Source organism: Sphingopyxis sp. GW821-FHT12F08, assembly GCF_058806755.1.
The window spans coordinates 151952-207149 of sequence record NZ_JBXAQA010000005.1 but is presented as its reverse complement, the minus strand read 5'-3'; the positions used below and the strand labels follow the sequence as shown (position 1 = coordinate 207149).

The 55198-nt window shown below is 63.4% G+C and carries 56 protein-coding genes and 1 tRNA gene (2 of these 57 cut by a window edge); 31 read left to right on the top strand and 26 right to left on the bottom strand.

Annotated features, from left to right (window positions below; genetic code table 11):
* On the bottom strand, positions 1-156 hold the start of the coding sequence (locus tag AC1RNQ_RS15030) for a glucose 1-dehydrogenase (protein ID WP_493172239.1). Its footprint begins 591 nt before the window's first position; only the first 156 of its 747 coding nucleotides appear in the window; it begins with the start codon at positions 154-156; its stop codon lies beyond the left edge, outside the window.
* Between the two features lie 64 nt (positions 157-220).
* Here AC1RNQ_RS15030 and AC1RNQ_RS15025 point away from each other — a divergent pair, with 64 nt between their 5' ends.
* On the top strand, positions 221-883 hold the full coding sequence (locus AC1RNQ_RS15025; protein ID WP_493172237.1) for a TetR/AcrR family transcriptional regulator: 663 nt from the start codon (positions 221-223) through the stop codon (positions 881-883).
* 2 nt (positions 884-885) lie between these two features.
* On the opposite strand, the gene AC1RNQ_RS15020 is transcribed toward AC1RNQ_RS15025, so the two are convergent.
* On the bottom strand, positions 886-2517 hold the full coding sequence (locus AC1RNQ_RS15020) for a class I adenylate-forming enzyme family protein (protein WP_493172236.1): 1632 nt from the start codon (positions 2515-2517) through the stop codon (positions 886-888).
* A 159-nt stretch (positions 2518-2676) separates the two neighbouring features.
* Here AC1RNQ_RS15020 and AC1RNQ_RS15015 point away from each other — a divergent pair, with 159 nt between their 5' ends.
* From AC1RNQ_RS15015 to AC1RNQ_RS15000, 4 genes are read left to right on the top strand one after another with little or no spacing between them, the layout of a single operon-like run.
* Positions 2677-3831, top strand: a complete 1155-nt coding sequence (locus tag AC1RNQ_RS15015; RefSeq protein ID WP_493172234.1) for an LLM class flavin-dependent oxidoreductase — start codon at positions 2677-2679, stop codon at positions 3829-3831.
* 21 nt (positions 3832-3852) lie between these two features.
* Positions 3853-4980: an LLM class flavin-dependent oxidoreductase gene (locus tag AC1RNQ_RS15010; RefSeq protein WP_493172232.1), complete on the top strand. Its 1128-nt coding sequence runs from the start codon at positions 3853-3855 to the stop codon at positions 4978-4980.
* Positions 4981-5036: 56 nt separating this feature from the next.
* Entirely contained in the window at positions 5037-6122 is a 1086-nt protein-coding gene (locus AC1RNQ_RS15005) for a zinc-binding dehydrogenase (RefSeq protein ID WP_493172230.1), read from the top strand.
* 23 nt (positions 6123-6145) lie between these two features.
* Positions 6146-7423 carry a cytochrome P450 gene (locus tag AC1RNQ_RS15000; protein WP_493172228.1) on the top strand — a complete coding sequence of 426 codons (1278 nt, stop codon included), beginning with the start codon at positions 6146-6148 and terminating at the stop codon, positions 7421-7423.
* Positions 7424-7426: 3 nt separating this feature from the next.
* On the opposite strand, the gene AC1RNQ_RS14995 is transcribed toward AC1RNQ_RS15000, so the two are convergent.
* Positions 7427-8086, bottom strand: a complete 660-nt coding sequence (locus AC1RNQ_RS14995) for a carboxymuconolactone decarboxylase family protein (protein ID WP_493172226.1) — start codon at positions 8084-8086, stop codon at positions 7427-7429.
* A 95-nt stretch (positions 8087-8181) separates the two neighbouring features.
* Between AC1RNQ_RS14995 and AC1RNQ_RS14990 the strand changes: the two genes are divergently transcribed.
* From AC1RNQ_RS14990 to AC1RNQ_RS14955, 8 genes are all read left to right on the top strand, one after another.
* On the top strand, positions 8182-8706 hold the full coding sequence (locus AC1RNQ_RS14990; RefSeq protein ID WP_493172224.1) for a nuclear transport factor 2 family protein: 525 nt from the start codon (positions 8182-8184) through the stop codon (positions 8704-8706).
* 59 nt (positions 8707-8765) lie between these two features.
* Entirely contained in the window at positions 8766-11195 is a 2430-nt protein-coding gene (locus AC1RNQ_RS14985) for a TonB-dependent receptor (RefSeq protein WP_493172222.1), read from the top strand.
* Positions 11196-11318: 123 nt separating this feature from the next.
* A complete protein-coding gene (locus AC1RNQ_RS14980; protein ID WP_493172220.1) occupies positions 11319-11771 on the top strand; it encodes a nuclear transport factor 2 family protein in 453 nt (150 codons plus the stop codon).
* Between the two features lies 1 nt (position 11772).
* Complete coding sequence (locus tag AC1RNQ_RS14975; RefSeq protein ID WP_493172218.1) at positions 11773-12612, top strand: enoyl-CoA hydratase/isomerase family protein; 840 nt, start codon at positions 11773-11775, stop codon at positions 12610-12612.
* Positions 12605-13375, top strand: a complete 771-nt coding sequence (locus AC1RNQ_RS14970) for an enoyl-CoA hydratase-related protein (protein WP_493172216.1) — start codon at positions 12605-12607, stop codon at positions 13373-13375. The genes AC1RNQ_RS14975 and AC1RNQ_RS14970 overlap by 8 nt, the downstream gene beginning before the upstream one ends.
* Positions 13375-13890 (top strand): flavin reductase family protein, encoded by a 516-nt coding sequence (locus AC1RNQ_RS14965; RefSeq protein WP_493172214.1) that lies wholly within the window; start codon positions 13375-13377, stop codon positions 13888-13890. Before AC1RNQ_RS14970 ends, AC1RNQ_RS14965 begins: the two co-directional genes overlap by 1 nt.
* Positions 13887-14987, top strand: a complete 1101-nt coding sequence (gene ribB / locus AC1RNQ_RS14960) for a 3,4-dihydroxy-2-butanone-4-phosphate synthase (RefSeq protein WP_493172212.1) — start codon at positions 13887-13889, stop codon at positions 14985-14987. Before AC1RNQ_RS14965 ends, ribB begins: the two co-directional genes overlap by 4 nt.
* Positions 14988-15004: 17 nt before the next feature.
* Positions 15005-15409, top strand: a complete 405-nt coding sequence (locus tag AC1RNQ_RS14955) for a nuclear transport factor 2 family protein (protein WP_493172210.1) — start codon at positions 15005-15007, stop codon at positions 15407-15409.
* Here AC1RNQ_RS14955 and AC1RNQ_RS14950 read toward each other — a convergent pair.
* Positions 15379-16164, bottom strand: a complete 786-nt coding sequence (locus AC1RNQ_RS14950) for a TetR/AcrR family transcriptional regulator (protein WP_493172208.1) — start codon at positions 16162-16164, stop codon at positions 15379-15381. The two genes, AC1RNQ_RS14955 and AC1RNQ_RS14950, sit on opposite strands and share 31 nt — an antisense overlap.
* A gap of 116 nt (positions 16165-16280) precedes the next feature.
* On the opposite strand from AC1RNQ_RS14950, the gene AC1RNQ_RS14945 reads away from it, so the two are divergent.
* On the top strand, positions 16281-17369 hold the full coding sequence (locus AC1RNQ_RS14945) for an LLM class flavin-dependent oxidoreductase (protein WP_493172206.1): 1089 nt from the start codon (positions 16281-16283) through the stop codon (positions 17367-17369).
* A 102-nt stretch (positions 17370-17471) separates the two neighbouring features.
* On the opposite strand, the gene AC1RNQ_RS14940 is transcribed toward AC1RNQ_RS14945, so the two are convergent.
* From AC1RNQ_RS14940 to AC1RNQ_RS14895, 10 genes are all read right to left on the bottom strand, one after another.
* Entirely contained in the window at positions 17472-18188 is a 717-nt protein-coding gene (locus AC1RNQ_RS14940) for a hypothetical protein (RefSeq protein WP_493172204.1), read from the bottom strand.
* A gap of 127 nt (positions 18189-18315) precedes the next feature.
* Positions 18316-19302: a sterol desaturase family protein gene (locus AC1RNQ_RS14935; protein ID WP_493172202.1), complete on the bottom strand. Its 987-nt coding sequence runs from the start codon at positions 19300-19302 to the stop codon at positions 18316-18318.
* A 472-nt stretch (positions 19303-19774) separates the two neighbouring features.
* Positions 19775-21541 carry an allophanate hydrolase gene (atzF, locus tag AC1RNQ_RS14930; protein ID WP_493172200.1) on the bottom strand — a complete coding sequence of 589 codons (1767 nt, stop codon included), beginning with the start codon at positions 21539-21541 and terminating at the stop codon, positions 19775-19777.
* The gene (gene uca, locus AC1RNQ_RS14925) at positions 21538-25128 is read right to left on the bottom strand and encodes an urea carboxylase (RefSeq protein WP_493172198.1); all 3591 of its coding nucleotides are present in this window, start codon (positions 25126-25128) and stop codon (positions 21538-21540) included. The genes atzF and uca overlap by 4 nt, the downstream gene beginning before the upstream one ends.
* Entirely contained in the window at positions 25125-25760 is a 636-nt protein-coding gene (locus tag AC1RNQ_RS14920; protein WP_493172196.1) for an urea amidolyase associated protein UAAP2, read from the bottom strand. Before AC1RNQ_RS14920 ends, uca begins: the two co-directional genes overlap by 4 nt.
* Before the next feature lie 18 nt (positions 25761-25778).
* Positions 25779-26603 carry an urea amidolyase associated protein UAAP1 gene (locus AC1RNQ_RS14915; protein WP_493172194.1) on the bottom strand — a complete coding sequence of 275 codons (825 nt, stop codon included), beginning with the start codon at positions 26601-26603 and terminating at the stop codon, positions 25779-25781.
* The gene (locus AC1RNQ_RS14910) at positions 26600-27106 is read right to left on the bottom strand and encodes a CopG family ribbon-helix-helix protein (protein ID WP_493172192.1); all 507 of its coding nucleotides are present in this window, start codon (positions 27104-27106) and stop codon (positions 26600-26602) included. Before AC1RNQ_RS14910 ends, AC1RNQ_RS14915 begins: the two co-directional genes overlap by 4 nt.
* A 12-nt stretch (positions 27107-27118) precedes the next feature.
* On the bottom strand, positions 27119-27907 hold the full coding sequence (locus tag AC1RNQ_RS14905) for an ABC transporter ATP-binding protein (RefSeq protein WP_493172190.1): 789 nt from the start codon (positions 27905-27907) through the stop codon (positions 27119-27121).
* The gene (locus AC1RNQ_RS14900; protein ID WP_493172188.1) at positions 27904-28719 is read right to left on the bottom strand and encodes an ABC transporter permease; all 816 of its coding nucleotides are present in this window, start codon (positions 28717-28719) and stop codon (positions 27904-27906) included. The genes AC1RNQ_RS14905 and AC1RNQ_RS14900 overlap by 4 nt, the downstream gene beginning before the upstream one ends.
* A gap of 30 nt (positions 28720-28749) precedes the next feature.
* Entirely contained in the window at positions 28750-29835 is a 1086-nt protein-coding gene (locus AC1RNQ_RS14895; RefSeq protein WP_493172186.1) for a putative urea ABC transporter substrate-binding protein, read from the bottom strand.
* Positions 29836-30074: 239 nt separating this feature from the next.
* On the opposite strand from AC1RNQ_RS14895, the gene AC1RNQ_RS14890 reads away from it, so the two are divergent.
* The 5 genes from AC1RNQ_RS14890 to AC1RNQ_RS14870 all read left to right on the top strand — a co-directional run bounded on the left by AC1RNQ_RS14890 (position 30075) and on the right by AC1RNQ_RS14870 (position 37087).
* Entirely contained in the window at positions 30075-31133 is a 1059-nt protein-coding gene (locus AC1RNQ_RS14890; protein WP_493172184.1) for an MBL fold metallo-hydrolase, read from the top strand.
* A 15-nt stretch (positions 31134-31148) separates the two neighbouring features.
* The gene (locus AC1RNQ_RS14885) at positions 31149-32159 is read left to right on the top strand and encodes an MBL fold metallo-hydrolase (protein ID WP_493172182.1); all 1011 of its coding nucleotides are present in this window, start codon (positions 31149-31151) and stop codon (positions 32157-32159) included.
* Positions 32160-32190: 31 nt separating this feature from the next.
* Positions 32191-33117: a Vgb family protein gene (locus AC1RNQ_RS14880; protein WP_493172180.1), complete on the top strand. Its 927-nt coding sequence runs from the start codon at positions 32191-32193 to the stop codon at positions 33115-33117.
* Positions 33118-33430: 313 nt separating this feature from the next.
* Entirely contained in the window at positions 33431-34411 is a 981-nt protein-coding gene (locus AC1RNQ_RS14875) for a sterol desaturase family protein (RefSeq protein ID WP_493172179.1), read from the top strand.
* Between the two features lie 192 nt (positions 34412-34603).
* A complete protein-coding gene (locus AC1RNQ_RS14870) occupies positions 34604-37087 on the top strand; it encodes a TonB-dependent receptor (RefSeq protein ID WP_493172178.1) in 2484 nt (827 codons plus the stop codon).
* Positions 37088-37150: 63 nt separating this feature from the next.
* Here AC1RNQ_RS14870 and AC1RNQ_RS14865 read toward each other — a convergent pair whose 3' ends face one another.
* The 4 genes from AC1RNQ_RS14865 to AC1RNQ_RS14850 all read right to left on the bottom strand — a co-directional run bounded on the left by AC1RNQ_RS14865 (position 37151) and on the right by AC1RNQ_RS14850 (position 39992).
* Positions 37151-38719 carry a tetratricopeptide repeat-containing sulfotransferase family protein gene (locus tag AC1RNQ_RS14865; RefSeq protein WP_493172608.1) on the bottom strand — a complete coding sequence of 523 codons (1569 nt, stop codon included), beginning with the start codon at positions 38717-38719 and terminating at the stop codon, positions 37151-37153.
* Positions 38719-38865 carry a hypothetical protein gene (locus tag AC1RNQ_RS14860; protein WP_493172177.1) on the bottom strand — a complete coding sequence of 49 codons (147 nt, stop codon included), beginning with the start codon at positions 38863-38865 and terminating at the stop codon, positions 38719-38721. Before AC1RNQ_RS14860 ends, AC1RNQ_RS14865 begins: the two co-directional genes overlap by 1 nt.
* Before the next feature lie 176 nt (positions 38866-39041).
* Positions 39042-39386, bottom strand: coding sequence for a UrcA family protein (locus tag AC1RNQ_RS14855; RefSeq protein WP_493172175.1), 345 nt, complete (start codon positions 39384-39386; stop codon positions 39042-39044).
* Positions 39387-39494: 108 nt separating this feature from the next.
* Positions 39495-39992 carry a hypothetical protein gene (locus AC1RNQ_RS14850; protein ID WP_493172174.1) on the bottom strand — a complete coding sequence of 166 codons (498 nt, stop codon included), beginning with the start codon at positions 39990-39992 and terminating at the stop codon, positions 39495-39497.
* Positions 39993-40158: 166 nt separating this feature from the next.
* On the opposite strand from AC1RNQ_RS14850, the gene AC1RNQ_RS14845 reads away from it, so the two are divergent.
* Positions 40159-41097, top strand: coding sequence for a LysR family transcriptional regulator (locus AC1RNQ_RS14845; RefSeq protein ID WP_493172172.1), 939 nt, complete (start codon positions 40159-40161; stop codon positions 41095-41097).
* A gap of 9 nt (positions 41098-41106) precedes the next feature.
* Positions 41107-41316, top strand: a complete 210-nt coding sequence (locus tag AC1RNQ_RS14840; RefSeq protein WP_493172170.1) for a hypothetical protein — start codon at positions 41107-41109, stop codon at positions 41314-41316.
* Between the two features lie 668 nt (positions 41317-41984).
* On the opposite strand, the gene AC1RNQ_RS14835 is transcribed toward AC1RNQ_RS14840, so the two are convergent.
* A complete protein-coding gene (locus tag AC1RNQ_RS14835) occupies positions 41985-42206 on the bottom strand; it encodes a hypothetical protein (RefSeq protein ID WP_493172168.1) in 222 nt (73 codons plus the stop codon).
* Positions 42207-42416: 210 nt separating this feature from the next.
* Here AC1RNQ_RS14835 and AC1RNQ_RS14830 point away from each other — a divergent pair, with 210 nt between their 5' ends.
* Genes AC1RNQ_RS14830 through AC1RNQ_RS14820 form a run of 3 tightly spaced genes read left to right on the top strand, consistent with a single transcriptional unit; the run spans position 42417 to position 44619 of the window.
* The gene (locus AC1RNQ_RS14830; protein ID WP_493172606.1) at positions 42417-42638 is read left to right on the top strand and encodes a DUF3489 domain-containing protein; all 222 of its coding nucleotides are present in this window, start codon (positions 42417-42419) and stop codon (positions 42636-42638) included.
* A gap of 2 nt (positions 42639-42640) precedes the next feature.
* The gene (locus AC1RNQ_RS14825; RefSeq protein ID WP_493172167.1) at positions 42641-43081 is read left to right on the top strand and encodes a DUF2924 domain-containing protein; all 441 of its coding nucleotides are present in this window, start codon (positions 42641-42643) and stop codon (positions 43079-43081) included.
* Positions 43033-44619, top strand: a complete 1587-nt coding sequence (locus AC1RNQ_RS14820; RefSeq protein ID WP_493172165.1) for a recombinase family protein — start codon at positions 43033-43035, stop codon at positions 44617-44619. The genes AC1RNQ_RS14825 and AC1RNQ_RS14820 overlap by 49 nt, the downstream gene beginning before the upstream one ends.
* 235 nt (positions 44620-44854) lie before the next feature.
* Here AC1RNQ_RS14820 and AC1RNQ_RS14815 read toward each other — a convergent pair.
* Positions 44855-44930, bottom strand: a tRNA-Val gene (locus AC1RNQ_RS14815).
* A gap of 55 nt (positions 44931-44985) precedes the next feature.
* Positions 44986-46020 (bottom strand): MarR family transcriptional regulator, encoded by a 1035-nt coding sequence (locus tag AC1RNQ_RS14810; RefSeq protein WP_493172163.1) that lies wholly within the window; start codon positions 46018-46020, stop codon positions 44986-44988.
* A gap of 231 nt (positions 46021-46251) precedes the next feature.
* Between AC1RNQ_RS14810 and AC1RNQ_RS14805 the strand changes: the two genes are divergently transcribed.
* From AC1RNQ_RS14805 to AC1RNQ_RS14780, 6 genes are read left to right on the top strand one after another with little or no spacing between them, the layout of a single operon-like run.
* On the top strand, positions 46252-46839 hold the full coding sequence (locus AC1RNQ_RS14805; RefSeq protein ID WP_493172161.1) for a thermonuclease family protein: 588 nt from the start codon (positions 46252-46254) through the stop codon (positions 46837-46839).
* Positions 46840-46875: 36 nt separating this feature from the next.
* On the top strand, positions 46876-47253 hold the full coding sequence (gene crcB / locus AC1RNQ_RS14800; protein WP_493172159.1) for a fluoride efflux transporter CrcB: 378 nt from the start codon (positions 46876-46878) through the stop codon (positions 47251-47253).
* Positions 47250-48482, top strand: a complete 1233-nt coding sequence (locus AC1RNQ_RS14795) for an RluA family pseudouridine synthase (RefSeq protein ID WP_493172157.1) — start codon at positions 47250-47252, stop codon at positions 48480-48482. Before crcB ends, AC1RNQ_RS14795 begins: the two co-directional genes overlap by 4 nt.
* Positions 48482-49093 (top strand): FMN-binding negative transcriptional regulator, encoded by a 612-nt coding sequence (locus AC1RNQ_RS14790; RefSeq protein WP_493172155.1) that lies wholly within the window; start codon positions 48482-48484, stop codon positions 49091-49093. Before AC1RNQ_RS14795 ends, AC1RNQ_RS14790 begins: the two co-directional genes overlap by 1 nt.
* Entirely contained in the window at positions 49090-49326 is a 237-nt protein-coding gene (locus AC1RNQ_RS14785; protein ID WP_493172153.1) for a hypothetical protein, read from the top strand. The genes AC1RNQ_RS14790 and AC1RNQ_RS14785 overlap by 4 nt, the downstream gene beginning before the upstream one ends.
* Complete coding sequence (locus AC1RNQ_RS14780) at positions 49323-50012, top strand: ATP12 family chaperone protein (RefSeq protein ID WP_493172151.1); 690 nt, start codon at positions 49323-49325, stop codon at positions 50010-50012. The genes AC1RNQ_RS14785 and AC1RNQ_RS14780 overlap by 4 nt, the downstream gene beginning before the upstream one ends.
* Positions 50013-50153: 141 nt before the next feature.
* Here the strand turns inward: AC1RNQ_RS14780 and AC1RNQ_RS14775 are convergent, their stop codons facing one another.
* The 5 genes from AC1RNQ_RS14775 to AC1RNQ_RS14755 form a co-directional block, all read right to left on the bottom strand.
* Positions 50154-50957 carry a crotonase/enoyl-CoA hydratase family protein gene (locus AC1RNQ_RS14775; RefSeq protein ID WP_493172149.1) on the bottom strand — a complete coding sequence of 268 codons (804 nt, stop codon included), beginning with the start codon at positions 50955-50957 and terminating at the stop codon, positions 50154-50156.
* Positions 50957-51571: a 2-hydroxychromene-2-carboxylate isomerase gene (locus AC1RNQ_RS14770; RefSeq protein WP_493172147.1), complete on the bottom strand. Its 615-nt coding sequence runs from the start codon at positions 51569-51571 to the stop codon at positions 50957-50959. The genes AC1RNQ_RS14775 and AC1RNQ_RS14770 overlap by 1 nt, the downstream gene beginning before the upstream one ends.
* Before the next feature lie 19 nt (positions 51572-51590).
* Positions 51591-52076, bottom strand: a complete 486-nt coding sequence (locus tag AC1RNQ_RS14765; RefSeq protein ID WP_493172145.1) for a hypothetical protein — start codon at positions 52074-52076, stop codon at positions 51591-51593.
* Positions 52077-52131: 55 nt separating this feature from the next.
* A complete protein-coding gene (locus AC1RNQ_RS14760) occupies positions 52132-53655 on the bottom strand; it encodes an acyl-CoA synthetase (RefSeq protein WP_493172143.1) in 1524 nt (507 codons plus the stop codon).
* Between the two features lie 330 nt (positions 53656-53985).
* Positions 53986-54711, bottom strand: coding sequence for a winged helix-turn-helix domain-containing protein (locus AC1RNQ_RS14755; protein WP_493172141.1), 726 nt, complete (start codon positions 54709-54711; stop codon positions 53986-53988).
* 95 nt (positions 54712-54806) lie between these two features.
* Here AC1RNQ_RS14755 and AC1RNQ_RS14750 point away from each other — a divergent pair, with 95 nt between their 5' ends.
* A protein-coding gene (locus AC1RNQ_RS14750; protein WP_493172139.1) for a class I adenylate-forming enzyme family protein crosses the window boundary here: on the top strand, positions 54807-55198 show its start. 1153 nt of this gene lie beyond the right edge of the window; the window shows 392 of its 1545 coding nt (coding positions 1-392); its start codon is at positions 54807-54809; the stop codon falls past the right edge of the window.

The window sequence follows — 55198 nt, the reverse complement described above, 5'->3', positions numbered from 1 at the left end:
GCTGCCCAGCTCTGCCGCCAAGGCTTCGCCCACATCGGCACGCGTGTCGGTGAGCAGCACCTGCGCGCCTTCCGCGATGAAGCGCCGCGCGTGCGAGGCGCCCATGCCGCGCGACGCCCCGGTGACAATGGCGATTTTTCCGTCGAGCTGACCCATCTTCTCTCTCCTGATTTGTCGATATGAATAAGTGTGGAATTGCGGCTGGTTGGGGGGTAGGCAGATGGCCATGGCGCAATCGAGCAACATTTCCCGCCGCCGCAAATCGGCCCTCGAAGATGGCAGCAGCGATTATCTGGCGAAGCGCGCCGAACTGGTCGAGATCGCCGGACGGCAGTTCAAAAACAATGGCTTCCGCGCGACGACGCTGGCGGAGATCGGCCATAAGGCGGGGCTCGACCGTGCGACGGTCTATTATTATTTCGGCAGCAAGGAAGAATTGTTCCGCGAGTGCCTGCGCGTCGGAGTCGACGACAATATCAACGAGTGCGAGCGGATCGCCAATGATCCGGCACTGTCGACCGCCGAGAAGCTGCGCGGCGTCATCAACCAGTTGATGAGCGCTTACGACCAGCATTATCCCCACATGTATGTCTATATCCAGGAAGAGATGAACCGCATCGCCGGCGAGAAGAGCGCCTGGGCACAGCAGATCATCAGCCAGACGCGTAAATTCGAACGCATCGTGATGAGCCTGATCTCCGAACTGATCGCACGCGGCGAAATGCGTTCCGACATTCCGGTGTCGGTCGCCGCCAACGCGGTGTTCGGCATGCTCAACTGGACGCACCGCTGGTACCAGCCGGGCGGCGCGCATCCCGCGCGCGACGTGTCCGAAGGGTTCAGCGATATTTTCTTCGACGGAATGGCCCGCCGCAAGGACTGAACTCATGGCTCGAGCTTGGCGAGCCGCGCGCGCAACTCGCGCTTGTTGACCTTGGTCGCCGACATCGGCCAATCGTCGGCGTTCACGAAATGCACCGCGCGCGGCACCTTGTAACCCGCGATCCTGCCCTTGCAGTGCGCGATCAGCTCTTCGGCGCTCGCTTCGGTCCCAGGCATGAGTTCGACGAAAGCGACAGGGACCTCGTCAAGGCGCGGATCGGGACGGCCAACCACTTCAGCGATACGCACCGCGGGATGGCTGCACAAATATGCTTCGACCTCGATAGCCGCGACATTCTCGCCCCCGACCTTGAGCATATCCTTCGCGCGACCATTGAAGATCAGGCGGCCGTCGGCACTGCGGGTGTAGAGATCGCCGGTGTGCAGCCAGCCGTCGGCATCGAGCGCCTCGGCACTCTTTACCGGATCGCGGTAGTAGCCCTCCATCACACAATAGCCACGGACCCAGATTTCGCCGACCGTGCCCGGTGGAACGTCCGCGCCATCCTCGTCCACAATGCGCAGTTCGATGCCGGGAACGGCCTTGCCGTTGCTGGTTGCGCGTTGTTTTGGCGTTTCGTCAGGATCGCTGAGCGCGAAGATGCCCGAGGTTTCGGTCATCCCGCAGGCCTGCATGATCTCCGCCCTGGGAAGCAGTTTTTGGACCCGATCGACCAGCGCTTCGGGTCCGATCAGCAGCATCGCGCGGAGCTTTTCGGTCGCGGCGACAAAATCGGGCTGGTCGAGCAAAGGCTGCAGGATCGCGGGGAACCAGGGCCACATTGCGGTGACCCCTTCGCGTTTCATCAACGCGACGGCGCGCGCCGGGTTGAAGAAGGTGTCGGTCAAATAGGTGCCAGACGCGCCGATTGAGCCGATGAAGGGCGCCAGCGACCCGATATGGAACAGCGGACCGCCGCCCCAGGTTACGTCGCAATCGCCCGACCGGAACCGTTTGTCGGCACGTTCGACGGGGCCACGCGACATCGCCTCGTGCGTCAACATGCACCCCTTGGGATTGGCGGTCGTCCCCGATGTGTAGATGATCGTCGCCGTGTCGCGCAGGCGTGTGCAGCGGCGACGGTGATCGACTTCGCCTGCCTCGACCTTGTTCGCGGCTGCGGCGAAGGTTGCCGCGTCGGTGAAGCCATGCGGGGCGTCGCCGGTGAGCAGCACGATATGCCGGAGCGTCGGCGCCTCGGATAAGGCAAGATCGCCGGCGGTGCCGCCGCCCAGCGAAGGAAGCGCGCTGGCGATGCTATCGCGAAAGTCGACATGACTGGTGTCGCCTGCGGTCGTCAGCAACAGCGTGATCTCGGCATTCTTGATGATGTAGCCGAGCTCATGCTCCTTGTGGCGGGCATTGAGCGGCACCGCGACGCAATTGGCGAGCCAGGTGCCGAACAGCCCGGTGACGAGTTCGTGGCCGTTATTGGCGAGCAGGCCGATGTTCGATCGCGGCGCAATCCCCAGGCCGATAAGGCCGCGCGCGACGGTCACTGCGCCGTCCAGCAAGCCGGCGTAGGTGATTGCGCACTCGGGAAAGACGATAGCCTTGCGCTCCGGGAACCGGCTGGCGCTTTGCACCAGCAGGTCGCCCAGCGTCGCCGTCGCGGACCAGCTATCGAAACTCATATCCTCTCCCGCATCTCATTTGTGCGCGTCGCCATCCATGCGTAGTCCCAAGCAATCTGTCAACGCTATTGTTGACTGTCCGATTGCCCATTGACAGGAGGACTCCATCCTTCCTATCAACGCGAGTGTTGATAAAAACGATCGGGTGAGGAGCGGGCAATGAAATTCCATTTGATGCAGACCGGCGTCGTCGGACGGCGCCACGAGATCGAACAGGGAATGGCCGGCCAGCGTCCGGAACTTTACCAGCGCTTCCTCGAAGAGGTGCGCGGCTATGTGCGGCACGCCGACGAACTGGGCTTCTACGGCTATTGCCAGCCCGAGCATCACCTGCAGATCGAGGGTTTCGAGGCGAACAACCATCCGGGCATGTTCAGCCTGTTCGTCGGCCAGCACAGCAAGCGGATGAAGGCGGGGATCATGGGATACACCATGACCACCCACAATCCGGTGCGCGTCGCCGAGGAGATCGCGACGCTCGACCATATGCTGCAGGGCCGGCTCTATTGCGGCTTCACGCGCGGCTATCATGCGCGCTGGGTCGATGCCTATGGCATCAAGGAAGGCGTCGGCGCGACGACACCCGACAATGTAAAGGCGCGCGACCAGCAGGACGCCCGCAACCGCTCGCTGTTCGAAGAGGGCGTGCGCGTTGTCAAAAAAGCGTGGACCAACGACGTCTTCGACCACAAGGGCGATAACTGGCTGTTCCCGCCCGAGGGCGGATCGGGCGGACACCCCGCCTATGCCAAATATGGCAAGGGCCAGGACGCCGACGGCATCGTTCGCCAGATCGGTATCGCGCCACGCTGCTACCAGGACCCACACCCGCCGATCTACGGCGGCTTTGCCGCGTCGGGGCGGACGATCGATTTCTGGGCGGAGGAAGGCGGCAAGCTGATCGTCCTCTCGGACAATCTCGATTTCTGCGACTCGCTCAACCAGCGCTACGTCGGCCACGCGGCCAAGCATGGCCGCGAGGTCACCAGCACCGATGCCTCGGCATGGGGCGGCTTCCTGATGCTCACGAGCGACAAGGAACGCGCCAGGAAACTGATGGAAGAGCATATGTGGTTCTGGGACGAATGGTTCATCCCGCTCGGCCAGCGTCCGCCGAATGTGCTGATCGGCTCGGCCGACGAGATCGCCGACCAGATCGGCAAGGCGCACGACAAGCTCGGCTTCGACGAACTGTTCCTGATGTTCGGGCAAGGCCATCTCGAGCCCGACGAAAATCACGCCGAACTCGAAGAATTCATCGCCAAGGTCGCACCACGCTTCTCGACCAAGGCGGCTGACGGAACGTTCGTCTAACGCACCGCCACAACGATAAATATGGGAGAGCCGTCGATGCCTATGCAGTGCGGGATCTTTATGACCCCCTATAATCCGCCGAACCGCACGCCGCGGCAGGTCTTCGACTGGGCGCTCGATATTGCGCGGATCGCCGACGAGGTGGGCTACACCGACTATATGATCGGCGAACATTACACGCTGGGATGGGAAAATATCCCGATGCCCGAGGCGGTCATTGCCGCCTGTGCGCAGACCACAAAGCAGATCCGTTTTGCGCCGATGGCGCATTTGCTGCCTTATCACGACCCCGCGACGCTCGCGATCCGCATCGGCTGGCTGAGTCAGGTTATGGAGGGCCGCTATTTCCTCGGGGTCGCGCCCGGCGGCCATCACACCGATGCGATCCTCCATGGCTATGAGAATATCTCCAGCCTGCCCCCGCGCCAGCTCGAGGCGCTGCGCCTGATGGAGCGGGTGTGGGAGCGCAAGCCTTTCGTCGAGAAGGGCGAGTATTTCCAGGCGGGGTTTCCGGGGTCGGAAACGATGCCCGAATATAATGTGCTGATCGCCGACAACAGCCCCTATGGCGGGCGCGAAAAGCTGGAGATAGCGGTCACCGGCTTGTCGATGAACTCCTCGTCGATGAAATTCGCCGGCGAGCGCGATTACAGCCCGATCTCCTTCTTTGGCGGCACGCCCCAGATGCGCGCGCATTGGGACACCTGGGAAGCCGCAATGGCGTCCAAGGGCCGGACCGCCGACCGCAGCCGCTATCGCGTCTGCCGCGACGTGTTCATCGCCGACACCGATGCCGAGGCCAAAAGGATGGTGCTCAAAACCGGCATGATGCGGACCTGGCATGAATATCTGAAGGAAATTTACGTCAAATTCGGGCTGTTCGACGGGATCATCGCCGACAGCGGAAGGGATATTTCGCCCGCCGACATCGACGATGATTTTCTGATCGAGCATGTCATCCTGTGCGGGTCGCCCGAAACGGTGATCGAGAAACTGGAAAAGCTGGCCGACGCGTGCGGCGGTTGGGGACAGATTGTCGCCAACCAGCATGACAGCCTCGACGATCCGAAACCTTGGGAGGAATCGCTGCGGCGGCTGGCGATCGAGGTCTGCCCCAAGGTCAGGATGCCCAATTTCGCAGTGGCGTAGATCGGAACACAGGCGGCACCCATCATCAGAACCGGGCCGCGGGAAGGAAACAGTTCATGGCAACTGGCAAGGCATGCGTACTCGTCGAGCCCAATCGCATCGAAACCTGGGACGTGCCGATCGTAGATCCCGAACCCGGTGGCGCGCTGGTGCGGATCGTAGTCGGCGGCGTGTGCGGCAGCGATGTCCATATCGCGGACGGTGGCGCCGGCGTCATGCCCTTCCCCATCATCCTCGGCCATGAAGGCGTCGGCCGGGTCGAGAAACTCGGCGCCGGGGTGACGGCCGACTATGCGGGCGTGCCGGTCAAACCCGGCGATCTCGTTTACTGGGCGCCGATCGCGCTGTGCCATCGCTGCCACAGCTGCACCGTGCTCGAAGAAACGCCGTGCGAGAATTCGCAATTCTTCGAACATGCCGAAAAACCCAATTGGGGCAGCTATGCCGACTATGCCTGGTTGCCCAATGGCCTCGCCTTCTTCCGCGTCCCCGACCGTGCCGATGTCGATGCGGTCATCGCGCTCGGTTGCGCCCTGCCGACGGTGCTGCGCGGTTTCGACCGCTGCGGCCCGGTCAGGATCGGTCAGAGCGTGGTGGTGCAGGGCGCGGGCCCGGTCGGCCTCGCCGCGGTGCTCGTCGCGTCACTGATGGGCGCGCGCGAGGTGATCGCGATCGACGTCCACCCCAACCGGCTGGACGTCGCCAAGTCGCTTGGCGCCACCGCGACGGTATCGCTCAGGGACAGTGCCGACGAGCGGCGGCGACAGATATACGACCTGTGCGGCGCGAATGGCCCCGATGTGGTGGTCGAGGCGGCGGGCGTGCTGCCAGCCTTCCCCGAAGGCGTCGACCTTACCGGCAACCATGGTCGCTATATCATCCTGGGATTGTGGGGCGCGATCGGTACGCAACCGATCAGCCCGCGCGACCTGACGATCAAGAATCTGACCGTGGCCGGCGCCAGCTTTCCCAAGCCCGGAAATTATCACGACGCGCTGCAACTCGCAGTGCGGTGCCAGAACCGTGTGCCGCTGGCGGCACTCGTCACCCATCGCTTCGGCGTGGCAGGTGCGAGCGCCGCGCTCGAAGCGACCGCCGCGGGCACCGTCATCAAGGCCGTTATCGATCCCGAACATTGCTGACATCGAACCGAGAGAGGCTTTTCATGAGCAAGGCATCATCCATCGACACCCAGGCTGCGGCGCCCGTTGCCGACAACCGTTCGCGCGTCGCCAAGCCCGCCCATGTTCCGGACGATCTTGTCCGCGACATCGACATGTACGCGCTCGACGGGATCGAGCAGGGCTATCATGAAGCCTGGGTCGAGCTTCACGCGCAAAACATGCCCAAGCTCGTCTGGACCCCGCTGACCGGCGGACACTGGATCGCGATGGACGGGCCGATGGTCCGCGAAATCTATGAGGATCCGTCGCGTTTCTCGAGCGAGGTCATCTTCCTTCCCAAGGAGGCGGGCGAAAAATATCTGATGGTGCCGACGCGGATGGATCCGCCCGAACATACGCCATACCGCAAGCTACTCGACACCGGCCTCAATCTCGCGCGCATCCGCGACGTCGAAGACAAGGTGCGGCAAACCGCGATAAGCCTGATCGAGGATATTGCGCCGCGCGGCCACTGCGATTTTTCCAGGGACTATGCCAAGATTTTCCCGGTGAAGGTGTTCATGGCGATGGCCGGATTGCCGATGGAAGATGCCCCGAAGCTCGAACATTTCGCCGTAGGCATGACCCGCCCGACCGGGAACACGCCGGAGGAGATGGCCGAGTGCCTCGACGCCGCCAACACGGGATTTTTCGAATATGTCGAACCGATCATCAACGCGCGGCGCGGCGGCAGCGGCACCGACCTGATCTCCGTGATGGTGAACGGCACCGTCAACGGCGAACCCCTGCCCCACGACAAGGCGATCGGGATGATCTCGCTGTTGCTGCTCGGCGGGCTCGACACCGTGGTCAATTTCCTCAGCTTCATGATGATCTACCTCGCGCGCCATCCGGACAAGGTCGCCGAATTGCAGGGCAACGACCTGAAGCTGATGCGCGGCGTCGAAGAAATGTTCCGGCGCTTTCCGGTCGTTTCCGAAGCGCGGATGGTGGCCAAGGATCAGGTCTTCCATGGTGTCGAACTGAAGCATGGCGACATGATCCTGCTGCCGACCGTACTGCACGGGCTCGATGCCAATGAAAATGCCTGCCCGATGGACATCGACTGGGATCGCAAGGGGCCCAAGCACACCACCTTTGGCGGTGGTCCGCATCGCTGCGTCGGAATGCATCTGGCACGCATGGAAGCAACGGTGACGTTGCAGGAATGGCTGAAGCGCATTCCCGCCTTCCGCTTGGCCGATGGCGCGAACCCGATCTATCATTCGGGGATCATCGCGGCGGTCGAGGATGTTCCTTTTGTGTGGGATGTAGCGTGACGCTTACGGCGTCCCGCGATGCGGCGGCGCGGCCGCCGCAAGGTTGAGGGCCTCGACAATTTCCAGGCGGCCGCATCCCAATTTGATGGCGTTGCCCAGATGGACACGAAACCCGGGACCAAAGCGGTGTGCGGGGGTCGCATCGCTCGCCATGGCGATCAGTTCCTTCACCCGCGCCGGCACCGTGCCGGATTTCCACGGGATCGCGCAATAGTCGAAGAAACCAGCAAAAATATCGGGCGACAGGATCAGCATCGCCTTCAAAAAGCCCGGCATCTCGCGCTCGAAATCCGCCCAGAAGGGATCGTCCCCGACGCGCGTCTCCCATAGAGTCTGGCGTTCGGCGTCGAGCTCGTCGCCGGCGGGGAGCAGGCCGCGGCGCTGGGCCTGTTCGAGCACGGCGACCGCGCTGATCATCAGCGAATGCACGCCAAGCCCTGAGACGAGCGCGATCACTTCCTGCACCTGTGCCGGCGTTGCGCCCCGATCGTAGGCCGTTGCAACTGCCACGGACAATGCGCCGCGCTCAAGCGACGTGACCGAAGCGGCAAGGCCCAACTTGATCAGTGCGCGCGGCAACGGTGACAGCGGACTTCCCTCCGCAACGCCGTGCAGCGAATTGAGCGTCGCTTCGCGCAGATACGGTAGAAACAGCATCTCCATGACCATCGGCTTAGCCATTTTTTGCCTCTAGTCAACTTTAGCGTTGACTAGTCAACACATGTGTTTACACGAGCGTTCTGGGATAGGAAAAAACTGTGGCAACTTTGGAAGACCGTGTGCGCAGGCTGGAGGATCGTGCGGAGCTGCACGATCTCGTCGCGACCTATTTTCAGGCCACGGACGACGATGATTATGCGCGCCTGGGCCTTTGCTTCACCAGCGACGCGACCTTCGCGGCGTCGGGCTTTCCCGACAGCACCGGCCGCGCGGCCATCACCGAATTTCTGAAATCGGCGCGGTCCGGAATGGGGCAGACTGTCCATACGCCCAATTATCTTCACCTCAGGTTCGACAGTGCCAACGCGGCTACCGGGACAGTCGCGGCGCATCTCGAACTGGGGCTCGGCGAAACGACCTACTTCGCTGCCGTCCGTTATCTCGACCGGTATCAACGCGAAGACGGGCAATGGCGGATCGAGCGTCGCGAAATGCGCGCCATCCACGTCGGCCCATGGTCGGATGTCGGCACGTCGCTGTCGAGCCCGCTCAACATCCGCTGGCCCGGAGCGGCCCCGCAACCGAGCGATTTTCCGCGGCAGGACGCAAATCGAGAAAATTAAGTGACGACCATGGCGGGGAGAAGTTCTGCCGAAAAATGATAATCAAGAGGGAGAGAAACATGTCGAACGCTAAACATAAATTGGGCCACGCCCTGCTCGGCAACACCATTTTGGCGGCGGCCTTTGCATTTCCGGCAGCCGCGATGGCGCAGGATGCCCCCGCGCCGGTCGCGGCGCCCGCAGAAGCCGATGTACCGGGGACCAATGAAATCATCGTCACCGCACAACGCAAGGAGGAACGACTCTCCCGAGTGCCGGTTTCGGTCGTCGCATTCGACGCCGACACCCTTCAGGACCGGGCCATCACCAGCGAACAGGACATCGGCACGCTCGTGCCCGGACTCCAGGTCAAGAATGGCCAGAATTCGAACCAGCTCAGCTTCAGCATGCGCGGCCAGTCGCTCGATCCCTTTTCGGGCACCAGCCCTGCCGTCCTGACCTATCTCAACGAAGCGCCCTATAATCCGGGCAACACCTCGACCGCCTTTTTCGATCTGGGTTCAATCCAGGTGCTGAAAGGTCCGCAGGGCACGTTGTTCGGCCGCAACGCGACCGGCGGAGCCGTCCTCTATTCGACGCCGATGCCGGGCGATGAGTTTTCCGGCTATGTCGTTCTGCGCGGCGCCGAGCGCGACTATGGCCAGATGCAGGCGGCCATCGATCTGCCGCTGATTCCGGGCAAGCTGGGAATCCGCCTGGCGGGGGATATCACCCGCGGCGACGGCTATGTCACGAACGTGAATACCGGCAACACGCTGGGCGACAAGAACAGCCGCTCGGGACGCGCAACGATATTGTTCACGCCTGGCGATAGTTTCAGCAACGTGACCGTCGTCCAATATGACCGGGTCAAGGGCACCGAAGGCGCCGGAAACATCATCAATTATAACTCGGTACCGACCACGCCCGGCGATCCGTCGACCCAGTTTAACAGCGACGGCACGAACCACTTCTTCAACACCACCGGGGTGATGTGGGACGCGACGCTGGCGGCGATTTATGGCGGCAACGACGGACCAGCCGGACCGGGCTTTTTCCCCGGCGGCGTCGAGGGTTTCACCAAATTCTCGCACGACAATCCGTACAAGACCTTCCTCCAGTACGACTTGCCGCACAGTGCCGAGAATTTCTTCGTCTCGAACACGACCGAAGTCGATGTCAGCGACACGATGAAGGTCAAGAACATCTTCTCCTATATGCAGGGCAAGGCCAATACGCCGGGCAATCTGGGCGGCGGTCCATTCGGCAGCCTGTGGCTGTTCAAGCTGGCGGGGATCAACGCAACCGGAACGCCGGGCGGCCAGACCTTCCGTTCCAAGACCTTCACCAACGAGCTGCAGATCCAGGGGTCCGCCTTCGACGACCGGCTGGACTATACCGCGGGCGTATTCTTCTCGCGCCAGCGGCGTTTTGAAATCATTCCGATCAATATCGGCGCCGACGTCGTCCCGGGAGGGATCGCCGATATTGCCTATGCCTATCGCAACAGGGAATCGTCGAAGGCTGTCTTCGCGCAGTTCAGCTACAAGGTCACCGACCAGCTGACCGCCACCTTGGGCGGCCGCTACACCTGGGTGAATGTCGGCATCACGCAGGCGCCCGGCAACGTGTTCGGCGTCGATCCAAACTCGCCGGCCGCGAGCCAGAGCAAGAAACTGTCGGCGCCGGCCTGGACCGCCAGCCTGCAGTACCAGATCAACGCCAACAACATGGTCTATTTCAATCAGCGCGGCAGCTTCCGGTCGGGCAATCTCAACGGCACCGTCGCGCCCTTTATCGACCCCTTGACCGGTGGTCCCGCAAACTTGTTCAAGAACGAAAAAGTCCATGACTTCGAACTCGGCTACAAGTTCAACGGGCGGATCGGCGAAGCACCGGCGCAGTTCAACATCGCGGCCTATAAGGTCGTCGTGAAGGACGCCCAGCGCGCCCTCTATGCGGTGGTCGGCGGCGCCCCGGCCGGGTTTACGGTCAATGTGCCGGAGGCTGTTACCAACGGCATCGAAGTCGATGCGAATATCGGCCTGACCGACTGGCTCGATGTCGGTTTCAACCTCGCCTACACCGATGCCAAATATACCAAGACGACCGTTCCCATCCCATTCGTCGGTAGCCTTTCGGTCGATTCCTACCCCGACAGCCCGAAATGGTCGGGTTCGGCGAATGTCGTGGTGACGCTGCCAGTCCCCACAAATCTCGGCACGATGAACCTGCGCGCCGATTTCTACGGACAGACGCACACCTTCTTCTCCAGCACCAATGGCACGTCGACCCCGGGCACCAGGCTCGACGGATATTCGACCATCGCCCTGCGGTATAGCTGGAAGGACATCATGGAGAGCAACGTGTCCGCCGCGCTCTTTGTCCGCAACCTGACTGACAAGATCTATCATATTTCGGGATATGCGCTCGGCGCCTCGAACGGTGTGAACACCTGGTATCCCGGCGAACCCCGCACTTTCGGCGCCGAACTTTCGGTCAAATTCTAGGCCGCGGCCGGGTCGAAGCGGCGTCGGGCAGGTTTTCAGCACGGGGGGTGCCCGGATCCTGGTCAGCCCGGCGCCGTTCCCCCGACGCAATAATCAACAGAACCGGACAAGACTGGATATGCGATGACATCAACCGACAAACTTCTCGACGAAAAGGCCATCGAGCGGATCATCCACGACTACGCTTATTTCCTCGACATGAACCAGCCCGAAAAGATGGCCGAGCTGTTCGTCGATGACTGCGAAGTCAGCTATGCGCCCAATTTCGGCGCCACCGGCATCGAGGCCTACAAGCAAACGCTCGACGGTATCGGAACATTCTTCACCGCGACGTCGCATCATGTTTCCGGCGTCGTCATCGATTGGCTGAGCGACGCCGAGGCCCATGTGCGTGCGATCGTCCTGGCCGTTCACCGCTATACCAAGGAGCGGCCCGACGGCATTCTTTACGGCCAGTATCACGACGTCGTCGTCAAGCAGGACGGCGCGTGGAAATTCAAGACGCGCATCCTGAAGACCACGATGACGACGGATTACCACGTCAGGGCCTTCAACCCTATCGGCCGCGCTGGCTGAGATGACCGAAAGGCCTCCCCTGCGTATCGAGTCCGGGACGGACATCGACTGGATCGTCCTCGACCGGCCCGATGCATCGAATGCCTTTTCGACCGCGCTGCTCAACGCTTTTTCGGCCGCGCTCGACCGGCTGGCCGGCGAAGGCGCACCCGTGATCGGCATCCGCGGCGAAGGCAAGGGATTCAGCGCAGGCGTCGACCTTAGCGAATATGCCTCCGGCGGAACGCCCGTCGAGGATGTCGCTAGGCTGCGCGGCAATCTCGATCGCTGGCTGGCGATGTGGCGGCATCCCAAGCCGGTGATTGTCGCCATTCACGGCTTCTGCCTCGGCATCGCCGCGCAGTTGCCCTGCTTCGCTGATCTCACGATCGTGGCGGACGACGCGCGGATCGGCGAGCCGGGGCTGCCTATCGGCGGCGGCTATATCGCGCCGGCCTGGGTGTCGCAGGTCGGGGCGAAACGCGCCAAGGAACTGGCCTTCCTGCCTGGCAATCATGTCGATGGCCGCACCGCCGAAGCGTGGGGATGGGCCAATGCATCGGTGCCGGCCGATCAATTGATCGCGTGCGTCGAGGCGCTGGCGGCCCGGATGGCGAAGATCCCGGCGCCGGTGCTGGCGATGAAGAAGAGTTCGATCAACCGCGCGATGGAGGCCAGCGGTTTTCTTGGCGCCGTCAATGCGGTCGCGGAAAGCGACGCTATCCTTCACTTCGAGCCCGCGGTGCTGGAGCTACGTCAAGCGCTAGCCAGAGACGGTCTGCGCGAAACGCTGGCGCGTTTCCGCGGTCAGAGCTCAACCGAAATATTCCAACGTTTCAAAGGGGATGCAGCCGATGGCTGATGTCGATTTTTCTGTATCTGGCCATACCGCGCACGTCCGGCTCAATCGGCCCGAGGGGCTCAATGCGATCACGCCCGCGATGGACGATCTGCTATTCGACGCGTGGCAGACGATCAACGACGATCCCGAGATCTGGTGCGCGATCCTCTCGGCCGAAGGCGAGAAAGGATTTTGCATCGGTGGCGATGTGTCCGACGGGGCAGAACGCAAATCGCGCGTGGCGCTCGCTGGCGGGCTAACCGGTATCGGGGGACCGCTGGTAACGCTCAAGAAACCACTGATCGCTGCCGTACAGGGGTTTTGCGTCGGCGGTGGGTTCGAACTTGCGATGTGCGCCGATATCATCGTCGCCGCCGACACAGCCCAGTTCGGCCTCCCCGAAACCAAGGTCGGCATCATCGGCGAGTGTGGCGTGGTACATCGCGCCGTGCGCCAACTGCCCCATCATATCGCAATGGCGATGATCCTCACCGGCGACCGCATCGGCAGCGAGACCGCCGAGCGTTTCGGCCTCGTCAACCAGGTCGTGGCCTATGCCGACCTGGCGGCGACCGCACAAGCATGGGCGGATAAGATCAACAAGGCAGCGCCGCGCGCCAATCAGGCAGCCAAGGCGGCGGCCAACGGTCGGCTGGGCCACCCGCTCGAAGTCGCGCTGATGACCAGGTTCGAAGAGATTGAGCAATATGCGGGCAGCGTGGACCAGCTCGAAGGCGACGCCGCGCGCGCCGAAGGTCGCAAGCCCGTGTGGACGGGACGCTGATGATGGCCGAGGCGGCTACACAGATCGACCCCCGCCACTTTCGCGACGTGCTGGGCTGTTATCCCACCGGCGTTTGCGTCGTTACAGCGAATTCAGACGACGGCGCGCGCTTCGGGATGGTTGTGGGCTCCTTCACTTCGATTTCGCTCGATCCGCCGCTGGTGGGGTTCTTCCCCGACAAGAAATCGACCAGCTGGCCGCGCATCGCCGCGACAGGCCAGTTCTGCGCCAATATCCTTGCCGCCGATCAGGTGCACCATTCGAGCCGCTTTGCCTCGCGTGCCGAAGACAAATTCGAAGGGATCGACCATGGGCTCAGTCCGAACGGCCTTCCGCTGCTGGACAATGTGCTGGCCTGGATCGATTGTTCGATCGAGTCGGTGACCGAGATTGGCGATCATCTTCTCGTCGTCGGCGCGGTGCGTTCGCTTGAAAAACGGGACGACGGCACGCCGCTGCTGTTCTTCCGCGGTCGTTATCACGACCTTGTCGATTGCCTGGGAGCGGACCAATGACATCGTCCATCGCATCGATCGAGGAGATCATCGAAGAGGCGCGCAATGGCCATCCCTTTATATTGGTCGATGCCGAAGATCGCGAGAATGAGGGCGATGTCATTGTCCCCGCTCAGTTCGCGACCCCCGAACGCATCACCCAGATGGCAACACATGCCCGCGGACTGATCTGCCTCGCACTGACCGCCGACCGCGCCGCCGCCCTGAAGCTCGAACAAATGTCGCGCAACAATCGATCGGGGCATGGCACCGCCTTCACCGTCTCGATCGAGGCGCGCGAAGGGGTCACCACCGGCATCTCGGCCTTCGACCGCGCGCGGACGATTTCGGTCGCGGTGAATCCCGGCTGCGGCCCCGAAGACATCGTCACGCCCGGCCATGTCTTTCCACTCGTCGCGCGCGACGGCGGGGTGCTGGTGCGCGCCGGCCATACCGAGGCGGCGGTCGACATATCGCGCCTCGCGGGTCTCACGCCGGCGGGCGTGATCTGCGAGGTGATGAACGAAGACGGGACGATGGCGCGCCTCCCCAACCTCGAGATTTTCGCCGAGCGCCATGGCATGAAGATCGGCACGATTGCCGATCTCATCGCGTATCGCCGCCGGTCCGAAATGCTGGTCGAACGGATTGTCGAAGGTCCCTTCGAAACCCATTATGGCGATGGTTTCACCATCCATGTCTATCGCGATCTTGTCGATCTGAGCGAACATGTCGCGCTGGTCAAAGGGGAGATCAGCCCTGGCTCCGATACACTGGTCCGCGTCCATCAGGTCGACCTCACCGCCGACATGCTGGGCTTGCGCAGCGCGCATCATGACTATGTGCCCAAAGCGCTGCGCCTGCTCGCGGCGCACGACGGGCCTGCGGTCGGCGTGTTCCTGCACGATCCCGATCCCCAATCGCTGTCGCAGCGCATCAAGGGCGGGCGGCGCGACTACGCCGATCGGCAGAGCCAGCGCGATTATGGGATCGGTGCGCAAATCTTGCGCGACCTCGGGGTCGAACGCATGGTCCTGCTGACCTCCAGCACCCGCAAGATGGCGGCCCTGGAAGGGTTCGGCCTCGAAATCGTCGGTCGGCAATCGATCGAATCATGACGTTGGGAGCAGCGGCAATGGCGGATACCGAAGGCAACAAGGCGATCGTCGCTGATTTTTTCGGGACATTTTCCAAAGGCGACGTGCCCGGCGTGATCGATCGGATGCACGACGATGGAAACTGGTGGGTGTCGGGGGCGATCGAGGGGATGTCGGGCACCTATCCCAAAGCCACCCTTGCCGGACTGCTCGATGGCGCGCGGGCGCTCTATCGCGAGGGCGCGCTCCGTATCACACCGACATCGATGACCGCGGAGGCCGATCGCGTCGCGGTCGAAGCCACGTCCTTTGCGACGATGGAAGACGGCCGCGTCTATGCGAACAGCTATCATTTCCTGGTGACGATACGCGACGGCAAGGTCGCCTCGGTGCGCGAATATATGGACACGATTCACGCGCGCGAGACGTTTTTCGGCTCCTGACCAGTATGCGACGCGGCCAGCGGCATGCACGTCGCGGCGACGATCTGGTCCAGCGTATCGTCGAGTGCCGCCGAAAATTCCCGGTCGATCCGGCGGTCGGCCGCATCGCGGGTATGCGCTGCCAAAATGTTCAGGAACATGAAACAGGCGGTGATCAACCGCCGCTGCGCCACCTCGTCGGGAAGAAAGTAAAGCCGCGCGCGCAACAGCCCCAGCGCTTCGGCAATATGCCGCGGCAGGTGCCCGCCGAAGCGGCCGAATTCGGTGTCGCTGTTGCGCAGCAGATATTGACACAGGAAATTGGCATAGCTGTGGTCTCCGTGCGCATCGATCAATTCGAGCTGCGGCAGGAAGATGATATCCATGATCGTGCGCGCGTCGTCCAGCTGACCTGCCTCCCGCGCCGCTCGCAACATCTCCCCGCGCTTCGTCTCCATCTGGTCCATGCGATAGTCGAAAATCGCCTGGACCAGCGTGTCGCGGATACCGAAATGATATTGCACGGCATGGTGGTTGCGCTGTCCCGCAGCCGCCGCAATCTCGCGCAGCGACACGCCTTCGATCCCGCCCTTCGCGAACAGGATTTCGGCGGCAAGGATAAGCCGCGTCTTGGCGTCATCGCCGCGCACCGGGCGCTTGCTGATGGACATCGATGTCACGCCTTCTCCCCCAAATTTTGTTCGTCGGCGACTGTGCCGGAGGCGGGCGCCGCGTTCAACTATGCTGCACCGCTCCCCTGCAACATAAACGGCCATGACCTTACGGAATTTGCTTGACGCAATCCCCGTTATACGATTTAAGCCATGTGGCTTAAAATAGCAATGGGAGATAGGTCATGGCGATGGACACGGGTCTAATTTTTCACCCCTATATGCGGCCGGAACGTACCGCGCGGCAGACCTTCGAATGGGGCGTGCAAAGCTCTGTCGCCGCCGACAAGGCCGGCTTTTCGACGATGATGATTTCGGAGCATGCCTCACAAGTCTGGGAGAATATTCCCAACCCCGAACTCATCATGGCGGCCGCAGCTTTACAGACCAAGACGATTGCCTTCGCGCCCATGGCGCATATCCTGCCGCACCATAATCCGACCAAGCTCGCAATGACGGTCGGCTGGCTCTCGCAAATTCTGGAAGGTCGCTATTTCATGGGGATCGGGGCCGGTGCCTATCCGCTCGCTTCCTATATGCACGGCATCAAGGAAGAGGATCAGAACACCGAGCATCTCAACGATATGGTGCGCGAATCTCTCTTCATCATGGAGAAGATTTGGGCCCGCGAACCCTTCTTCTACGAAGGCAAATATTGGGATGCCGGCTTTCCCAAAGAGGAGGTCGCGGTGACCGAGGAGGACGAGCAGCACAAGCTCGCCAATTATTCGCCCTACGGCGGCGGCTTTCCGGAATTTGCGGTGACCGGCTTCAGTGCAAACTCGCCGTCGATGCGACTGGCCGGTGAGCGCAATTTCAAACCCGTCTCGATCTTCTCGGGCATCGACGCGCTGAAGCGTCACTGGGAAATCTACTCCGAAGCGAATATCAAGGCGGGCTTCACTCCCGACCGCCAGCGCCACGCGGTTTCGCAGACGGTGTTCGTCGCCGACACCGATGCCGAAGCCAAGCGGCTCGTGATGGAAGGCCCGATCGGTTATTGCTTCAACCGCTACCTGATCCCGATCTGGCGCCGTTTCGGCATGATGGACGGTTTTGCCAAGGATGCGGGCATCGATCCGCTAAAGGCCGATCTCGAATTCCTGGTCGATCATGTCTTCGTCGTCGGATCGCCCGACACGGTGGTCGAAAAGATCAGCACGCTGTTCGATGCGTGCGGTGGCTGGGGCACGCTCCAGGTCGAATCGCATGACTATTATGACGACCCTTCGCCGTGGTTCCACTCGCTGGAACTGATCGCCAAGGAGGTGGCGCCGCGCATCAAGCTGCCCGAAACGGAACCTGCATAAGCACTTCGTTGGCTGAGGACAGACATCCTCAGCCAACACTGGCGCTTTTTGGCCGTCAGCGGCCCGGCAGGTTCCGGGCATCGGACATGCTGAAGCAGACGTTCATCCCGTGTATGGCCGGGCTGGCCTGTCTGCCGGTGCTGCTGGCGAGGAACGGCCAGCCGGTGAAGCGGCTAAATAGGGCAATGAGCCCAGCAAGCTCTTTTTGAACAGCGCCCTGACCAGTTTATCTTCGAGGATTCGTCCGACGACATAGAGAACGGCGAAGATCGCCGCAAAGACATAGGCGGACGTAGGCGAAGGCTTTTTATCTTCCTCTTCAGACCTGCCAGCGCCTTCTTTTTTAGGCTTTTCGGGTGCGGGTGCACCTAGGGCTTTGTCTATCGGGTTTTGCGGCAGTTCCACATCCTTTTTTTCAGACTTTTTTGACGCGTCCGAAGCTTTTCCGGACTTGTCCGCGGCTTCGGTCGAAAGTTTTTCGAGCTCACCAATGGCTATGGTCAACTGAGCGGCCCCCAGAAATAGCAGTGGCACCAGAAAGCAGAACAGCAATGCCCGGCTGGTCAGATGATAGTGCAGGACAGACCCGGTCACGCCTTTTTTTATCTGCAAGACGCCATCATCGAAAATAGACATCTTGTCTTGGGCCGCCTGATCCTTCTTGCGAAAAGTCAGCGTGTCGTTTGTCCGATCGTGGCTGGTCCCGGTCTGGCGGAACAGAGGGGCGAGCTTGTCTAAGGCATCATCGCCCGATTGCTCGGGGGCGAGCGCCAGGCTGCCCCTGATGTGCCAGATCCAGTCGATGAGGCGTGGGTTCACATAATCTCCTTTTGAGAGAGCTTTTCGATGCCGCCTTGGGCGGCAAGACTCGGGCCGGGCCGCTCATGACGGCATCGGCCTGAGCATGACGAATGGGTAGAGGACGTTGTGTGAGCGGAGCATCCCATCACTCGGCCGGTACGGAAGTCGCCGCCGGCAGGGCAAATCGTTCCTTGAGCGTCTTCCAGCCCTCGGTGAAGGGATAGGTCATTGTCTCGCGGATCGACATGCGGCGACCGCCTTCCATCCCGAGCAGTTCTGCCTCGCCGTCCACGCAGGTGCCGAACATGCGGTCGATGATGATCCAAGTGCCGGAATAATTGCTGCGGGTGGCTTCATAGTCCTGCGAATGGTGCAGGCTGTGGTGCTCGGTGGTGTTGAACACGAAACGCCACCAGCGGGGCGTGTTGAAGCGGACGTTGATGTGCTGGTAGGTGCCGACCGCCAAGCCGATGGAGCCGGCGAGCAGGACGGCTCGCGGCAGGAAATCGAAGAAGCCGCCGATGCCGAGTCCGATCAGGAACAGTTCTACCGGATTGCCGACTGCGCCTTTGTTGATGTTCAACTGGGTTATGTAATGATGTGGCGCGTGGGTCAGCCACAGCGGATGCCAATTATGCATGCCGCGATGCATCCAGTATTGGCCGAAATCGAAGATGAACGAGATCAGGAAAGCCTGCACCAGCAGCGGCAGCCCGATGAGCCACGCGAACTTTTCCCAATCGAAGGAGTGCTGGGCCGCTTCGATCACGGCGTCGCTGCCGATGTAGCTTTCGACCAGGCTGAGCAGCGTATAGCCGAGCCCGACATAGAACAGGTCGGTGACCAGTTCCTTCCAGGTCAGGCGCCAGCTCTCGTAGCGCGGGTTGACCCATTCGAGCGCCAGCAGCAGCGCCTTGAAGCCGATGCCGATGCCAATGGCGGTCGATGCCTTGGCGATGGAGTTGGGCGCGTAGTACCAGAACGCGATCAGCGCGAACAGCACCGTGGGCTGGAACCAGGTGAATATGAACTGCTTGACCGGGCCGCCTTCCACCCTGGGGATATTTTCCCACCCCACAGTGACCGGTGCCTGAGCGCCTATCAGTCTTTTACCTACGCGAACTCCCTCCATGCGTCTGCCCTCATAATGGTTGCCCTGTCTCCCTGCGGTTATGTCCGACACGCCAGGGACAAGGACGATGCCCGCGGTTCCGTGGACCTGTTGTCGTTTGAGCATCGGGGGCGCATTCCCATCACGCCAGACGCCATTATGATATGTATCTCATAGATGCTGTCTATGCCTTGGCGATCGGCAGGCGGCCTCTCGGACGACAATGATCGGGCGCGAAACGGCCCCTTGCCTTCCAATCTGCTGCACGTCGTCATTTGATGACGTGGGCGGCTCTCGACCCCTTCTGCAGGATGATCGGCGGATGAGCCGGACGGAGAACCACAATGGGGAACGTCACGACAATTGGATTGGACCTCGCGAAGAGCGTGTTCCAGGTTCGCGGTGTTGATGCGGATGGCGTGGCAGCGTCGCTTTTGTCTCAGCCGTAAGCGCGGTGATCGGCCGTGGGTGGGGCCGGAAAGGGCGTCGGCATTCACCCTCTTCCAACGTAAGCGCGCCAACCGCCGAGATGGGTGATCTCCTCCGCACCGGTAAAGGCGCGGGGCTCGGCCACGAAACCTTTCGCGCTGGTGCCATCGGCCAGGGTGACTGTGCCGATAGCCAGCGGGGCCGGAACCTCGGCAACGAAGCTGCCGAAGGCCGCGACGTCGAGTTCGTAGACCTCGACTGCGATCGCCGCGCCGTCGTTGCTGTGGACCAGCGCCGGCTTGGGCGGGATGCTGTCGGCCATTGCATAAAGGCGATAAGTGGGCGCAGTTTCGAATGCGCCCAGAAATTTCGCATCGCGCGAAGTCAGCTGCCAATGGAGCGGCATGCCCTTCAGATGTGCGCCCACGACGGCGAGTTTCACGGTTTCCATTTTTCCCTCCAGGTCGAGCGGGGGCGGGGCAGGCAGGCCAGCCGCCGCGAGATAGGTTTCGGCCGCCGTGAGGAGGCCTTGGTCGCTGTCGGCGGGACCGATCAGCGTGATGCCGAAGCCGGTCCCGTTCGAACGGATGCCGGCGGGTACCGCCACCGCCGCCATGTCGAGCAGGTTCACGAAATTGGTGTAGAAGCCGAGGTTGCTGTTCAGCGCGATCGGCGCCGCAAGCAATTCCGCGACGCGATAGGTCGTGCCGGTGGTCGGAAAGGCAAGCAGGTCGACCATGTCCCACATCTCGTCGGCGTGGCGTTTCAGTGCGGCGAGGCGGTAGATGCCGTTCCACAGCTCGACCGCGCTCATGCCCTTGCCCGGTTCCACGACGCTGCGGACGGTCTCGTCTATCGCATCCGGATTGCCGGCCAGCAGCCCGGCGATGGCAGCCGTACGTTCGGCAACCCACGGGCCGCCATAAAGAAGGCGCGCCGCCTCGATCAGGAGCGTTATGTCGATCTCGACGATCTCGGCCGTTGCGGCGAGCTGGCCCAACGCACGATCATAGAGATATTCGGACTGGCTGTCGCCGAACCACACGCGCTGGTCACGGCGAGGCACGCCGATGCGCGCCGACCGGACCGGGCTGTTTGCGAGTGGCTTGGAATAGGGATCGGCGGGATCGAAGCCGGCCACGACATCGTCGACCAGCCGGGCATCCGCCACGTTGCCGGTGAAGACGGTTATGCAATCGAGCGTGCGGCACGCAGGAACGAGGCCGAGTGCGCTCCAGCGCCCCTTGCTGGGCTTGAAACCTACCAGGTGGTTGAACGCGGCAGGCACCCGCCCCGAACCGGCGGTATCGGTGCCCAGCGCGAAGGGGACAAGCCCGGCCGCGACGGCGACCGACGAGCCGGAGCTGGAACCGCCGCTCACGAAAGCGAGGTTATAGGCATTGCAAGGTATGCCGTAGGGGCTGCGCGTGCCGACAAGGCCGGTCGCGAACTGGTCGAGATTGGTCTTGCCGATGCAGATTGCGCCGGCCGCTTCGAGACGCTTGATGACGCCCGCCGACCCGGCGGGCCGATAGGCGAAGGCCGGGCAGGCCGCAGTCGTCTCGAACCCGGCAACGTCGATATTGTCCTTCACGGCATAGGGCACGCCGGCAAGGGGGGGCTTTTCGCCGGCGGCGACTCGCTTATCCACGGCGCGGGCCGCGGCAAGCAGGTCGTCGGGCGCGATCCGGCTGATCCAGACCTGCGGCTGGACGCTGTCATAGGCTGCGAGGCGGGCGAGGGTTTCCTCCGCCACCGCCACCGCGCTCCTCTCTTCGCCGTTGACGGCTGCGGCGATCGCAGTCACCTGCCTCCTGTCCAGCTCGGTCATGTCTGGCGCCTCAGCGCGAACAGCGGTGCGCCGGGCTGCAACAATTGCCGTTCTTGCATATAGAGCGTCGCAATCGTTCCGCTAGCCGGGCTTTCCAGGGGGCATTCCATCTTCATGGTCTCGATCACCGCGATGATGTCACCCGCTTTGACGATGTCGCCCGGCGCCACCATCAGCTTCCAAACGCTGCCGCCGAATGGCGCCTCAATCAGGTCTGCCCCTTCGGGCAGCTCTATCGCTGCGGTTTCGGCGGTACGGGCGCCGCCATCGTCCGTCATGTCCGTTACGCGGTCGAATTCGCCGGACCGCTGCCATTCGGCGCGTTCTTCGTCGAAGGCGGCCTGGCGCTGCGTTTCGAAGGCAGCGATGGACCCGGCGTTCTGTGCGAGAAAAGCCCGATAATCGGCGAGGCGGAATTCGGACTGCTCGACGTGAATGGAGCGGCGGCCATTGGGAAAGTCCCGCCGCCAGTCGGCGAGTTCCTCGGCGCTGACCTTGAAGAAGCGGATCTGATCAAAGAAGCGCAGCAGCCAGGGCTTGCCGTCGACAAAGGCATCCGTCTGCCGATGGGTGTTCCACACCTGGATGGTGCGTCCGAAGAGCTGATAGCCGCCCGGTCCTTCCATTCCGTAGATGCACATATAGGCGCCGCCGATCCCCACGACATTGGGCGGGGTCCAGGTGCGGGCGGGGTTGTACTTGGTCGTGACCAGGCGGTGCCTCGGATCGACAGGCGTTGCCACAGGAGCACCGAGATAGACGTCGCCGAGGCCCAGGACGAGGTAGCTCGCGTCCAAGACCAGCTTCTCGACAGCATCGGCATCGGGCAGGCCGTTGATGCGGCGGATGAACTCGATATTGTCGGGACACCATGGTGCATCGTCGCGCACCGCGCCCATGTATTTCTCGATCGTCTCGATCGTCGCCGGGTCCCGCCAGCTGAGCGGCAGATGGACGATGCGCGAGGGGACCGAGAAATCCTCGAGATCGCCCAGCGCTTCCTCAGCTTCCATCAGCGCGGCCAAGGCGCCGCGCTGGTCGAGCACGTCGCCGTCAAAATGCAGCTGGAGCGAACGGATGCCGGGCACGATGTCGATCACGCCCGGCAAGGCTCGCTCCTCGAGCTCCGTCATCAGGGCGTGGACGCGGACGCGTAGCTCGACGTCGAGCACTATCTCGCCATATTCCACCAGGATGTTGCGATCGCCCTGCTGGCGGTAGACCGTGCGCGGACGCGCGCCCTGCGCCGGCGTGTCGGCAAGGATCGGGGAAAGGGTCGCGATGTCGCGCGCTGTCGCTTCTGCAGCGAGAAGATCCAGCGGAGCGCGGTGCGCAGCGGCGGCGTCTTCCGCGCTGACCGGCACGAAGCGCAGGCGATCGTCTGGAACGAGTTGGCCGATCTTCCAGCGATCCGCAGCAATAATGGTAAACGGGCAGACGAAACCGCCAAGCGAAGGGCCGTCCGGGCCCAGGATGATCGGCATGTCGCCGGTAAAATCCACCGCGCCGATCGCATAGGGATTGTCATGGATGTTGGACGGATGCAGGCCGGCCTCGCCCCCATCCTTTCGCGCCCATTCGGGCTTCGGCCCGACCAGCCGGACTCCGGTGCGGTTGCTGTTATAGTGGACCTGCCATTCGGCGGCGAGGATGGCGCGAATGTCGTCGTCGGTGAAGAAATCCGGTGCGCCGTGCGGACCATAGAGAACGCGCAGCGTCCAGCTCTGCCCGAAGTTCGGTGCCGAGCAGGGGGAAGCGGGAGCGCTTACCCCGGCCGTGCCCAGATGCAGCGTGTCGCCTGCGAGCAGCCGACGCGCCGAATGTCCGCCGAACTGGCCGAGCTCGAAGGTGCTGTGGCTGCCGAGATAGGGCGCGATGTCGAGGCCGCCCGCGAACAGGATATAACCCCGCATACCGCCGCCAGCGGCCCGGCCGAGCGCGAGCGTCTGGCCGGCAGCTATGTCGAGGGCGGTGCCGCGTTCGACCGGCTCGTCGTCCAGCAGGGCGCCGAAATCGGCACCGGCAAGGCACACGCGCGCGGGTGCATTGAAAACCAGGGTCGGCCCGCTCGCGGTGACCTCCAGACCCGCCGTGCCCTCGGGGTTGCCGAGCACCTGGTTCCCGATCCGGAAGGAGCGGTCGTCCATCGGGCCGGACGGTGGGACGCCGATGGCCCACAGCCCCTGCCGGCCCGGCCAATCCTGCACGGTGGTGGCTGTGCCGCCGCTGACCACGCGGATGCTGCGCGGGCTGTAGGCGACCGTCTCCAGCAGCCGCGTCGATACCTGACCGTTTGCGAACTGCCCGTTCCGGACGACGTCACGCAGCCAGCGCAAGTTGGTTTCGATGCCGTCTATGCGGCTTTCGTCGAGTGCGGCCTGCATCGCCGATAGGGCTGCCTCGCGCGTGGAAGCGTGAACGATCAGTTTGGCGAGCATCGGGTCGTACCACGCGCTGACGATGCTGCCGGCCATACACCAGGTCTCGGCGCGGATGCCCTGCGGGAAATCGACGGCAGTCAGCGTGCCGATGGTGGGGCGATAATCGAGCGCGGGATCCTCCGCGTAGAGACGCACCTGCACGGCATGTCCGCGCGGAACGGGTGCTTCGCCGTCCAAAAAAGAGAAGTCGCCGGCCGCGCCCCGGATCATCCATTCAACGAGATCGACGCCCATCACCTCTTCGGTCACGCCGTGTTCGACCTGGAGGCGGGTGTTCATTTCCAGGAAGAAAAATTGCTGCCGATCCGAGTCGAACAAGAATTCGACCGTGCCGGCGGAACGATAGCGCGCTGCTTCGCCGAGGCGGACCGCAGCGGCGATGAGTTCGGCGCGCTTTGCCTCGGAGAGGAGCGGTGCGGGTGCCTCTTCGACGACCTTCTGGTTGCGGCGTTGCAGCGAACAGTCGCGCTCGCCCAACGGCATGACCCGGCCTGCCCCGTCACCGAATATCTGGACTTCGATGTGGCGCGCGCGGCCGATGTAGCGTTCGAGAAATACGCCTGCGTCGCCGAAATTGCCTTCACCCAGACGCGCGACGCCCGCGAAACCCTGACGCACGGCAGCTTCGTCCTCGCAGATGCGCATCCCGATGCCGCCGCCGCCGGCGGTGGCCTTCAGAATGACCGGGAAGCCAATTTCCCGCGCAGCATTTGCAGCTTCCTCCTCGTCGATGAGGAGGCCGGTTCCGGGCGCAAGCGGGACGCCATGCGCGGCGGCCAGCGCCCGAGCACTGTGCTTCAACCCGAAGGTCCGGATGTTCTCCGGGGTCGGGCCGATGAACGCGATCCCGGCGGCGGCGCAGGCCTCTGCGAACTCGGTATTCTCGGCGAGAAAGCCGTAGCCCGGATGGATCGCACCTGCACCTGTGTTTCGGGCGGCCTTCAGGATCGCGGCGATGTCGAGGTAGCTCTCCGACGCGGGGGCGGGCCCGATGCAGATAGCGACGTCTGCCTGCGAAACGTGAAGCGAGCCGACGTCCGCCTCGGAATAGACCGCAACCGAGCGCAGGCCCATGCGGCGCAGCGTGCGAATGATCCGAGTGGCGATCGCCCCCCGGTTCGCAACCAGGACTGTATCGAAGCTCATGCGGTGACGATCATCCGAACGGGCGTGGGATTGAAGGCGTTGCAGGGATTGTTGATCTGCGGGCAGTTGGACACGACGACGATCACGTCCATCTCGGCGCGCAGGTCGACTGTGAGGCCGGGCGCGGAAATCCCGTCGACGATGCCCAACGCGCCGTCTTCCTCTACCGGCACGTTCATGAAGAAGTTGATGTTGGAGACCATGTCGCGCTTGCCCCTGCCTTCGGACAGGTTGGCTTCGAGGAAATTCTCGACGCAGGCGTGCTGCGACTTGGTGTGGTGGCCGTAGCGCAGCGTGTTGGATTCACACGAACAGGCGCCGCCGATCGTATCATGATATTCGACGGAAGTGCCGACGATGGTCATCATCGCACGCCCTTCGTTCGAACGGAGCACGGCGCCGGTGCGCAGGAACAAATTGCCCTGTGCGGAGACCGTGTCCTGTGCGCTGTAGCGCTCTGCGTCGTCGTCGCCCGCATAGAGCAGGAAGTCGACCGCCTGGTTGCCTTCGAGGTCGACGATGCGCAACGTCTGGCCGGCGGCGACATGGTGCAGCCACGGTGCCCGGGGGGGAACGATCTCGTCGTGAACGACAGTGCCGGGAAGGCCCGCGAGGCCAGGATCGGTGGTCATTTCGGCTTTGGCACCTTACTAGCGACGGAAATAGTCTTCGACGTTGAGGAAGGCGCGCAATCCCTCCGGCGTACCGGTGCGGACGGGGTCGTCCGCGGGTGTCACCGCGCCGCGCCAGGCCGAGACCCGCAATGGCGTGACAGTCCAGCGCTCGCGCGGATCAAGCACGTGGGGACAATTGGCGATGACGACAATCACCTCCATCTCCGCGCGAAGGACCATGGACCGCCCTGGCTCATAGGGGCCGACCAGCGGCCTGATGGTCCCGTCTGCCTCAATCCGCGTTCCCTTGAACAGGTTCACGCAAGGGTGGACGTCCCTGCGCTGCAGCCCGTGCTTCGCCGAGCCCAGCAGCAGGCGGTCGCGCCCATTGGGAAAGGCGCCGCTGTTGCAGCCTTCGCCGTATTTCGCCTGGTTCGTCGCGGCGTTGGAGGTGCCGCAAAACGCGTCGTGCGTATCGGCATCATCCTCGAGGATGCTCATCAGCACCCGGCCCATGTCGGACAGCAGCATCTTGCCCGCGCCGAGATAGGCGTTCCACTGCACCTTCACCGTATCGGCCACGTTAAGCCGCTCGCTCGGCATCTCGGCGTTGAAGATCAGCACCGACGCGCAAGCGTCGCCCTGGAGGTCGATCAGGCGCAGGCGCGAACCCCGCGCCAGCCTGCGGGTCGCATAGCCGCCCGCCGCGATCGTCTCCTCCCACAACAGGTCGTCAGCGGAAACACCCACCGGAAGGTCGTCGGCGACCGGCGGCAACCGGGGCATCGCCCCCACAATTGTACCAGCCATGGCGCGAGCATGGTCGCGCGCCGCCGTGGGATCGGCAAGCGGTGCGGTCATGCAGCGGCTTCCCTGGCGCGGCCCTTGGCGGACGCAGCGGCGCCCGCACTTTCCAGGTCGTCCGGCTCGTGGAGCGGCGGGAGCAACGCGGTGGTGGTGACAAGCTGCAGTTGATGTACGCCACGGATGCTGCGCAACGCGTCGCACAGTTCCTTCAACCGCATGGCAGGCCCCTGCACCAGCAGCACCTCAAGCGACTGGTCGTCCTCAAGAAAGACGTGCTGGGAAGAGATGACTTCTTTCAGGTAATCGGCCTGGGTCTCGGCGAGTTGCTGCCGCACCCGGCCTCGGTTGCCGACATAGACCAGCGTCACTGTGCCAGCGAGCATGTCCTCGGGCCGGGTGAGCGCCTCGTGCTCTGCCAACGCGTGGCGAATCAGCTCGGCGATCAGCTGGGACCGCGATGGCAGGCCGCGTTCCTCAACCATCATGTCCAATTGGCGAAACAGCTCTGCCGGGAGGCTCATGCTGAGCCGGGCGAGACTGGCGGGTTCCGTATTCATCCTGCCGTCCTCTCAATTATTATCATCTTTGTCAATCGTAATACTATCCACATCGGCAATGTCGGTGCATGCGGACGCCGCTCTGGTCAGCGCCAAGTCATAAACGACCGTTGCGCCGAAGCGATGAGGGGCGTGCGGATCATGGCGGCGCTTATCAAGGGTGAGGACGCGCGTGCCGAGCGAAAACGCCTCCTTGATGTCATGGGTGATCATGATGATGGTCAGCGAATAGTCCCTCCACAGCCTGGTGATGAGCCCGTGCATGTCGGCCCTGATTCCTGGGTCGAGCGCGCCGAAGGGCTCGTCCAGCAGCAGGATCCGCGGCCGCTTGATCAGCGCTTGAGCGATCGCCAGGCGTTGCTGCATGCCCCCCGACATCGCCGCCGGATAGAGGTGCAAACTGTCACCGAGGCCGACCGCTGCCAGCATCTCCTCCGCTTCTGCAACGGCGGCGCGGCGCCTTCCCCCGAACAGCCGGGCGGTGAAGGGGGCCTGCGCGCATTCAAGCCCGAACAGCGTGTTGCGCAGGACCGAGAGATGCGGAAACACCGAATAGCGCTGGAACACGATGCCGCGGTCTGGCCCGCATTCTGGGGTGAGAGGCATGTCATCGAGCAGTATCGAGCCGCGCGTTGGCGCCTCTTGGCCGAGGATCACGCGCAACAGGCTGCTCTTTCCTGCACCCGAAGGACCGACGATCGAGACGAAAGAGCCGGCCGCGATATCCAGCTGTACCCTCTCGAGGACGACCTTGTCGCCGTATTCGACCCAGATGTTGCGGAGGCTCAGCAAGGCGCTCAATGGCCGGCTCCATGCGCCCAGGGGTACAGGCGGCGGCTGGACCATGTCAGGAGGAAATCCATCGCCACAGCAAGCAGCGCGATCCACGCGACGTAAGGCAGGATGATGTCCATCGAGAGATAGCGGCGGACCAGAAAGACTCGGTAGCCCAAACCGATGTCGGACGCGATCGCCTCCGCCGAGATCAGGAACACCCAGGCCGGGCCCAGCGACAGGCGTACCGCCTGAATCAGACGCGGCATGGCCTGGGGCAGCGCCACGCGCAGCATCAATTGCCAACTGCTGGCGCCCAGAGTCTGCGCCTTGATCATCTGCTCCCTCGGCAGGGCGGCAATATGGGCAGCGACATCGCGGATCATGAAGGGCGCAATGCCGATGACGATCAGCGCCACTTTCGCCGCCTCACCCAGCCCGAAGGCGATGAACAGGATCGGCAGCAGCGCTATCGGCGGAATAACGGCAATCCCGGTTACCAACGGACCGAAGGTGGCCCGAACCGGTGGGAGAACGCCCAGCACGAGGCCCACCAGCAAGGCCGAGAGGGTAGAGATGCCGAGGCCCATCCCGAGCCGCTCCAGGCTGGCAAGGGTGTCGGCCCAGAACAGCAGCTTTCCGGAAAGCGGATCCGGCTGGAACAGCAGCACCGCCATCGCCTCGGCCATGGCGCCGGGCATCGGCAATATTCTGTCGTTCGGATTGGCCGCGTGACGGCCGGCCGCGGCTCCGAGATAGAGCAGCACCAGCAGCACGATCGGAACCGCGCCCAGGAGAATGCGGCTACCCCGCCCGGCCCGGCGATTCACCCAACGCATGAGATCGGAAGTCTACCAGGCCCTGCCCCTTCAGAGCTTACCATCGGCAGCCATCTGCATGAAGGTCGCGTCGAAGCGCAAGGTGACACGATTGGCATCGCCCAGCGTCTTGTTGCCTGGGAACGACATACCGACGACGTCGGGGGATTTCGCGCCCTGGCCGAAGAGGCCCTTGGAAAAGCTGAAGTCCCGAACGCGAGTCATCGTCGTAATGAGCGCGGGGGACGATGTTGCGGCCACCGCCGCCTTCGGGTCGGCGTAGAGATAGGTGGTGGCCAGCTGCCTTTCGAACAGCTCGGGTGTGGTACCCGCCAGCGTTGCCATCGCTGCCCGTGCCGCCTTTCCTTCCGCGTCCTGCCGCTGCATCAGCGCCATCGTCTCGTACCAGATTCCGGCCAACGCCTTGCCGAGATTGGGGTTGGCCTTCAGCGTCGCGGTGTCAACGACCAGCAAGTCGAGGATCTCGCCCGGGATGTCGGCGGAACTGAACACCTCGCTGGCGCCCGGCGTAGCCCGCATGGACGAAAGCTGCGGATTCCAGGCGACCGCTGCCGTGACTTCCGGAGCAGTGAAGGCGCCGGCAATGTCCGCGTCGGACGTGTTCACCGTCCGGACGGCGCTGAGCGGCATGTTGACGGATTCGAGGCCGCGCGCGAGCAAGTAGTGCGAGACCGAGAGCTCGACGAGATAGACCTGCCGTCCCTTGATCGCCGCAAGGCTGTCGGCGCCTTTCAGCAGGATGCCGTCATTGCCGTTCGAATAGTCGCCGACGATGATCGCGCTGGTATCCTTGCCTCCGGCCGCCGGAATGGTGAGCGCGTCCATGTTGGCAACCGTCACGCCGTCCAGCTTGCCGGCCGTGTACTGGTTCACCGACTCGACATAGTCGTTGACTTGGATGAAATTGATATCGAGGCCGTATTTATCCGCCCATTTCTTCACGATGCCGGACTGCTGGGCGTAGGGCCAGGGCATCCACCCGGCATAGATCGACCAGCCGATGTTGAACTCCGTGCGCGTCTGCGGCGCTTCGGTTGCCGAAGGCGAGCAGGACGCCACCAGCAGGGCGCAAGCCATCAACGCAATTCTTCCCGCGCTGCGGATCCCGTTGAGCATGATTCGACTCCTTTCGCACTTGCAGCATTGCCGCAAATCCAGATGTTGTCCACCGTCAATTATTACCGTTGATATAATTTGTAATATCCATATGATGGCAGCCGTGCGGACCCGATCGTGTTCGATCGGAGGAGCCGCGGCGTCTGGGAGGGCGTGCATCGAAGGCAATCGTTCAACGCCGCATCCGCGGCCGTTTGCGAAAGAATTCGATGCCTCAAAGCCCGACCTACAACCCCGTCTTGTCCGGCAATCCGCAGTCGGCGACGGCGCGCGCGCACCCCAACGGTAATCCCGATCTCGGCTATAATCCTGCCGGCGCACGCAACACGGACAGCGCCGTGCCGCTGCATCGCAATGGAGCGGTCGTCCACAAATATGCCTGCGACGGCCCGGCGCCCGGCAACCTGGCCTTCCGTTGGACTTACGGCTCCAACGTCGCAGCCAAAAACCGCGATCCGCGCGTGCAGGTGGTGCAATATAACGAGGATAGCTTCGTACTCCGGCAGAATGTCTGCGTGCACTGGGAGGCGCCGTTCACCTACCTGCTGTTCGGCAACAAGGGCGCGCTCCTGATCGACAGCGGCGCGACCGCCAACGCCGAACATTATCCGCTGCGCAAGACGGTCGAGGCGATCGTCACGCGCTGGGGACAGGCGCGCGGGCGCAGCAAGGTTCCGCTTACGGTCGCCCTGACATCGGGCGAGGACATCGCGCAGAACCAGGGCCTGGTGCAGTTCGCCGGACGGCCGGATACGACGATCGTCCCCAAGCCGTATGGAGCGATGAAGGCCTTCTACGGTCTGGCCGGCAACTGGCCTGCGGGCACGGGCACGATCGATCTCGGCGACCGTCTGATCGAGGTGATTCCGACACCGGGCACGCACAAGGATGGCGTGACCTTCTACGATCCCTACTGCGACTTTCTTTTTACAGGCGACCTCCTGTTTCCCGGCAGGATCAACATCAGCAATGACGGCGATTTCGTCGCCTCGCTGGAAAGGCTCAAGGCCTTCACGGCGCGCAATCCGGTCAAATGGATTCTCGGCGGCCACATCGACATGATGTTCGTGCCCGGGAAATATTACGCCCGGTTCGCGACCTATAAGCCATACGAGCGCCTGCTCGAGATGGAGCCCGCACTGATCGACGAGGCGATTCAGCATGCCCGCGAAGTCCAGGGCAAGGACATGATGCTCATCCGGCCCGACTTCGCGCTATTCAACGGTGTCAGCCCCGATGCGCGGACCCAGGTCTGGCCCGAAGGCGTGCCCAATATCACCGCCCCACGCCCCTTCTGACGTCGAGGAGTCCCCATGGACCGCCGCACCTTCCTCACTTACAATGCCTTGGCCGCCGTCCCGCTCTCCGGTGCCGGGCTCGCCTCGCTTGCGAACGCCGCATCCGTTTCCACCGGCGGGACGCCGATCGACTTCAAGAGCAATCTCCCTGCGCCGGGGAGCTTTCCGAAGAAATGGATCTGCGGCTCCTCGTCCTGCGTGGACAACACCGATCCGCCGGTCCAGGTCCATTGGTACAATCCGCACACGGCGATCCTGCGGCAGAACAAGGCGTATAGCTACGAGGCGCCATTCGCTCCGCTTTATTTCGGCAACGACCGCGTGCTGCTGCTCGACGAAGGCTTTGTGCAGCTGCGCAACGACTGGGACCTGCGCGGTGTCGTGGACCAGTGCATCGACGAGTGGTGCAGCCGCAACGACCGCGATCCGGCCAGCCTCGAACTGCTGGTCGCGTTCAGCCACCTGCATGCCGATCACTATGCAGCGGTCAACCAGTTCGCCGACCGCCCGAACACGCGTTACATGGGGCTGACCCATGACGAGATGGTCGGCTTCTGGGGCATGACCAATTTCCCGGAAGAACGGGTGACACTGGACCTCGGCGGGCGCGAAATCCTGATCTGGGGTTCGCCCGGCCACGTCGTGTCGGAATTCGCCTATTACGATGGCTACACGCAGATTCTCTACACCGGCGACATGTTCTACAGGGGGCGCTGCTACATCAGCTTCTGGCAGCCCTGGTTCGACAGCATGAAGCGGCTCGTCGATTTTTGTGAATCGCATCCAGTAACGCATGTGATGGGCTGCCATGTCGAGATCAGCAACACCGGTGAGGATTACGCTTATGGCATGACCTGGCAGCCCGACGAGGCGCCGGTGGAGATGACCGTGCAGCAACTGCGTGAGGCATTCGAATACGCCAAGACGATCACCGAACCCGGCATCTACTTCACCGGCACGGTCTTCCTCTGCAATCAGACGCGGGGGACGACGACAATCGACAAGAACCCGTATCGTTACAGCTGACCCGCAAAAGTTTCAGGACAGGAGCACGCATATGAGGAAATCCATTGGCCTGACACTGGCATCGGTCGCATTCTGCGCTTCGGCACCCGCTCACGCGCAACTGACCGAAAAGGAAATCAGCGTGCCGGGCTTTGCCGACTTCCTGGCGATCGACGGCGACACCGTCTGGACCACCAACGACGGCCGCGTCGAACAATGGTCTCCCGATGGCAAGCTTGCCTCCACCCCCGTGCCGCGACCCTGCGGCGCGATGTCGGTCGCGTTCGGCTCGCTATGGGTTGCCAATTGCAAGAACAGCAATCTCTACCGGATCGACGTAAAGACCGCCAAGGTACAGGCGATCATCCCAACCGGCATCGCCAATCCCAAGGGCGAGACCAACGTCGTCGTTGCCGCGGGCTCAATCTGGGTACCGAGCGACGGCGCGGGCAAGGTCGCCCGCGTAGACCCCGCCAGCAATACAGTCATTGCTTCGATTATGGTCGATCCCGGCACCTTCTATCTCACCTTCGGCTTCGATGCCGTGTGGGCGGTCAGCAGCGACGGCCAGTCCCTTCAGAAAATCGATCCGCAAACCAATGCGGTCGCGGGCAAGGTGGCGCTCGGCAAACAGCCCGGCTTCCTTGCCGCAGGCGAAGGGGCGGTGTGGGTGCAGGAACAGGGCGACGGCACCGTCGCGCGGATCGATCCCGTCACGCTCGACGTGTCCGGCCGGGTAAAGGTCGGTGAGAAATTGGCCTATGGCGATATCGACACCGGCGGCGGGGCGGTATGGCTGCGCACGACCGAGGAACAGACCTTCGCGGTGATCGATCCGCAATCGCTGAAAATCCTGACACGCGCGGGCAAACCCTCCGGCAGCGGGGCGCTCCGCTATACGCCGTCCGGGATCTGGACTTCGGCCCATGATCTGAAAACCATGTCATGGTGGACCGGCAAGCTGAAATCCGACGATTAGCCGATCTCGTCGCAGCCGTAGCTAGTACGCGCCGAATCGGCGGGCCGTCTGAGTTGCCACTGTTGCAGCTATGTGACTCTACCGCCTCTGTGCAGGACATTTTCCGCAATTGCAGATGACGTCGTCTGCATGAAAATACCAATATTTCACAGACGTACCGGTTCAAATCCTCCCATAATCCGTTCGTAATTAATACGCTTGACGCATTAGGTAATATCCTTACCGTGTCTCTATTGCCGAAAGAGCGCTGTGACGGACGGGGGAGAGGATCTGCAACATTAAGCCGGTTATCGGCTTGATATGGAGATTTTCGATGGACCTGCCGCCGGCCAGCAACACTTCTCCGCCTGGCGGCCTGAAGCCAGTCGCGAGCGAACTCGCAGGCGAGCAGAACCCGGGCGGGATCAAGACCACATTCGTCAACCTGATTCCGCCTGCGACGCTCGTGGCGGTCGTGCTGTTCTGGGGGCTCGCTCCCGAGGCGGTGGTCAAATACCCTTGGACGCTTGTGATCACGGGCGTCGCGATCATGTTGTGGATCCAGAGCCTGGAATGGTTCCTCGAACGGCATGAAGGCTGGCGCCTGAACACCCCCGAATTCCTCACCGATGTGTTCTACGTTGTCCTGAGCTACACGGTCATTTCCTGGGTAACGGTCAATCTGGCCGATGGGACCTTGATCTCGATCAAGGAACGATTGGGAATCGCTACGCCGTGGCTTACGCATCTGCCGTTCCTGGTGCAGGCTGGGATTGCAATTTTCCTGATCGAGTTGGGCCAATATTGGCTGCATCGCTGGATGCACAATTCCTACCCGCTGTGGCTGACGCATGCGCCGCATCATCACCTTACCCAGCTGAACGCGCTGAAGGGAGCCGTCGGCAATCCGATCGAGCTGTTCCTGATCAGCCTCAGCGTGTTGGCGCTGTTCGATTTCAGTGAGGCGGCAATATTCTGCGCGCTCAACATGGGCGGTGTGATTTCGGGCTTCGCCCACGCAAATGTGCGCTCCAACCCGCCGCTATTCTACTCGTTCGTCTTCACCACGATCCGGCATCACAGTCTGCACCATACCGCGCTCAGCTATGAAGATACGCGCTGCAACTACGGCAACTCGATGATCCTCATGGACCGGATTTTCGGCACCTATCGAGAGGGTGAATCGTCCGTTGTCGGGCAGGACGAACGCAAGCGGCTGTCGATCTACGAGCAGTTCATGTTCCCGTTTCAACCGCTGATCGAGGGGATCAAGGAAAGACGGAGCAAATCGAAATCGGCGGCTGCGCCAAGCTGACGCTGGTCGGACAGTAGAAGGAACACGGGATCTCAGAAACTCGACGGCCTGGATAAGTCGAGCAGCAAGCGGGCCAGACCATAAGCCGAAGAACGGCAACTGGCTTAGCGCAAGATCCTTCAATCAGAGATCAATCCGGTTCTGGCGTCTGCCAGGGCACGGGAGAGTTGTAGCTCAAAATGGGGGTTAAAAATGACATATCGCGCCACACGCAGACTGGGCCTTTTATCTGCAACGATCCTCACAAGCGCGGTGCTCGCCGCGCCGGCACAGGCACAGGCACAGGCACAGGCACAGGAAGATCCGGCTGTCACCTATGATGCCGACGACAATATCATCGTCGTCACCGGCACGCGCCGCAGCACCACCATCATGGACACGCCGATAAACATCGCGGCGATCAGCGGCAAGACGCTTGAGGATCAGCGCATCGACGATGTTCGCGATCTGGCCGATTTCACGCCTGGCATGACCGTTTCCGACACCGGGCCAGGCTCCACGGGAACGATCGTACTGCGCGGGCTCAGCGCCTCCGATGTGGGAGATGGCGGTTCCAACTATGACAGCGCGATGGGGGTCTATCTGGGCGAAGTCCCGCTCTATTACGACTTCAAGCTGCTCGACCTCGAGCGCGTCGAGACGCTGCTTGGACCACAGGGTACGCTTTACGGCCTCGGCACCATGGCGGGTGCGATCCGCTACATCCCCAAGCGTCCGAATATGACGGCGTTCGAGGGCGAAGTACACGGCCGCTTTTATGGCAAGGATCACAGCGGGAAAGCCGGATACCAGATTGATGGCGTCATCAACTTGCCGATCGTCACCGATCACATCGCCTTCCGCTCGGCGACCGGCTATTATTACGATCCGGGCTTCATCGACTACACGCTGCTGCTGCAGGAGCCGGGCGTGTCGCTGCCGCAGCCTGACGGCCCCGTCAGCATCTCGGATGCCGGCTATGCCGCCAACCTATACACGCAGAAGGACCTCAACTTCGAGCGCACCTTCACCACGCGCAACCAGTTGCTGTTCCAGACCACCGAAGACTTTAAGGTGGTCCTCACTTACGCTTACCAGCAGACCGAGACCGGCGGCGGCCAGTCGAACAGCGCCGGGGTGTTAGGGACGGGCAAATACGAGAGCGCCAGCCGCTATGTCGAGCCGGTGAAACGGCACGCCCATCTCGCCAGCGCGGAAGTCAACGCCAACATCGCCGATATCTTCGATGTTGTCGCCACCGGTGCCTACACGGAGGTCAACACCCGGAGCCAGAGCGACAATACTGACCTCCTGCTCGATCTCGACTACGATTACGAGCTGTTCCCCGCCTTCTCGAGCTGGAACGAGAGCGAAACACTCCGTAAGCAATACAACGCTGAGATTCGCCTCGTTTCGCGTCACGGCGGGCCATTCCGCTGGGTTGTGGGCGGTTTCTACAACGAGAACAAGTTTCAGAGCGACTACGCCGAACATGTGCCGGGCCTGATTTCCGTCGATGGCATCTACGGCAATGTCATCGCAGACAATCCCGAAGAGCTCGAATATGTCAGCTACGTCACCTCCCAGGTGACCGAAAAGGCCATCTTCGGGGAAGGCACGTTCCAGGTAACGCCGCAATGGCAGGTGACCGCCGGTGCGCGCTATTTCGACTATTCGTCGGAAATCGCCGGCGCGGCCACTCTGCCACTGCTCGACATCTTCGATCCGGGATCAAATCCCCTCAGCCCCTATGACCTCGATCCGGCCGGCGGCGAGGCGGGCCAGGATGGCTGGGTCTGGAAGTTCAACACATCGTACAACTTCACGCCCGACCTGATGCTGTATGCTACCTACAGCAAGGGCTATCGCATCGGCGGCCCGAACCGAGTGGCGCCGTGCCCGCAGCCGCTGCCGAACGATCCGGATGGCGACAACGTCAATAACACCCAGCTGATCTGCGCCCTGCCGTTTGAGCAGCAGTACGGCCCCGACACGACCAAGAACATCGAAGTCGGCCTGCGTGCGCAATTGTTTGAACGCATGCTCAGCCTCAACTTCAACGTGTTCCAGATCGATTGGGAGGGGATTCAGATCGCTTCCGCAACGCTCAACGGCATTACCGGGATTACGGTCAATGGCGGCGGCGCGAGGTCGAAGGGTTTCGAAACCTCGTTCCAGTTCAGGCCCATGCGTGAACTGACGATCCAGGGTACCTATTCCTATCTCGATGCCAAGCTGACGGATGACGCGGCCGACATCATCGCCGTGAACGACCCTGCCGGACAATATCCCAGCGCGCCGATCAAGCTCGACGCGCTAGAGGGCGACCGCCTGCCGGGCTCGGCGAAGAATTCCGGCAGTCTCGGGGCGACCTACACCATGCCGCTCATGGAGGGCGAACTGAGTGCCAACTGGACCGCGACCTATCGTGGCAATATTGTGTCGCGGCTGGGCTGGGATCGCGCTTTTGGCGACAAGATTCCGGGCTATGTGGTGCATCGCGCGTCTTTGACCTACGATACGGAGAGGTACAGCATCACACTCTTTGCGAGCAATATCTTCGACAAATATGCCGTGGTTTCGGTTGCCAACGACCGTTCGCGCACTGGCCTCAACGACGGCGTCCTGCTGCGCTATTACAAGCAGGCGGTGTTGAGTCCGCGGACCTTCGGGCTGGAGGGTCGCGTCAAATTCTGATCTGATGCAGCGGGCGGGGCGCTTGCCGGAAACGGCGGGCGCCCCGATCCTGAGATAACCCCGCTATTCTGTCGCGATCCCCTGCGCTTCGAGCCAGGCCGCGACCGGGCGCAAAGCCTCTTCGTGCGAGCGCCATTTTCCCACCGCATCGGCATTGAGCGGACGCCGTACCTGCGCCGCGCTAGGCGTTGCCACCGCCGCGCTGTTCTGGTGGAACGACAGGCACGCCTCGTCCCATTCGAGGCCGCAATGCTTGAGCAGGCGCCGGGTCTGCCCTTGCTGATCGGCGACCAGCTGTTCGTAGGACAGTTGCAGCACCCGCCCCGGAAACAGGTTTTCCCACAAGCCCATCAGCCGGTCGAAACGCGTATAGTAGCGCGCCGTATCCATCAGGTCGTAGGAATACGCGTAATAGGCGGACTGGCTGGCGAACAGATTCTTATAATTGCTCCACACCGTGTCCATCGGATTACGGCGCAAGCACACGATCGGCGCGTTGGGCAGTGCCCGCGCGATGTGGCCGATATAGAGGAAATTGGCCGGCAGCTTGTCAGTGAAGCGCACGGCGCCCGAGGGTCGGTGATGGCTGGCCTGGCTGAGATACGAGTCGCCGATCGCGGCTGGATCGACATCGCCGCTCGCCATGACCGTAGCTGGATCGATCACCGTGCGCGACGACGTTCCCGCCAGCCGCTTCACTGCCAAAGGCATCGCCTGCAACTCTCCGGCTGATCCCACGTCCCGGTGCGAGGACAGGATGCGGTCGACGAGGGTAGTGCCTGTGCGGGGCATGCCCACCACGAATATGGGGGAGGCATCCGCGTTGCCCGCGCCGGGGACAATTGATTTCTCACCTGTCCCGAACAGCGCCTCGATCGCGTCGAATATCGCGGCGTCTTGCGCGAACTCATAGCGGATCGCGCGCTTGTGCGTGGCATTGGCCTCGAACAGGTGGTGGAACGCTTCCGCCGGGCGCTCGATGTCTTCCAGTTCCTTGGCCAGCGCATATTTGATGCGCAGCACATCCTCTGGCCTGTCCGCCGCGGCCAGCGCGGCTTGAAGCCTCGGGACATGATTGGCCTGGTCGGTCTGGCGGGAGAGAATGGCGACCGCATAATGCGCGCGAGCATTGCCCGGGCTCTCGCCCAGGATCTCTTCGTAATGCGTGCGGGCTTCGTCCACCCGGCCGGTGAAACCGTTTGCCGCCGCCAGATTGTAGCGATACTCGAGGTTGTCGGGCTCGGTCGCCACCGCAGCTGTGAAGGGTGCGATCGCTTCCTCGTGGCGCCCCAGCCGGACGAGTACACATCCAATGGTGTCGAGCGTCAGCGGATCGTCCGGCGCCATCGCCATTGCCCGAACCGCTGCATCGGCAGCTTCGCCATCGCGCCGTAACAGGATGAGCAGCTTGGCCAGTTGCGCCAGATGCTCCGGCTTGGGCTCGCGCTCGACCGCAGCCTCGATCAGCGGAACCGCTTTGGCGATCTGGCCAGCTTCGGCTGCAGCGATTCCCAGCAGGAAAAAACCCGCCGACCGACGGGAATCCGCCAGGATAAGGGCTTTGGCAGCGGCTACAGCCGCAGGCAGGTCACCGCGCTTGAGCGCTGCCCTCGCCCGCACTTCCAGCGTCATCATATGTCCGCGGCCGCGCCGAACAAGCGCTCCGCGATGAGCAGGGGCCTCGCTGCACCGACGCCCGGCGGCGGCATGGCCGCTTCGGCAGGAAATACCGTTGGCACCGGATTCGTCGTCACGGCCTGGGTTGTGACGAAATCCATCTGCCCGACTTAAAGAGTGTTACCTGCCTTAGCAAACGTAACATCGCGGGAGGTCCTGTCGACCCTTCCGTCGCTGTTGAATGTCGCGAAGCCTTGTCGCCCGGCGTGGTGACGCCGGGCGACGGGTTCATCGGCCACCTGCTCCTCAGCGGGGTGAAGAGCAGGAACCCGTATGTTCAGCGGCTGGCGAGCTGCGTCGGCGAGGTGTTCGCCGCGGCGGCTGTCCGCGTTTCGATCTGGGTACGGATATCCGCGATCACCGCGGTCCGGCATTCGCGCGCGCGCGCGCCCAAGTTCAGATGCACGCTGGACAACCGATCGCCGCAGACAGCGCGTGCGGCCTCGTCCATGCGGATAGCAAGGCGCTGCTGCCCTTCGGCGGTCGAAAGATCGAGTCCGCTGAGGCGCAATACTGCCTCGTTCTTGGCGAACGGATTGTCTGTGGCGGCGGCCGGCACCGAGGTAGCCATGGCGCACGCGACCAGGACCAGAAGGCCTTTCTTCATCATCATCTCCTGCATTGTCGTTTTTCACCGCTCTGCGGCGGTATTCGAGCAGCATAGCGCTCGATGCAGAAACTCGCAAGGATGTGGGACCGCTCCGCTCGGCGGAGCGGCGAGAGAGCCGGACTAGCGGACGCTGACCACCAGCGAGGCGAGGTTGGTCGCCAGGCCCAGCAGGCCAATCGGCAGATCGACGGTGGCGTTGGTCTCGCGTTGCGTTTCCGGATCTTGCAGCGAGACGTCGATCGTTCGCGCATAGGGCGCCGACCATTCGCGCACGACCTCGACCGGCAAATCGATCCGCCAGCCGCGTTTGCCTTCGACCGGCACGACGTGGTCGTTGATACTGACGATCGAGGCCGGATCCTCGCGATGCCCGGCAATTCGCAGACAGGTTTCGGCGCCGCAGCGGACCAGCTTTGTGCTCGGCGCCGCGGTCGCGGGCGATGCCAGACCCCAGGTGACGATGGCGCCTATCAATGCCAGCGGCCGCTTGCGAAAACCAGTTCCCGTCGCGGGGCGATACCGCTCGGTCGTAGCTGGCGGCACAAGACTTTGCCGCGGTCGCTGCCCCCGAAAAGGGCCTTGCAAGCGTGCTGCACTGAAGCCCGACGTCCGGTCCATAAAGCGCCTCCACGTCCAACCTAATCCGGGCAGGGCATAGCGGTAGACAGGTCAATCTTATGACTCCCATCGATTTGGTCTATGAGCAAGCAGCTTGCTCGCGCTAACGTCGGCCATGCAGAATCGAACGGGCGGTCGGCCGCCCTCCGCCGCAGGAGGAACGAACATGAGTGATCGTGCGCCGATGAGCGACAAGAAGTTCGCGAGCCGCGTGGACTGGAACCTGATGCGGACGTTCGTCGATATCGTCCGGGCGGGCGGCATCGGAGCTGCCGCCCGGCAGCTCAATCGACAGCAGCCCAGCATCAGCGCGGCGCTGAAGCGGCTCGAAGAGCACGTCGGGGCCACCCTGCTGCAACGCACCGCCACCGGCGTCGAGATGACCGAGGCCGGCAAGGCCATGATGACGCTGTGCGAGGAGATGCTGGAGTCGGCAAGGATGGTGCCGCATCAGATCGCCCAGGCGACGAAGCGCGTCGAAGGGATCGTGCGCATCCAGATCGTGTCCGGCCTCGTTTCGTCGGAGTTCGACGAAGCCATCGCGAGTTTCCATCGGCGCCATCCCGCCATTCACGTCGAGATACGGGTCTCGCCCTGGCGCCAGCTTCTCGACGCGATTGAGCAAGGCGAGGTGGAGATCGGCGTAGGATACGACAGCAGCGTTCGCGGAAGCCTCATGTACGAACCTCTGCTCGTGGAGCGCCAGCAGCTCTATTGTTCCCGCAGCAATCCTTATTTCGGCTATCGTGTGAGCCGGCTGCACGAACTCAGAGACGAGGGCTTCGTTCTCACTGGCGACGACGAGATCGAACTGATTACTCACCTGCGTCGCCGTTATCGGCTGGGTACCAAGGTGAGCGGGCTGGCGGAGGACATCAATGAAGCGCGGCGCCTGATCGTCCAGGGGGTCGGCATCGGCTTTCTTCCGGTCCTTGCCGCCGAGAACGAAGTTGCCAACGGCAGACTCTGGCCGCTGCTCCATAAGGACTTTGAACCCGCCTACGACCTGTTTCTCCTCGCCCGCTCAGAGCCCGCGCGGGACACGGCGACTCAGCTCTTTTGGGACGAGGTGATCAGGCGCATCCGCGCGCAGCAGAGGTCATAGGCGCAATCTATGCCTTTCATCACGGCCTTGCGTCTGCATCGGCACACCAGCATAGATCCGTTCGACTTCGGCCCGGTGACAAAGATCGGTGTCTGGTGCCTGAACCGCCGCGGCGCCGGCCGCCAGGCCGTACCGAAAAGCGTCCACGGGATTCCTGTGCGCCGCGAGGGCGAAGACAATCGCGGCGAGGAAGCTGTCCCCGGCACGCCGTCGGCCTGACATCAAGCAGCCTGATGCAGACACGGCAGACGCCGCGATGCTATTGAACCGGGCATGATCCGCTACGACAGGAACTTTCGCAGGCTCGCTTACCCGTCGACATCGCTGGCTTTCCGGCGATCTGAAACATCGCACAGGCGGAGGGCAGCAGCCCACCTATGGCGCAGGCCCCAAAAATGGAGCTGCCGATCAGCAGGTTGCGCCTAGTTTCGTCCATGGCTGTCGACTGGGCCTGCGCAGTGTGTAGTTGATATCGTCCGCGTGCCTACCGTTCCGGTCGCCCACCGTCGATCGCGCTTTGACGACACCAAACGATCGACTGGACACATATATCTTCCTGATCCTTCCGCAGAACAAGGGCGCGGACACGTACGAGGCGCCTTGCCACACGATCTGGAAGAGCGGTGGAAGAGGATCGAAGCAACTTGGCCCTCGCTGTAGATGGCCAAACTCCATATTGCGGCGTCGGTTCAACGGCTGCTTTCGGGCGGCGACGGATCTGGGTAGGAACGTCTGAGATCAGGCGCAAAGCAGCCGAACAAAAATGGCGGCCCAGTCCGGCCGCCAGAGTTGAATGGAGAAAGCTCTCCACTTGGGTCGCGGTGCGGCGAATACACCTGCCGCCAGTCAGCGCCATCGAAATAAGGATGTCGTAGCGGAATCTGTGTTCAGTGATGCGCCGATGCAACAGTATCCCCAATACTGACCAGCGAAACAGCAGCGTCCGATAACGCAACGATGCGGGACACCGCATCGGCGACCTCCAGAATTGCGCGCGTTCGTTCCGCCGCCGCCATCATCGCAGATGTGATGGCAACCGCGCTCGCGTCTTCCATGATCGTGCCAATCCTGGTGCAGAGCTGAGCGAGTAATTCGTCGGTTTCGTCCATGGCACCACCACGCCTCCAGACTCAGCGGAAGTCCAGATGCAGCTTTTTCGCAATTTGCGAACAATCCATTCGACTTCGTCTGCACAGCAAGCATTGGTGTCCCTGCGCCCGAACGGTGGCGCAAGGCTCCGACCGGCCGGATTCGGAGCGTGAGGCAGTGGGACCGGCATCAGGCTGGTCTTACAGGAGACCTCCAAATGACCGAACAAACTGCAACAGCCGAACCAACCGCCCGCCCGCAGACCAAGGCAGCCACGGTTCAAAAAGCTGCTCGCACGCGGGAAAGGCGCAGCCCTAGCCGAACTCACCGACGCGACAGGATGGCAGCCGCACAGCGCCCGAGCGTTTCTGACCGGATTGCGTATGAAAGGCACCAATCTCGTCCGCGAGTGCCGCGCCAACGGCGAGACTTATTGGCGCATCGAGCGCTAATAGTGGCTCGGATCGAAGAACAACTGGCTGGGCTGGCGACTATGTCGCCGGCCCGGCTCCGTGCCGAATGGCGGCGCTTGAACCGCGGACAGCCGCTGACGGAAGGCCTCACCTCGAGCCAACTTGCCCGAAGCATTGCATGGCGCCTGCAGGAGAAGATGCAGGGAGGGCTAACGCCGACCCGCATGCGGGAACTTGATCGCCTCGCTGGACAGCTCGAACGCGACGGCGACTTGGAAATGGTCGCAGATCGATCTCTGAAGCCGGGATCGCAATTTGTCCGGCACTGGCACGGCAAGCCTTACACCGTGACGGTCCTCGACCAAGGGTTCGAGTTCGAGGGACAGCTTCATTCCTCGCTGACCCAGATCGCTCGCCAGATCACCGGTTCTGCATGGTCGGGTCCGCGCTTCTTCGGGCTCGCGCGAAAGGTCGCCTCATAAAACCCCAATCCTCACGCCGTCGCTGCGCGATCTACACCCGCAAATCCACGGACGAGGGCCTTGACCAGAATTTCAACAGCCTCGACGCTCAGCGCGAAGCCTGCGGCGCCTATATTCTCAGCCAGACGCACGAAGGTTGGGAACCGACAGGGGAGCTATACGATGACGGCGGGTTCTCGGGCGGATCGATGGACCGGCCGGGCCTCCAACAACTGCTGGAAGACGTTGAGGCCGGGAAGGTCGATATCATCGTCGTCTATAAAGTCGACCGGCTAACCCGAAGTCTCGCCGACTTCGCGCGCATCGTCGACGTTCTCAATAAGCATGGCGCATCATTCGTGAGTGTGACCCAAGCGTTCAACACGACGAACAGTATGGGACGGCTCACGCTTAATGTCCTGCTGTCCTTCGCCCAGTTCGAGCGTGAAGTGACGGGCGAGCGTATTCGCGACAAGATCGCTGCGTCGAAAGCGCGGGGGATGTGGATGGGCGGCACGGTGCCACTGGGATACGAGGTCAAAGACCGGAAGCTTGTGATAGTGCCCGAAGAGGCCGCGAAGGTGCGCCGTATCTTCGAGCGCTACCTCGCCCTCGGTTCCGTTTACGACCTCCAGGCCGAGCTTGCTGCCGATGGAATATTGACCAAATCGCGGGTGCTCAAGGATGGTCGCAATTACGGCGACAAGAATTTCAGCCGGGGTGGCCTGTATCAAATGCTCCGCAGCCGTATCTATCGCGGCGAGATCACGCACCGCGGTAAATCCTATCCCGGCGAGCACGACGCGATCGTCGACGAAGAGATATTCGATCGGGTCGGCGAACGCCTAAGTGGTAACCAAGTCAAACAGAAGCATGCAGCCTATGCCGAACACCCAAGCCTCTTAGCCGGGATTATCTGGGATAGCGAAGGGCGCCGCCTGACGCCCAATCACGCAAACAAGAGCGGGGTTCGGTACCGCTACTATATCAGCCAGAAGGACAAGCAGCGCTTGGACCTGCCGATCGTGCGTGTCCCTGCCGGTGATGTAGAGAACCTGCTCATCCATCAGCTTCGGCAGCAGTCCGGCGTAAGTTGGGATGGCCCGCGACCGGACCGAGAGCTGATACTCGCGACGGTGCGGAAAGTTACGATCCATCGCGACCGCGTAGACATCGAGTTCATCGACCGCGACGACCCGGTCTCCATCCCGGCAACCATGGTGCGTTGCAGCGGCGAGAAGCGTATCGTGGCGGCTCCAGAAAACTATCTCCATCCCCGCCCCGATGCGGCGCTGATCAAACTGATCGTCCGGGCTCATCAAGCCAACAAGGCGTTATCCGATCCAGCGAACCCCTCGGTCGAAGCCGCGGCGACCTCCATGTCGGTATCGACGCCCTACTTCTGCTCTCTGCTCAGGCTAGCCCACCTCGCGCCCGATATCACGACCGCCATCCTTGATGGGCGGCAGCCCGCGCACCTCAATCGACAGTTTCTCGCGCGCACCAATAATCTGCCGATCGATTGGCAAGGTCAGCGCGCCATGCTCGGGTTCGCATAAACCCACCCCGCACAGTACCAAAGGATAAGATGCGCATCTTTCGTGCAACGCATCCTCCGACCGCAAAATCCTCGAACAGAGAATCTGCGTCTGATGATGGCTGCGGGTGGCTGGCAAAAACGTCTCTACGTCGAAGGTCCACGTGCCGATCGTCGCGCTAAGCCTCTAACATTTAGCGATACTATTGAGGTTATGGCTGCTCCGTCACGGAGATTGCAGTCAACTAGTGACTGGATGGTGGGCGCTGACGGGCTCGAACCGCCGACCCTCTCGGTGTAAACGAGATGCTCTACCAACTGAGCTAAGCGCCCCCTTTCGGAGAAGCGCGCCCCTGCCACAGCTTCGCGGCCGGAGCAAGCTTGGCCGCTACTCCTCCAGCGCCTCGAAATAGCGCCCCATCGCATCATGCGCCGATTCGGCAAGGCCGATGAAGATGCGGCGCCCGTCATGCGGGTCGGCTTCGCGCAGGAACAGGCCCGCGTCGGTCATCGTCTTGATCCAGCGCAGCGCCGTCGTCGCGGGGACCGCGGCGGCGATGCACAGGCTGGAGACCGACACCGGCTGGCGTTCCAGCCGGGCGGCATAGAGGTCGAGCAGCATGTCCCACGCCGGATCGGCGAAAAGGTCGGCGGGGAAATATTGCTCGCGCATCCGCCGCTGGCGCAGCAGGCGGCGCACCGCCTTGGCGCGCAGGCGCTGCACCGTGCGTTCCTCGGGCTCGAAGCTGCGCGGTCCCGGCACATAGTCGCGCGGGGGCGAGCGAACGACGCCGCCGGCTTCGCCGAAATCCTCTTCGCGCGGCGCAAAGGCCGGCGGCGTTCCGGCAAGGCCGCGCTGGCCCGACAGATCGCCGAGCAGCCGCGCGATCCGCGCGACTTCATCCTGCAACCGGTCGATCCGTTCCATCGCTTCGTCGCGCGCGACATCGTGCACGGTCGAGGATAGGAAGCGCGATGCCGCCGCCAGCGCGACCAGACGGTCGGCGGTATCGGCATCGACCAGCCATTCGGTCCGGATCGTGTCGGGTACCATCGCGGCAATGCGATCGAGTCCGCCGAGCGAGGTCTCGCACACCAGCGCGCATTCCATGGCCAGCGTTGCATCGCAAATTTCGATCAGCGTTTTGCTTTCGATCGTTTCGGCATCGACCAGCCAGACGATGTCGGGCTGCACCATGGTGCACAGATGCGCCGCCATTTGCGATGGAGGAATAGCATCGCTCACCCGCGCCCTGCCCGTGCGCGAGAGTTCGGCGCCGATCGCGCGCGGCCCCGCGAACAGGATCGATGCAGGGACTTCGTCCGCATCGGCGGCCGCCTGCCAGTGCGGGGGCGGCGATTGATCGAATCGCGATGGCGGCAACGCCTCGACCGGCGGGTTCAAATCCATCAAATGGTCCATCGTGCCACCCTTCCTCGTCGTCTCTCCACCTTGGCGTCCTTATGTCGTCAAAATGGCGATATTCACCTTTTGTTCGTTCCGAACTGCCGCCGATCCGGATACTGACGAAAGGAGGCAGCATGGGATTCGGGGAGTGCTGGAGAAATTCGCTCCATTCTGGACATGTTTTGTTCTCACCGTCAATCCCCTTTCGCGCTTGCCAGCCGATGGCATTATCCGCACGGACAGAAAGTGCCTCGGCGCCCCGCCTCTTCCACCCGCCTGCGCTGGCAGCGGCGACTCCGCTCGCTCGGCGCGCTGCTGCTGCTCGCGGCGATGGCGGCGGCGCTATGGCTCGCGCAGCCCGCGCCGACCGAGAGTGTGCCGCTGGTGCATGTCATCGATGGCGACAGCCTCGACGTGCGCCAGGACGGGACCGCGCGAACGATCCGGCTGAGCGGGCTCGATGCCGTCGAATATCGCCAGCCGTGCATGCGCGGCGACGGCAGCCGCTGGGCGTGCGGGCGGGAAGCGCGAGCGGCGCTGGCGAAACTCGCGGGGCGCGGGCCGCTATATTGTGCGCTCGCGGCGAAGGACAAATATGGCCGCACGCTCGCGGCATGCCGCACCCGGCCCGAACCCGATGGCGTCGACCTGGCGGCCGAGATGATCCGCCAGGGCTGGGCGGTCGCGACCGACGACGCGCTGCTGCCCGAGGAGGGCGAGGCGCAATTGGCGCGACGGGGAATCTGGCAAGGCGATTTCGAGCGTCCCGCCGACTGGCGCGCCATACATGAACGCGCAGCCAGGCTCGCCGCACCGGCAGCGCCCGACCATTAGCTTTCCGCCGCGGGCTTTTGCGGCTAGGGCGAGCGGATGAACGGCCTTTTCCCTGTGATGATCGGCGGCGCGCTCGGCGCCGGCGCGCGGCACCTTGTCGGCGGCGCGATGCTCGCGCGCCTCGGCCCCGGCTTCCCCTGGTGGACGCTGTCGATCAATATCGCGGGCAGCCTGGCGATGGGCCTGCTGATCGGCTGGCTCGCGCGCAGCAGCGGCGGCGAGGCGGCGCGGCTTTTCTTCGGCGTCGGCGTGCTCGGCGGCTTCACGACCTTTTCGGCGTTCAGCATGGAGTTCTGGGCGCTGTTCGAACGCGGCCAGTCGGCGCAGGCGCTGGCCTATATGCTCGCGTCGGTCGTCGGTGCGATCGCTGCCTGCGGGATCGGCCTGCTTTTGATGCGGCAGGTGCCGGCATGAGCGAGAAAGCGAAGATGGACGCCGGAAAGATGGACGGGGCGACGATCGCCGAGGAGGATGACGGCATCCGCCTCGACCGCTGGTTCAAGCGTCACCGCGAAGGCACGCCGCACGCGCTGCTCGCGCGCTGGGCGCGGTCGGGACAGCTGACGCTCGACGGCAGGAAGGCCGATGTGTCGGACCGCATCGCGACCGGGCAGACGCTGGTCATGCCGACCCCGCCGGTCGAGACCGAGGCGCGCCCGGCGCGCAAGGGGCGGCCACTGACCGACGCCGATGTCGAGCTGGCGACCGGCATGATGATCCACCGCGATGGAAGCGCGATGGTCCTCAACAAGCTGCCGGGGCTCGCCACCCAAGGGGGGACGAAGACCGAGCAGCATGTCGACGGGCTGCTCGACGCGCTGAAGTTCGACGGGCCGGTGCGGCCCAAGCTGGTCCACCGGCTCGACAAGGACACGTCGGGGGCGCTGCTGATCGCGCGCACGCCGAAGGCCGCGGCCTATTTCGCCAAGAGCTTTTCGAACCGCAGCGCCAAGAAGACCTATTGGGCGCTGATCGTCGGGGTGCCCGACATCCAGCAGGGCGAGATCGACCTGCCGCTCGCCAAGCAGCCGGGGTCGGGCGGCGAGAAGATGCATGTCGACGACAAGGGGCTTCCCTCGAAGACGCGCTACCGCGTGATCGAGCGCGCGGGGAACAGCGCGGCATGGGTCGAGCTGCAGCCGCTGACCGGGCGCACGCACCAGCTGCGCGTGCATATGGCGGCGATCGGCCACCCGATCGTCGGCGACGGCAAATATGGCGGCAAGGGCGCGTTCCTGACGGGCACGATCAGCCGCAAGATGCACCTGCACAGCCGCCGGCTGCGCATCGACCACCCCGACGGCGGCGCGATCGACATCAGCGCCGAGGTGCCCGAGCATTTCGCCGCGAGCCTCGACGCGCTGGGTTTCGACACGCTGCTGGGCGAGGTCGGGATCGATGCGCAGGAAAAGGGGCCGCCGCCGAAATCGGCGCTGAAGGCGCAGGCCAAGGCGCACAGCAAGCAAATCCGCAAGGCGCGGCGCGGCGAGCGACGCGGACGGACGGCCGACAGCAAGCCGACGGACTTCGTCGGCAAGCCGAAACCCAAGCCCAAGGCGAAACCGGGCAAGCCCTCCACCAAGCCCGCGGGCAAGAAAACGTCCGCGAAGAAGCATCCGGCGCGGCCCGCCAAGCCGCGCTGATGCATCCCGATCCCGCTTTTCGGCCGAAGGACGCCGACTTCGCCGCGCTGCTGGTGCGCGAGATCGGCTTTGCCGCGATCTTCGCGAGCACTCCCGACGGCCCGCGCGTCGCGCATGCGCCGGTGGTGCTCGGTGCCGACGAGCGCAGCCTGCAATTCCATCTGTCGCGCGGCAACGGGCTGACGAAGCATCTCGACGGCACCCAAGCGATCGCGGTGGTGCAGGGCCCCGATGCTTATGTCAGCGCAAGCTGGTACACCGCCGCCGACCAGGTGCCGACGTGGAATTATGTCGCGGTCGAGATGGAGGGCAAAGTCCGCAAGCTCGAGCGCGAGGCGCTGGTGGCGCAGCTCGATACGCTGTCGGCGGAGCATGAGGCGCGCACCGGCGCGAACCCGCCGTGGACGCGGGGCAAAATGAACCCCGCGATCTTCGGCAAGATGACCGACGCGATCACCGGTTTCGAACTGGCGATCAGCGCGTGGCGTCCGACGCTGAAGCTGTCGCAGAACAAGCCCGCCGAAGAGCGCGCGCGGGTGATCGAGGGGCTGAAGGCGCAGGGCCATGGCGCGCTCGCGCATCTGATGGACCAGCTGGGAGAGAAACGATGAGCCCGACCGACGAGGCGCTGGCGAAGAAACGCTTTTTTGCGATCAACCTGATGCGCGTGATGGGGATCGCCTTCCTGATGGCGGGCTTCATACTGATTGCCGGGCGATGGGAGCTCGCGGGCCAGCCGACCGATCGCTATCTCGGGATCGCGCTCGTGCTGATCGGCGCGTTCGATTTTGCGGTCTTCCCGATGCTGCTCGCCCGCCGCTGGCGTTCGCCCCGCGATTTATGAAGCGTTTCTGGACAGAGGTTGCCGTCGTCCCCGAGGGCGATGGCTGGGGCATTGCGCTCGACGGACGCCCGGTGCGCACGCCGCGCCGCGCTCCGCTGGCGGTCGAAAGCCCAGCGCTGGCCGAAGCCATCGCCGGCGAATGGCGGACGGTCGGCGAGACGATCGACCCCGCCGCGATGCCGATGACGGGGCTGAGCAACGCCGCGATCGATATCGCCGCGCCCGACCTCGCGGCCTTTGCCGAGCCGGTCGCGGCCTATGCGACGAGCGAGCTTTTCTGTTACCGCGAGGATCGCGACGCCGTGCTGCTCGCCGAACAGGCGGCGGTCTGGAACCCGCTGCTCGCCTGGGCGGAAGCGCGCTATGGCGTCGAGTTCGCGATCACGCAGGGCATATTGCCGATCGACCAGCCGCCCGCGACCGTCGCGGCGCTACGCGCGGCGGTGCTGGCGCAGGGCGCGTGGCGGCTGACCGCGCTGACCCCGCTGGTGACGATCGGCGGGTCGCTGGTCGCGGGGCTGGCGCTGATCGAGGAGGCCTATGACGCCGCTACGCTGTGGCAGGCGGTCAGCCTCGACGAGCTCTACCAGGAACGGCGCTGGGGCGCCGACGCGCTGGCGATCGCCGCGCGCGAGCAGAAGCAGGCCGAGTGGGGCAATGCGGCGCGGTTTTTGGGATTACTCTGATTGATCCTCCCCTTGGCGTAGCCATGGGGAGGTGGCAGCGCGAAGCGCTGACGGAGGGGTAATATCACTAACGTCAAAACCCCTCCACCACCGCCTGCGGCGGTGGTCCCCCTCCCCAACGCTGCGCGATGGGGAGGATCTTTAGTCCACGAACTTCGGCGCCCTTTTCTCCATCCCCGCCATCACCGCCTCGATCTGGTTCGGGGTACGGATCACCAGCACCTGCTCGTCGCTCTCGGCCTGCAATATCTCGGCGTCGCTCGCGTCGGCGAGCATGTTGCAGAGGCGCTTGGCGCCGCGGATCGCGTGCGGGTTCTTGTTCGCGATCATCGCGGCGAGTTCCATCGCCCTCGCCAGCGGATCGTCCGAGACATGCGTCGCAAAGCCGAGCAATTTCGCTTCCGACCCGTTGAACTCGCGGTTGGTGTAGATCATCTCGCGCAGCACGTCGTCGGCGACCTGCGTGCGCCACAGTGCCATGCCCGCGACATCGGGGACGAGGCCCCAGCGCATCTCCATGATCGCGATGCGCGTGTCGGGATGGACGATGCGGATGTCGGCGGCCGCCATGATCTGGCTGCCCGCGCCGAAGGCGACGCCGTGCACCGCCGCGATCACCGGCACCGGCAGTTCGCGCCAGCCCCAGGCGGCATATTGGGCGTTGTTCGAAATGCCGCGCGTGCGGTCGGACAAGGTGCCCCCCGCGCTGCTCGCGCCCGGATCGCGGTCGGCGCTGAGGCTCGACAGGTCGAGCCCGGCGCAGAAGGCGCGGCCCTCGCCCGACAGGACGACGACGCGCAGCCCCGCGGTGGCTTTCAGCTGGTCGATCGCCTCCGCCAGCGCCGCCCACATCGCCGCGTCGAGCGCGTTCATCTTGTCGGCGCGGATCAGCCGGACGTCGGCGATGCCATTTTCCAGCATGGTGATCGAAATGCGGTCTTTCATTAAGCCTTCCTCATGAGCGCCGCCTCGACGAGCGGCAGTTGGTCGTTTCCGAAATACATGTCGTCCTTGTCGACGAAGATCGTCGGCGAGCCATAGCCGCCGCGCGCGACGACTTCCTCGGTATTCGCGCGGAGCCGCGCCTTGACCGGGTCGCCGCCAGCGGCCACCGCGAGCGCCGCGCCGTCGAGCCCCTCGGCATCGGCGATCGCCGCGAGCACCGCGGGGTCGTCGAGATTTTCCTGCCGGTCGAAATAGCTCGCGAAGGCGCCGCGCGCGAAACGCTCAAGCGCCGCCTGGTCGTCCTCGAGCGCGCAGCAGAAACGCATCGCGGCGATGCTCTTCGCCGGATGCCACTCAGACGGGAAATTCATCGGCACGCCCGCGAGCCGCGCCCAGTCCTTGAGCACCTTCCAGCTGTGCTGCAGTCGCCGGTTGTCGGCCTGCTCGCGCGCCGCATAGACCGCGGGATTCACCGCGTTGAACACGCCGCCGACGAGGATCGGGCGATAGCGCGCATTCGCCCCGGCCCGTTCGAGCACCCCGGGCAGGTTGTGGAAGGCGAGACAGGTCCAGGGCGAGGACAGGTCAAAGAAGAATTCGACGCGTTCGCTCACCCCGGACCTCCCTGCATGATCAGCCGACCTTGAGTTCGATGTCGGGGACATTCGGACAGGCGACGCGCACCGACTTATAGGCGGGCAGCGCGTTCGGAATGTCGAGGCTGAGCGTTACCGGCGTCACCACCTGCGGCGTCGCGCCGTCGGGGGCGTTGGCGCGCAGCAGCACGACCTGGTTCGGCGGGTTCATCTTGTCGAGCGGCCCGGCCTGCAGCGCGGTCGCATAGCCCGCGACCGGTGCATTGGCGGTGCCGCTGATCTTGAGCGTTTTGGTCGCGGCGTCGATCGTCGCCGCCAGCTTGACGTCGGTCAGCTTGTCGCAGGCGTTGGGCTTGCCCGGATCGATCGGGATCGCCGCCGGCGTCGCCGCGGGCGCGGGCGTGCCCGGGGTCGCGGCCGTATCGGCGGCGGCGGTTTCGGTGGGCGGCGGCGTTTCCTTCTTGCCGCAGCCTGCCAGTCCCACGGCCAGCGCGATCGCCGCCGTCATCATCGCCTTGTTCATATGCCTGCCTCCAATAGGGGGCGGCGGCCTGTCGGTCCGCCGCCGACTCGCGCGGTCAATTCGTCCGCGCCCAATATTGGTCGCGGAGCAGGCGCTTGTATAGCTTGCCGGTGTCGTGGCGCGGCAGCGCTTCCATGAAATCGATGCGGCGGGGGATTTTTACGCCAGACAGTTTTTCGCGCGCATAAGCAATGAGTTCGTCGCGCAGGGCGTCGCCGGCATCGGCCATGTTCGCGGGCTGGATCACCGCGATCACTTCTTCGCCGAAATCGTCGTGCGGGCCGCCCACCACCGCGACGTCGGCGACCGCGGGATGGGTGACGAGATGATTCTCGATCTCCTGCGGATAGACGTTCACCCCGCCGGTGATGATCATGAAGCTCTTGCGGTCTGTGAGGTAGAGGAAGCCTTCCACGTCGACCTTGCCGACGTCGCCGAGGGTCGACCAGCCCTTCGAATTGCGGCTCGACGCGGTCTTCTCGTCGTCGCCATGATATTCGAAGACATTCTCGCTTTCGAAGAAGACGCAGCCTTCCTCGTTCGGCCCAAGTTCGGTCTCGTTGTCCTCGCCCATGATGTGCACGGTGCCGAGGATCGGGCGGCCGACGCTGCCCTTATGCGTCAGCCAGTCGGCGCTGGAGATGAAGGTCATGCCATTGCCTTCGGACCCCGCGTAATATTCGAACAGCACCGGACCCCACCAGTCGATCATCGCCTGCTTGACCGGCACCGGGCACGGCGCCGCCGCATGAATCGCGACCTTCAGCGACGACAGGTCATATTTCGCGCGGACGTCATCGGGCAGCTTGAGCATGCGCACGAAGTGGGTCGGGACCCACTGGCTGGCATTCACGCGATATTTTTCGATAAACGACAGCGCCGCCTCGGGATCGAATTTCTTCATCAGCACCACAGTGCCGCCAAGGCGGTGGATCGTCATCGACCAGCGCAGCGGCGCGGCGTGATAGAGCGGCGCGGGCGAGAGATAGATGCTGTCGGCGTTGATCTGGAACACCGCCGAGGCGAGCATGACGAGGCTGTTGGTCGCGTCGATCGCCGGATCCTCGGGCAGCGGCACGCGCACCCCCTTGGGCCGCCCGGTGGTGCCCGACGAGTAAAGCATGTCGACGCCCGCGCGCTCGTCGGCAACGGGAGTCGCGGACATCGCGGCGACCGCGTCTTCCCAGCTCCGGTAGCCGGGGATCGTGCCGCCCATGACGAAACGCTCGATCCCCGTGGTCAGCGCCTGCGCGGCATCGGCGAGGCTCGCCGAAACGACGAGCAACTTCGCGCCCGAATTTTCGAGGATATAGTCGGTCTCGTCCTGCGTCAGCCGCGACGAGATGCAGACGTAACGCAGCCCGGCACGTTGCGCGCCCCAGGTCAGCGAATAATAATCCGGACTGTTGTCGAGCATATAGGCGACGACATTGTCATGCCCCAGCCCGTGCGCGCGGAACAGCTGCGCGACGCGATTCGATGCCGCGTCGAGCTCGCCATAGCTGATCGCCTCCCCCGTTTCGGCGACGATGATCGCGGGCTTGTCAGGATTGCTGCGCGCGTGGACGGACGGGTGCATCGGGGCTTCTCTCCAGCAGGGTCATTGGTTTCTTTATGTCCGAAGTCAGTAGCAAGCTGAAACTTTTGGTCAAGCAAGGGCGGGCGTAGGGCAGGATATGTGAAATGGCGGGGCAAGATTGGTGGTGGGGGCGGGTGGCTGGTATCGGGAGAAGCTGCTGTAGGAAGAATGATGCTCTCTCCCCTTCAGGGGAGAGACACGCAGGCTTGCCGGTTTACCGGCTAGCCGGAGTTGAGAGGGGTTTGGATGTGTCCCCCTCTCCCAACCCTCTCCCCTGAAGGGGAGAGGGCTATAGGCCCGCTCCCCACCCCTAAACCGACGACGCCCCCCTCAACCCCCCGCCCCCTCCGGCCGCGAGCGCAGCGCATAGCCCTGCCCCTTCACCGTGCGCAGCATCGGCCAGGCAAAGCCGCGGTCGACCCTGGCGCGCAGCCGCGACATATGCACCTCGACGCGGTTGGTGCCGGGGTCGAAATCGATCCGCCACACCGCCTTCAAGAGCGCGGCGCGCGACACCGGCCGGTCGGGGATGCGCGCGAGATTGGCGAGCAGGTCGAACTCGCGCAGCGGCATCGCGATCAGCCGCCCCGCGCGCTCGACGCGGCGGTCGATCAGGTCGATGCGCAGCTCGCCTTCGCCCAATTGCCCCCTGGCCATCCGACTGCGCAGCAGCAGCGCCGCGATCCGCGCGACGACCTCGGCGGGGTCCGCGGCCCAGCCAACCGCATCGTCGGCCCCCGCCGCGAGCGCGAGCAGCCGGTCGGCGCGGCGGTCGCGGTCGGTCAGCACCAGCAAGGGCCGCCGTTCGGCGATCCCGCGCGTCAGCGTGACCACCGCAGCGGGATCGGGGCCGTCGTGAAAGGGGTCAATCGCGAACAGGTCGAAGCCGGTGTCGCGCCACAGCCGCGCCCCGGCCGAGATCGGCGGCAGCTGCATCGTCCGGATACCGGCGACGGCGAGCGCGTCGGCGAGGCGCATCGCGCGCGCTGCGCGCGCATGGCGGATGCCGACGAGCGGCGGGGACCCGGTCGTGGCGCGGGCGTCGCTCTGCTCCATCGCCCTCCCCCTCAACTCACCCTTCGCCTCAGCTCCTTTTCGGCCGGTCCCTTCGATGCGTTGCACGCTACGCCGGCTGTGCTAACGAATCGCACATGACTGCACCCGACCTGCTCGCCGGCGATTTCGCCACGCTGCCCGACCTGATCCGCGTCCACGCCGCCGAACGTCCCGATGCCATAGCGGCCGCCGATCCGATCCGGCGGCTGAGCTGGTCCGAACTGGACGCAATGATGGACCGCATCGCCGCGCGGCTGCAGCAGGATGGCTTTGCCAAGGGCGACCGCACCGCGATCGCGGGGCTGAACAGTGTCGAGCAGATGGCGGTCATCCTCGGCACGCTGCGCGCGGGCGGAGTCGCCGGGCTGATCACCAACAGCGCGACAGGCGAGCAGATGGCGGCGATGATCGCCGACACCGGCGCGCGCCACCTGTTCCTCGACAGCGCCGCCTCGGCAAGCCTGGAGGGCCAGGTCGTCACCGCGAG

What these genes read in the sequence shown, in the direction of transcription:
- AC1RNQ_RS15025 (WP_493172237.1), top strand. Translation starts at nt 221, where the DNA reads ATGGCCATGGCGCAATCGAGCAACATTTCCCGCCGCCGCAAATCGGCC.
- AC1RNQ_RS15020 (WP_493172236.1), bottom strand. Translation starts at nt 2,517, where the DNA reads ATGAGTTTCGATAGCTGGTCCGCGACGGCGACGCTGGGCGACCTGCTG.
- AC1RNQ_RS15015 (WP_493172234.1), top strand. Translation starts at nt 2,677, where the DNA reads ATGAAATTCCATTTGATGCAGACCGGCGTCGTCGGACGGCGCCACGAG.
- AC1RNQ_RS15010 (WP_493172232.1), top strand. Translation starts at nt 3,853, where the DNA reads ATGGGAGAGCCGTCGATGCCTATGCAGTGCGGGATCTTTATGACCCCC.
- AC1RNQ_RS15005 (WP_493172230.1), top strand. Translation starts at nt 5,037, where the DNA reads ATGGCAACTGGCAAGGCATGCGTACTCGTCGAGCCCAATCGCATCGAA.
- AC1RNQ_RS15000 (WP_493172228.1), top strand. Translation starts at nt 6,146, where the DNA reads ATGAGCAAGGCATCATCCATCGACACCCAGGCTGCGGCGCCCGTTGCC.
- AC1RNQ_RS14995 (WP_493172226.1), bottom strand. Translation starts at nt 8,086, where the DNA reads ATGGAGATGCTGTTTCTACCGTATCTGCGCGAAGCGACGCTCAATTCG.
- AC1RNQ_RS14985 (WP_493172222.1), top strand. Translation starts at nt 8,766, where the DNA reads ATGTCGAACGCTAAACATAAATTGGGCCACGCCCTGCTCGGCAACACC.
- AC1RNQ_RS14980 (WP_493172220.1), top strand. Translation starts at nt 11,319, where the DNA reads ATGACATCAACCGACAAACTTCTCGACGAAAAGGCCATCGAGCGGATC.
- AC1RNQ_RS14975 (WP_493172218.1), top strand. Translation starts at nt 11,773, where the DNA reads ATGACCGAAAGGCCTCCCCTGCGTATCGAGTCCGGGACGGACATCGAC.
- AC1RNQ_RS14970 (WP_493172216.1), top strand. Translation starts at nt 12,605, where the DNA reads ATGGCTGATGTCGATTTTTCTGTATCTGGCCATACCGCGCACGTCCGG.
- AC1RNQ_RS14965 (WP_493172214.1), top strand. Translation starts at nt 13,375, where the DNA reads ATGATGGCCGAGGCGGCTACACAGATCGACCCCCGCCACTTTCGCGAC.
- ribB (WP_493172212.1), top strand. Translation starts at nt 13,887, where the DNA reads ATGACATCGTCCATCGCATCGATCGAGGAGATCATCGAAGAGGCGCGC.
- AC1RNQ_RS14955 (WP_493172210.1), top strand. Translation starts at nt 15,005, where the DNA reads ATGGCGGATACCGAAGGCAACAAGGCGATCGTCGCTGATTTTTTCGGG.
- AC1RNQ_RS14950 (WP_493172208.1), bottom strand. Translation starts at nt 16,164, where the DNA reads ATGGCCGTTTATGTTGCAGGGGAGCGGTGCAGCATAGTTGAACGCGGC.
- AC1RNQ_RS14945 (WP_493172206.1), top strand. Translation starts at nt 16,281, where the DNA reads ATGCGGCCGGAACGTACCGCGCGGCAGACCTTCGAATGGGGCGTGCAA.
- AC1RNQ_RS14935 (WP_493172202.1), bottom strand. Translation starts at nt 19,302, where the DNA reads ATGGAGGGAGTTCGCGTAGGTAAAAGACTGATAGGCGCTCAGGCACCG.
- atzF (WP_493172200.1), bottom strand. Translation starts at nt 21,541, where the DNA reads ATGACCGAGCTGGACAGGAGGCAGGTGACTGCGATCGCCGCAGCCGTC.
- uca (WP_493172198.1), bottom strand. Translation starts at nt 25,128, where the DNA reads ATGAGCTTCGATACAGTCCTGGTTGCGAACCGGGGGGCGATCGCCACT.
- AC1RNQ_RS14920 (WP_493172196.1), bottom strand. Translation starts at nt 25,760, where the DNA reads ATGACCACCGATCCTGGCCTCGCGGGCCTTCCCGGCACTGTCGTTCAC.
- AC1RNQ_RS14915 (WP_493172194.1), bottom strand. Translation starts at nt 26,603, where the DNA reads ATGACCGCACCGCTTGCCGATCCCACGGCGGCGCGCGACCATGCTCGC.
- AC1RNQ_RS14910 (WP_493172192.1), bottom strand. Translation starts at nt 27,106, where the DNA reads ATGAATACGGAACCCGCCAGTCTCGCCCGGCTCAGCATGAGCCTCCCG.
- AC1RNQ_RS14900 (WP_493172188.1), bottom strand. Translation starts at nt 28,719, where the DNA reads ATGCGTTGGGTGAATCGCCGGGCCGGGCGGGGTAGCCGCATTCTCCTG.
- AC1RNQ_RS14895 (WP_493172186.1), bottom strand. Translation starts at nt 29,835, where the DNA reads ATGCTCAACGGGATCCGCAGCGCGGGAAGAATTGCGTTGATGGCTTGC.
- AC1RNQ_RS14885 (WP_493172182.1), top strand. Translation starts at nt 31,149, where the DNA reads ATGGACCGCCGCACCTTCCTCACTTACAATGCCTTGGCCGCCGTCCCG.
- AC1RNQ_RS14880 (WP_493172180.1), top strand. Translation starts at nt 32,191, where the DNA reads ATGAGGAAATCCATTGGCCTGACACTGGCATCGGTCGCATTCTGCGCT.
- AC1RNQ_RS14875 (WP_493172179.1), top strand. Translation starts at nt 33,431, where the DNA reads ATGGACCTGCCGCCGGCCAGCAACACTTCTCCGCCTGGCGGCCTGAAG.
- AC1RNQ_RS14870 (WP_493172178.1), top strand. Translation starts at nt 34,604, where the DNA reads ATGACATATCGCGCCACACGCAGACTGGGCCTTTTATCTGCAACGATC.
- AC1RNQ_RS14865 (WP_493172608.1), bottom strand. Translation starts at nt 38,719, where the DNA reads ATGACGCTGGAAGTGCGGGCGAGGGCAGCGCTCAAGCGCGGTGACCTG.
- AC1RNQ_RS14860 (WP_493172177.1), bottom strand. Translation starts at nt 38,865, where the DNA reads ATGGATTTCGTCACAACCCAGGCCGTGACGACGAATCCGGTGCCAACG.
- AC1RNQ_RS14855 (WP_493172175.1), bottom strand. Translation starts at nt 39,386, where the DNA reads ATGCAGGAGATGATGATGAAGAAAGGCCTTCTGGTCCTGGTCGCGTGC.
- AC1RNQ_RS14850 (WP_493172174.1), bottom strand. Translation starts at nt 39,992, where the DNA reads ATGGACCGGACGTCGGGCTTCAGTGCAGCACGCTTGCAAGGCCCTTTT.
- AC1RNQ_RS14845 (WP_493172172.1), top strand. Translation starts at nt 40,159, where the DNA reads ATGAGTGATCGTGCGCCGATGAGCGACAAGAAGTTCGCGAGCCGCGTG.
- AC1RNQ_RS14840 (WP_493172170.1), top strand. Translation starts at nt 41,107, where the DNA reads ATGCCTTTCATCACGGCCTTGCGTCTGCATCGGCACACCAGCATAGAT.
- AC1RNQ_RS14835 (WP_493172168.1), bottom strand. Translation starts at nt 42,206, where the DNA reads ATGGACGAAACCGACGAATTACTCGCTCAGCTCTGCACCAGGATTGGC.
- AC1RNQ_RS14820 (WP_493172165.1), top strand. Translation starts at nt 43,033, where the DNA reads ATGGTCGGGTCCGCGCTTCTTCGGGCTCGCGCGAAAGGTCGCCTCATA.
- AC1RNQ_RS14810 (WP_493172163.1), bottom strand. Translation starts at nt 46,020, where the DNA reads ATGGACCATTTGATGGATTTGAACCCGCCGGTCGAGGCGTTGCCGCCA.
- crcB (WP_493172159.1), top strand. Translation starts at nt 46,876, where the DNA reads ATGAACGGCCTTTTCCCTGTGATGATCGGCGGCGCGCTCGGCGCCGGC.
- AC1RNQ_RS14795 (WP_493172157.1), top strand. Translation starts at nt 47,250, where the DNA reads ATGAGCGAGAAAGCGAAGATGGACGCCGGAAAGATGGACGGGGCGACG.
- AC1RNQ_RS14790 (WP_493172155.1), top strand. Translation starts at nt 48,482, where the DNA reads ATGCATCCCGATCCCGCTTTTCGGCCGAAGGACGCCGACTTCGCCGCG.
- AC1RNQ_RS14785 (WP_493172153.1), top strand. Translation starts at nt 49,090, where the DNA reads ATGAGCCCGACCGACGAGGCGCTGGCGAAGAAACGCTTTTTTGCGATC.
- AC1RNQ_RS14780 (WP_493172151.1), top strand. Translation starts at nt 49,323, where the DNA reads ATGAAGCGTTTCTGGACAGAGGTTGCCGTCGTCCCCGAGGGCGATGGC.
- AC1RNQ_RS14775 (WP_493172149.1), bottom strand. Translation starts at nt 50,957, where the DNA reads ATGAAAGACCGCATTTCGATCACCATGCTGGAAAATGGCATCGCCGAC.
- AC1RNQ_RS14765 (WP_493172145.1), bottom strand. Translation starts at nt 52,076, where the DNA reads ATGAACAAGGCGATGATGACGGCGGCGATCGCGCTGGCCGTGGGACTG.
- AC1RNQ_RS14760 (WP_493172143.1), bottom strand. Translation starts at nt 53,655, where the DNA reads ATGCACCCGTCCGTCCACGCGCGCAGCAATCCTGACAAGCCCGCGATC.
- AC1RNQ_RS14755 (WP_493172141.1), bottom strand. Translation starts at nt 54,711, where the DNA reads ATGGAGCAGAGCGACGCCCGCGCCACGACCGGGTCCCCGCCGCTCGTC.